The following is a 49275-nucleotide window of genomic DNA, read 5'->3' on the forward strand; positions in this document are numbered from 1 at the left end:
CTGGCGTCCCCAGGGGGATTCGAACCCCCGTACTCACCGTGAAAGGGTGATGTCCTAGGCCTCTAGACGATGGGGACCTTGGCACTACGGTTACTGCGTCGTTTCTGCGCGATGGTGGAGGTAAGCGGGATCGAACCGCTGACCTCTTGCATGCCATGCAAGCGCTCTCCCAGCTGAGCTATACCCCCCGGGCGCAAAAACATTTTTACTGCATGCCATCGCTGGCGTCCCCAGGGGGATTCGAACCCCCGTACTCACCGTGAAAGGGTGATGTCCTAGGCCTCTAGACGATGGGGACCCTGGAACTACGGCACTACAAATCTCTGCAAACTGGTGGAGGTAAGCGGGATCGAACCGCTGACCTCTTGCATGCCATGCAAGCGCTCTCCCAGCTGAGCTATACCCCCGTTTGCGCGAGAGACAAGATTATAGCAGGGATGCCGTACTATGCAAATACCCTTTTGCAACTTTGCACAGGGATCAATTCACTATTACAAAAACTTCGCCAGACGCGCAACGATGGTCTCGCGGCCGAAGATCTGCAGCACCGCATCGATGGCCGGCGTTTGCAATTGGCCGGTGACGATCAGGCGCAGCGGCATGGCGATTTGCGGCATCTTCAGCGTGTTCGCGGCCAGCACTTCCTTGATCATCGCGGCCAACGCTTCCTTGCTCCACTCCACCGTCTTGCAGCGGTCGGCAAACTGCGCCAGCGCCGGCTTGACGGCGTCGGTCAGGTGCTGGGCCAGCAGCGCGGCGTCCGGCTGCGGTTCGCGGTAGAACAGCATCGCCGCATCGGCCAGCTCGTTGACGGTGTTGACGCGCTCCTTCATCAGCGCCAGCACGGCCGGCAGCGTCGGCGCGCCGTCGAACACGGCGCCGGCGGCCAGCATGCGCGGCTTGGCCAAAGCGGCCAGGCGCTCGTTGTCGGCCTGCTTGATATAGTGGTTGTTGAGCCAGTTCAGTTTTTCGATATTGAACTGGGCCGCCGAGTTCGACAGGTGGGTGCCGTCGAACCATGCGATCACCTGCTCCATCGAGAACACTTCGTCGTCGCCGTGGCTCCAGCCCAGGCGCGCCAGGTAATTCAGGATCGCTTCCGGCAGATAGCCCTGCGCCGGGTAGTCCATGACGTTGACCGCGTCCTTGCGCTTGGACATTTTCTGGCCGTCGGCGCCCAGTATCATCGGCAGGTGGCCGTACAGCGGCAGCGGCGCGCCGATCGCGCGCAGGATGTTGATCTGGCGCGGCGTATTGTTAACGTGGTCGTCGCCGCGCAGCACGTGGCTGATCTGCATGTCCCAGTCGTCGACGGCCACGCAGAAGTTATAGGTCGGCGTGCCGTCCGGACGGGCGATGACCAGGTCGTCCAGTTCCTTGTTGCCGATGGTGATGGTGCCCTTGACGAAGTCGTCCCAGGTCACTTCGCCCTCAAGCGGGTTCTTGAAACGCACGACCGGCTTGCGGCCTTCGGGAATGGCCGGCAGGGTCTTGCCCGGCTCCGGGCGCCAGGTGCCGTCGTAGCGCGGCTTCTCGCCCGCCTCGCGCATGCGCTCGCGCATCGCCTCGACCTCTTCCGGCGACGAGTAGCAATGGTAGGCGGTGCCCGCCTCCAGCATCTGCGCCACCACTTCGCGGTAGCGGTCCATGCGCTGCATCTGGTAGAACGGGCCTTCGTCGTGGCTCAGGCCCAGCCATTCCATGCCTTCGATGATGGCCTGCACAGCCTCCGGCGTCGAGCGCTCCAGGTCGGTGTCTTCAATGCGCAGCACGAAGGTGCCGCCGAAGTGACGGGCGTAGGCCCAGGAGTACAGCGCCGTGCGGGCGCCGCCGAGGTGGAGGTAGCCGGTCGGGCTGGGTGCGAAACGGGTGCGGACTGGCTTGGCTGTTGCAATAGTCATCGAAGTAGGAATGCAGTGTGTAAAAGAAGCTATTTTACCGCGTCGGCGAGTCCTTGGCGCTCGAAGCCGGCACGGAAGCGCTCTTCCGCGTCGGCCCGGGTGTTAATTTCAAACAGCAGGCCGCCCGGCGCCTCGCAAAAGAAGCGCGAGCCGCGCTCGTGATGGAACACATCGGTTGTCATCGTCACGCCCGCCTCCTTGAACTGGCGGTGCAATGCGCGCACGTCTTCGACGGCGGACAATTCAAAGCCGAGGTGAAAGTTGTGCGGCCAGGCGACGGCGCGCTCGCGGGCGTCTTCAATGATGATGTCGAAGCCGGCCCGCTTGAGCGCCGTGAAGGCGCCGTGACGTTCGGCCATGCAGCCCAATTGGTCCACGAAGAAAGCAGTGGTGGCGGCGACGTCGTTCGATGGGAAGCTGAGATGGTTGAATTTCATGGTGTTTCTCCTGTTGTGAAGACAACAGAATACGGCCCGAAAACAGCGCCATCAACTCGCTTTCCGGCGCCGCCGCGCAACAGGAAAACCGCTGAACAAACAGGGACTTAGGCGCAGGGGAAGGCGTCTGCGGCGGGCTTGCTCACATTTGGCGTGGCGCGGTGTCCAGATAGCCGAAGACGGCGGCGCCGACGCGGTACGCCAGGTCATCCACGTCGCGCTCGCCACGACCGCCGGCCGAATCGGTCATGCCGCGCATCATCGCCAGCAGATCGGCGGCGGCAAGGTCCCTGCGCTGTTCGTCTTGCAAGTGACCGGGGCCGCCAGGCTTGCCCAGTATCTCCTTGAGCAGCGCGCGGAAGCGGAACTTGCCGCTGAGCGCCGCACGGATTTCGGGACGGTCTTCCTGCTGGTCCAGCAACAGCGCCAGCTGCGGCCGGGCCAGCTGCTGGCGCGCGGTGACGCCGATGAAAGCGGTGAGCGCCTCGCGGAAGGTGGGGAGTTCCAGCGTGGCGCTTGCCGCGTCATGAAAGGCGCGGTCCTCGCGCAGCAGCAGCGCCAGGGTCAAGGCATCCTTGCTGGGAAAATATTGGTACAGCGAACCGACGCTGGCGCCGGCCCGGCGCGCCACCGCGTTGGTGTTGAAGCCCTCCAGCCCGTCCTCCTCCAGCACCAGCGCGGCTGCCTCCAGCAGCGCGTCGACCGTGTGGACGGCGCGGCGCTGGCGCGGGGCTTTGCGGATGCGGAGCGCGTCGGGCTGCATTGCCCTTACTTGACGGTGACCTTGATCGACTTGCTCATGCCGGGACCGTAGGACTGGTGCAGGCCGTTGGCGAACTGCATCGACAAGGTATACGTGCCCGGCGCCAGCTTGACTTCGGTCTCGGTCTGGCCCTTGCCGAAGTGAATGTGGGTTTCGTCGGCGGGGATCACCTCGCCGGCCTTGACCGGCGTGGCGTTGATCAGCAGGTGGTGGTGGCCGGTGTTGGCCGTCATGTCGCCGGCGGGCTTGACTTCCATGCCGCTGACGGCGAACTTGACCTTGAACGGGCTGCTGACGGTGGCGCCGTCCGCCGGTTCGACGAACGATACCGACTGCTGGGCGAACGCGCTGGCGCTAACGGCGAGGAAGGCCGCGACCACTACTGATTTCAATTTCATATTGAATCTCCGGGGTTAGTCGTTCTTGATAACAATGCTGGGGAACTTGCTGGTCATATCCTTGGCCTTCTCCGAGACCTGCACCGCGATCTTGCGGGCGATATCCTTGTAGATGGCGGCGACCTGGCCGTCCGGCTCCGCAACCACGGTCGGCTTGCCGGAATCGGCCTGCTCGCGGATCGCCATGGTCAGCGGCAAGGCGCCGAGGAACTCGACGTTGAAATCCTTGCACATCTTCGCGCCGCCGCCGGCGCCGAAGATTTCCTCCGCGTGGCCGCAGTTCGAGCAGATATGGGTGCTCATGTTTTCCACGATGCCGAGGATCGGAATGCCGACCTTCTCGAACATCTTCAAACCCTTGCGCGCGTCCAGCAGCGCGATGTCCTGCGGCGTGGTGACGATGACGGCGCCGGTGACCGGCACTTTCTGCGACAAGGTCAGCTGGATGTCGCCGGTGCCGGGCGGCATGTCGACGATCAGGTAATCGAGGTCGCGCCAGTTGGTCTGCTCCAGCAGCTGCTGCAGCGCCTGCGTGACCATCGGGCCGCGCCACACCATAGGCTCGTCCGGGTCGATCAGGAAGCCGATCGACGACACTTGCACGCCGTGGTTTTCCAGCGGCTCCATGGTCTTGCCGTCCTTGGTTTCCGGCCGGCCGCTGACGCCCAGCATCATCGGTTGCGACGGGCCGTAGATGTCGGCGTCCAGCAGGCCGACCGAGGCGCCCTCGGCGGCCAGCGCCAGCGCCAGGTTGACGGCCGTGGTCGACTTGCCGACGCCACCCTTGCCGGAGGCGACGGCGATGATGTTCTTCACGTTCGGCATCAGCTTGAGGCCGCGCTGCACTGTGTGCGAAATAATCTTGCTCGTGACATTGACGCTGACGTTGCCGACGCCCGGCAACGCGCGCAGGCCGGCGATCACGCTGGCGCGAACAGCGTCGAACTGGCTCCTGGCGGGGTAGCCCAGCTCGATATCGAGCGAGACGGCGTCGCCTTCCACCTTCAAATTCTTCACGGCCTTGCCGCTGACATAATCTTTTGTTGTATTTGGGTCAATAATTTGGGACAGCGCGGCTTTGACGTCTTCTACTGTGATGCTCATGTAACTCTCCGTAAAATGTGCCCTCATTCTAGCGCATAGTGCGCGCTTGCCGCTTCCACTGTTAAAATGCTCTTTTTCCACCCACAAAGTGCATCAACCATGACCCGCAAGCTGTTTGTCACCACTGCCCTGCCCTACGCAAATGCCGCTTTCCATATTGGCCACATGATGGAGTACATCCAGGCCGACATCTGGGTCCGGTATCAGCGAATGCAGCGCGACGGCGACGCGCGACGCGTGGTGCACTTTGTCGGCGCCGACGACACCCACGGCACGCCGATCATGATCGCCGCCGAAAAGGAAGGCATCACGCCGCAGGAATTCGTGGCCAAGATCGCCGCCGGCCGGGCCCAGTACCTGGACGGTTTCCATATCGCCTTTGACAATTGGTACTCGACCGATTCGCCGGAAAACGTCGAGCTGTCGCAGGGCATCTACCGCAAGCTGCGCGACAACGGCCTGATCCAGACCAAGATCGTGCCGCGCTTCTACGACCCGGTCAAAGGCATGTTCCTTGCCGACCGCAACATCAAGGGCGAGTGCCCGGTGTGCCACGCCAAGGACCAGTACGGCGACAACTGCGAAGTGTGCGGCGCGGCCTACCAGCCGACCGAACTGATCAACCCGTTCTCGGTGTTCACCAACGCCACGCCCATCCTCAAGGATTCGGAGCAGTACTTCTTCAAGCTGTCCGACCCGCGCTGCTACCAGTTCCTCAAGGACTGGCTGAACACGCCGGGCCGCCTGCAGCCGGAGATGGTCAACAAGGTGTCCGAGTGGCTGGGCGAAGCCGGCGAAAAGCTGGCCGACTGGGATATCTCGCGCGACGCGCCCTACTTCGGCATCCCGATTCCCGACGCGCCGGGCAAGTTCTTCTACGTCTGGCTGGACGCGCCGGTCGGCTACCTGGCCAGCCTGAAGAACTACTGCGAAAAGCAGGGCATCGACTACGAGGCGCTGCTGAAGGATCCGGCCACCGAGCAGATCCACTTCATCGGCAAGGATATCGTGTCCTTCCACCTGCTGTTCTGGCCGGCGATGCTGAACTTCGCCAACCACCCGGTGATCGACAAGCTCAAGGTCAACGTGCACGGCCACCTGACCGTCAACAACGAGAAGATGTCGAAGTCGCGCGGCACCGGCATCTCGCCGCTGCGCTACCTGAACCTGGGCATGAACCCGGAATGGCTGCGCTACTACATCGCCTTCAAGCTGAACTCGAAAGTGGAAGACCTGGACTTCACCGGCGACGATTTCGTGGCCCGTGTCAACAGCGACTTGATCGGCAAGTACGTCAACATCGCTTCGCGCTGCGCCGGTTTCATCGCCAAGAAGTTCGACGGCAAGCTGGCCACCTCGCTGTCCGAGGGGGCGCAGGGCTGGATCAAGCGCGCGCTGGTCACCGCTGAAGGCGTCGAACGCCAGGCCAGCATCTCGGCCAACTTCGATGCGCGCGAATACGGCAAGGCGCTGCGCGAGATCATGGAAATCGCCGACATCACCAACCAGTATGTCGACGAGAACAAACCGTGGATACTGGCCAAGGACGAGGCCAAGCTGCCCGAGCTGCACGACGTCTGCACCACCGCGCTGATCCTGTTCCGCCAGCTGACCATCCTGCTGTCGCCGGTGCTGCCGGGCGTTGCCGCCAATGTCGCCAAGTTCCTCAACGACGAGCAGCTGATGTGGGCCGATACCGATGTGGCCAGCGGCGCGGTCTCGGCCGCGATGCTGGGCCGTACCATCGGCGCCTACTCGCACCTGATGACCCGCGTCGACGCTAAGATGATCGAAGACCTGTTCGACGCCCCATCGCAGCAGGCGGCCGCCACAGCGGCCCCGGCTCCCGCAGCCAAGGCCGCCAAGCCTGCCGCCGTGGCCGCGGTGCCGGCCGCGCCGATGCCGGAAGGCGTGGAAGAACTGGCGCCGCAGATCAGTATCGATGACTTCGTCAAGATCGACCTGCGCGTGGCCAAGATCGTCAACTGCGAGCACGTCGACGGTTCCGACAAGCTGCTGCGGCTGACCTTGGACGTCGGCGAAGGCCGCTTGCGCAACGTCTTCTCCGGCATCAAATCGATGTACCAGCCGGAAGACCTGGTCGGCAAGCTGACCGTGATGGTGGCCAACCTGGCGCCACGCAAGATGAAGTTCGGCGTGTCCGAAGGCATGGTGCTGGCCGGTTCGGCCAAGGACGAAAAAGCCAACCCTGGCATCTACATCCTCAATCCGTGGCCGGGCGCTGAGCCTGGCATGCGTATCCGCTAAGGGCGTCTGCATGAACATCGTGGTACGTGAAGCAACGAATGACGATGCCAAGCTGATTGCCGACCTCACGCGCGCCGCGTGGGCCGGCAAGGTCAACGTCACTTCCAGCGGCCACCGCGAAACCGCCGTCCTCGTCGCAGAACACCTGCGCGATGGCGGCGGTTTTGTTTTGCTGGTCGACGAGCGGCCGGTGGGCTCGGTGCGCTGGCTGCCGCTCGATTCGGATGCCGACGTGTGGGAAATCTGCCGCATGGGCGTGCTGCCCGAGTACCGGGGCGGCAACCTGTCGCAGCACCTGCTGGAAGCGGTGATCCATCACGGCCTGGCCACCGGCGTCGAGGAAGTGCGGCTCGCCGTGCGCAGCGACCAGCCCAAGCTGATCGACTTCTACACCGCCTTCGAATTCGAACTGGCCGAGGAACTCGAATACTCGCACGCCAATCCGATGGAGCCGCCGCCGCTGGTGATGCGCCGTTCGCTCAAGCACTAAATCCCCAGGCATGCCGATTGAATTCAACGCATGCTGGCAAGCCGGGTGGCGATAAACCGGGCAGGCAGGTACGCTGGACACTTCAGCCGGCGGCAGGCGCGCCCGGCAGCCTGCGGCGGGTCGCCAGCTGAAGCGCCAACGCGGCCAGCACGGCGGCCGCAAAACCCGCCATCAGGCCCAGTCGCGGCAGGGTCACCGACAGCGTGAAGCAGAAGGCCACGAACGAGTACAGTCCCGCCGCCATGGCGCGCAGCAGCGCCGCGGCGAAGGCCATGCCTTGGGCCCGATGCGAAAACACGGCCAGCACGATGCCCAGGATAGGAAACACCGCCAGCCGCCCGCTCCAGTGCGCGCCGAGCATACGCGCGGCCAGCGTCACGGCCAGCGTCAGCAGCGCGCCGGCCAGCATCCGCAGCGGCAGCTCGGCCGCCGCCAGCGAGCGGGCGCCGGGCGCCGCCACCGCCGGGAACAGACGCGGCGCGGCCGCCGGGAACAGACGCGGCGCGGCCGCCAGCGTTGCCAGCGCCACCAGCAGCGATGCCGCCGCAGACACCGGCAGCCACGAGAGCCCCCAGGCCGCCGCCGCCCATCCCGCCAAGGCTGCCGGCAGCGCCACCGGCCAGCCGGCGCGGCGCGCCGCGTGCGCATACGCGACGCTGAACACCACCGACGCGAACACCGCCGACAGCGCCGCCGATGCCGCGTGGGCAGCGAATTCCGTGCCCTGCTCGGCGGCCAGGAAGAACAGGATGGGGCCGGTCACCACCGGCAGCCCGGCCAGCCAGCCGGCCACCGCCGGTCCCCAGCGCTGGCCGGCAAGCGACAGCGCCAGCAGAAACACCGGCACCAGCAATACCTTCAGCGCCAGCATCGCTTATTTGTAGACGCCGCAGCCGATGATCACGTCATCGACCCGCTCCACGTAGGTACGCTTGCCGTCGATCTGCCCGGTGACCGGGTTGGGCCACTTGTAGTCGACCCAGCCCTTGCCCTCCGCCGCCGTGCCCAAGGCCAGGATGTCCTTGATCAGGTACTTGCCGTCGGCATCCTTCATCTCCTTGACGTTCTTGCCCACCAACTTGATGTTGGCGCCGTTGGCCAGTTCGACGCCGTCGCCGTTGGCGCCGAAAGCGAAGATGTACAAATCCTTGTGGATGAACTGTCCCTTCGGATTATTGAACTCGGCAAAGGCCTTTTCCTTGCCGTTCTTCTTCAGGAACTCGCCGGCTTTCTTGACCATCGCCACCGCTTCGTCGGCGGTACCCTTCTCCGCTGCGCCGGCGCCAGCATTGAACATCAGCGCAGCGCAGCCCACTACCAGATATTTCAACAGGTTCTTCATTTTTCAACTCCCTCGGTTAAAAGTCGATCTCTTAAAAGTCGATTATTGGATGCCAGCCAGGCCAGCACCGGTCCCACGCCGACGACATCCGCCGCGCGGGCGATGACGGCTTCGGTGGCGCACCACGGATAAGGCAGCGAAGCCACCCATTTCATGACCCGCTCCTGGGCGGCCGGCGGCAGTATCTGCATCACCTCCACGGTGATCGCCAGCCGCTCGGCCAGGCCGGTGAGGTCCTCGAAATGCCAGTCGTAGCGCCCGCAGCCCACCCGCACATTGCCGCTGCCCTTGTCCGTCATCGCCACCAGCCATTCGCAACTGAAGACAGGAATCGGCTGTCCCGGCGGCGGCGTCAGGCAAAACGTATAGACGTTCTCGTAGCTTTGCCCGAAGCGGCGCACCAGCACGTCCGCTATGGCCTCGCGTCCCTGCGACAACGGCGGAAACGCGATGCTTTCAGTGTTGACCTGCATCGACAGCATGGCGTCCTCGCTGAACGCTTCGGCCATCAGATGCGGGCGATTGCCATCCTTCGCCAGCAAATAGCTGTGGATGGTATGGGCGGGTGAGCGCATGGCGGCCGCCTAGAAGATGTGGCGGATGCCCAGGTTCAGGCCACGGTTGCCGCTCCCGCCCTCGATTGCGCTGCCGACCGTGTAGCCGGCGCCGTTCTTGTTGCGGATGTACGCGTACACCGCATACAGGTCCGTGCGCTTGGACAGGTTGTAGCGATAGCCGGCCGCCAATTGCTCGGCATCCTGGTTGAAGCTGGTCTTGTCGTTCTTGCGGATGTAGGAGGCCAGCCAGGTGCCGACACCCTGCGGCACCGTCACGCCCAGCAGCACCACATTGCTGTCGGTGGTCGGCGTCGGCGCGACGGCATAGCCGAACGGGTTGTTCAGGTTGCGCGGCAAGGCGCTGTTCAAGCCCTTGTCGACGCCGTAGGCGAAGTGCGCCTTCGCCACGCCGAAGTCGTACAGCGCCGTCAGCACGGTGTTCTTGGCGCTGCTGGTGTTCTTCAGCGTGGCCGTGTTGTTGTTGCGGTTGTGATGGGCCAGGCGCACCACCAGCGGACCGTTGGTGTAGGCCAGCGCGCCGCCGAACTGGCGCTGCGCCGTGCTGTCGCCGGCGACTTCGCCGGCGCCGTAGACCACTTCCGCGCTGAAGCCGTTGACCACCGGCGACGCGTACTTGACCGCGTTGTCCATGCGACTGGCGCTGTTGCCCGTCGAGGCCATCAGGTTCTTGGTGTCGCCCGCCGTGCCGGAACCGAACGGATCGACCGCCGCCACCGCCAGGTACTGCGGCGTGTACTGGCGGCCCAGGGTCAGCGTGCCGGCGGTTTTGCTCTGCAGCCCGACGTAGGCCTGGCGGCCGAACAACAGGCCGCCCTGCCCCATCGCGCCGGTGTCGGCCTGGAAGCCGTTCTCCAGCAGGAAGATGGCCGACAGGCCGTTGCCCAGGTCCTCGGTGCCCTTGAAGCCCAGACGTGAGCCGGACTCCACGCCGCTGGTCAGCTTGGTGGCGGAAGCGGCCGCGCCCACGCCGCCGCTTTCGCGCACCACCGCCATGTCGACGATGCCGTACACCGTCACGTTGGATTGGGCTGCAGCCATCCCTGCCAATGCGCTCAGCGTGAGCGCAAGCATAGTCTTTTTCATTTTTATCCCCGTTTGAATAGGCTCTGATGTTGGAGACGGGATAACGAGCCCTGGCTATCCCGCCTTATTTAAAGCTTATGAGCCGAAGCCGCCGCCGCCCGGCGTCTCGATCGCGAACACGTCGCCGGCCTGCATCTCGGCGGTGTGCGTGGCGCCGAACTCCTCGACCGAACCGTCGCCGCGTTCGACCCAGTTGCGGCCCAGCGCGCCGGGCGCCGCGCCCTCCAGCCCGAACGGCGCGATGCGGCGGTGGCCGGCCAGGATGTTGGCCGTCATCGCCTCCAGGAACCGGATGCGGCGCAATGCTCCGTCGCCGCCGCGCTGCGTGCCCTGGCCGCCGCTGCCGCGCCGGATCGCATGGGTTTCAACCAGTACGGGGAAGCGCCACTCCAGCACCTCCGGATCGGTCATGCGCGAGTTGGTCATGTGGGTCTGCACGGCGGCCGTGCCGTCAAAGCCGGGACCGGCGCCGGAACCGCCGGCGATGGTCTCGTAGTACTGGTGCTCCTCGTTACCGAAGGTGAAGTTGTTCATCGTGCCCTGCGAGGCCGACATCACGCCCAGCGCGCCGTACAGCGCGTCGGTGACGTACTGCGACACCTCCACGTTCCCCGCCACCACCGCCGCCGGATAGCGAGGATTGAGCATCGAGCCTTCCGGGATGATCAGGTTGAGCGGCTTGAGCACGCCCTCGTTCATCGGAATGTCGCTGTCGATCAGCGTGCGGAACACGTACAGCACGGCGGCCTTGCAGACCGACAGCGGCGCGTTGAAGTTGGTCGGCCGCTGCCCGCTGGTGCCGGTGAAGTCCACCGTCGCGCTGCGGCTGGCGTGGTCGATGGTCAGCTTGACCTTCAGCACCGCGCCATCGTCCATCTCGTACGAGAAGCTGGCGTCGCGCAGGCCGCCGATGGCTTTGCGCACCGCCGCTTCGGCGTTGTCCTGCACGTGCTGCATGTAGGCCAGCACCACGTCCTCGCCGTAGCAGGAAGCCGCCTTCAGCAACTCGTTGGCTCCGGTTTCGCAGGCGCCCAGTTGCGCGATCAGGTCGGCGATGTTCTGGTCGATGTTGCGGCTCGGCCAAGGGCCGGCGGCGAACAGTTCGCGCACCATCGGCTCCAGGAACACGCCACGGTCGACGATCTTGATGTTATCCAGCAGGACGCCTTCTTCCAGGATGCTGGTGCTGTTGGGCGGCATCGAGCCGGGCGTGATGCCGCCGACGTCGCCGTGGTGGCCGCGCGCGGCGACGTAGAACAGCGGCGCCCCGCTGTCTCCATACACCGGGCAGACGATGGTGATGTCCGGCAGGTGGGTGCCGCCGTTGTACGGTACGTTGAGCACATACGCGTCGCCCGGCGCCATCGTCGCCGCATGCTGGCGGATCACGCACAGCACGCTGTCGCTCATCGAGCCCAGGTGCACGGGAATGTGCGGCGCGTTGGCGATCAGGTTGCCGTGGCGGTCGAAGATCGCGCAGGAAAAGTCCAGGCGCTCCTTCATGTTGACCGAGTAGGCGGTGTTCTCCAGCGTGGTACCCATCTGCTTGGCGATCGACATGAACAGGTTGTTAAAGATCTCCAGGTGGATCGGATGCACGGCGGTGGTCATCTTGTGGGCGCTGCCGGCGGCCACGCTGCGCTCCAGCATCAGCGTGTGGTCGGGCAGTACGCGCGCGGTCCAGCCGGCGTCCACCACGGTGGTGGCGATCTCCTCGCGGATCAGCGCCGGACCGGTCACGCGGCTGCCGACCGCCAGCTCGGCGCGCACGTGCAGCGCGATCGGCACGGTCTGGCCGTCGACGTAGCTGTAGACGCGGCCCGCCGAGTCGGCACCGCCGCCGGCCGGCACTTCGATGACGAAGTCCGCGCCGTCGCCGGCGCCGATCGCCTCGGCCGATACCGATTCGATCACCAGCGGCTGGCCTTCCATCACGAAGCCGAAGCGGCCGCGGTACAGCGCCGCGAAGGCCTCGCCCATTTCGGTCACGCTGCCCAGCGGGATGACGAAGGCCGAATCGCTGTCCTGGTACTTCAGCCGCGCGCACAGCTCGACGCGGATATCGTCCTGCGCCACCTGCTGTTCCAGCAGTTCGGTGGCGGCATCGCGCGCCAGTTCCACCAGCTTGGGACCCAGCTGGTCCAGCGTCGCCTCGCTCAGCAGCTGCTCGACGGCGCCCTCGCGCATCGCCCGGATATCGGCCAAACCCATGCCGAAGGCGGACAGCACGCCGGCAAACGGGTGGATGACGATCTTGGTCATGCCCAACACGTCGGCCACGCGGCAGGCATGCTGGCCGCCGGCGCCGCCGAAGCAGCACATGGCGTAGCGGCTGACGTCATAGCCGCGCTCCACCGAGATCGACTTGATCGCCTGCGCCATGTTGTCGACCGCCACCGCCAGGAAGCCGTCGGCCACGGCCGATGGCGACAGGCGCGTGCCGGTTTCACGAGCGATGCGCTCGGACAGTTCGCCGAAGGCGCGCACCACCACGTCGCGGTCCAGCGGCTGGTCGCCGTTGGGGCCGAACACGTGCGGGAAATGCTCCGGCTGGATACGGCCCAGCATCACGTTGCAGTCGGTGACCGTCAGCGGCCCGCCCTTGCGGTAGCTGGCCGGCCCCGGATTGGCGCCGGCCGATTCCGGGCCGACCTTGAAGCGGCCGTTCTCGAAGCTGCAGATCGAGCCGCCGCCGGCCGCCACGGTATGGATGTGCATCATCGGCGCACGCACCCGCACGCCGGCCACCACGGTCTCGAACACCCGCTCGTACGCGCCGTCGTAGTGGGCGACGTCGGTCGAGGTGCCGCCCATGTCGAAGCCGATCACCTGTTTCAGGCCGATCGCCTCGCAGCTCTTGACCGCGCCGACGATGCCGCCGGCGGGTCCGGACAGGATCGCGTCCTTGCCCTGGAAGCGGCCGGCGTCCGTCAGGCCGCCGTTGGACTGCATGAACATGATGCGCACGTCGCCCGTGTCGGCCGACACCCGCGACACGTAGTCCCGCAGCACCGGCGACAGGTAGGCATCGACCACCGTCGTGTCGCCCCGGCCGACGATCTTCATCAACGGGCTGACCTGGTGGCTGACGGAGATCTGCGTGAAGCCCGTCTCCTCCGCCAGCGCCCGCAGCCGCTGCTCGTGCTGAGGATAGCGATAGGCGTGCATCAGCACAATGGCGATGGCGTCGATGCCCTTTGCGCGCAAGGCCATCAGCTGGCCGCGCAGCCGCTCTTCATCCGGCGCTTCCAGCACTTTGCCGCGCGCGCCGATGCGTTCGTCGATCTCGATCACTTCCTCGTAGATCAGGTCCGGCAGGTCGATGCGCATGGCGAAGATGTCCGGCCGGTCCTGGTAGCCGATGCGCAGCTGGTCGGCAAAGCCACGCGTGATCGCCAGCGCGGTGCGCGCGCCCTTGCGCTCCAGCAGCGCGTTGGTGGCCACGGTGGTGCCCATCTTGATCACTTCGATCTGGTCCGCCGGCAGCGGATCGCCCGTCTTCAGTCCGAGCAGGTCGCGCATGCCTTGCGTGACCGCGTCGTCGTAGCGCTCCGGGTACTCGGACAGCAGCTTGTGCGTCACCAGCTTGCCGTCCGGACGGCGCGCGACGATGTCGGTGAAAGTGCCGCCGCGGTCGACCCAGAACTGCCAGCGAAGTTGTTGAGCGGGGATGTCGTTTTTCATGGTGTTACCTCTACAGTCTAAATCAGGATTCGAGTTTCTTGCCGGCGGTTTCAGGCAGCGTCAGCGCGGCCAGGATCATCACGCCGTAGGCGGTGCCGGCGAAGATGCCGATCGCCTCGCCCAGCGCCATCGACTGGCTGCTCATGCCTATCATCAGCGGGAACAGCGAGCCGATCGCGCGGCCCATGTTGTAGCTGAAGCCCTGGCCGGAGCCGCGAATCGAGGTCGGGAACAACTCGGTCAGGAAGGCGCCCATGCCGCTGAACACGCCGGACACGCAGAAACCGAGCGGGAAGCCGAGGAACAGCATCACGCCGTCGGTCACCGGCAGGCGGGTGTAGGCCAGGGCGATGCACATCGAGCCGGTGGCGAACAGGATGAAGTTCTTCTTGCGGCCCAGGTAGTCGGTCAGGAAGGCGCTGACGATGTAGCCCACGTACGAGCCGACGATGACCATCGCCAGGTAGCCGCCGGTGCCCAGCACCGTCAGGTGGCGCTCGGTCTTGAGGAAGGTGGGCAGCCAGGTGGTGATGGCGTAGTAGCCGCCTTGGGCGCCGGTGGTCAGCAGGACGGCGCGCAAGGTGGTGCTCAGCATTTTCGGCGCGAAGATCTGGGCGAACGAGGCGCGGTCTTCCGGCGCCACCGCCTTCTGCTGCGCCACGAACAGTTCCGGCTCATCGACGAAGCGGCGGATGAAGATCACGAACAGCGCCGGCAGTATCCCCAGCAGGAACAGCGAGCGCCATGCCCATTCGGGCGGCAGCAGCGAGAACATCAGCGCATACAACAGCGCCGACACGCCCCAGCCGATGGCCCATCCCGCCTGCACCATGCCGACCGCCTTGCCGCGGTCCTTGGCGCGGATTACCTCGCCGATCAGGATGGCGCCGGCGGTCCACTCGCCGCCCATGCCGAAGCCCATCAGGCCGCGCGCCACCAGCAGCTGCTGGAAGTTCTGCGCCAGGCCGCACAGCACGGTGAAGAAGGCGAACCACAGGATGGTCAGCTGCAGCGTCTTGACGCGGCCGATGCGGTCCGACAGGATGCCGGCGATCCAGCCGCCGGCGGCGGAGGTCAGCAAGGTGACGGTGCCGATCAAGCCGGCGTCGCCCTTGGACAGGCCCCAGGTGGCGATCAGCGTCGGGATCACGAAGCTGAGGAATTGCGTGTCCATCGCGTCGAGCGCATAGCCGATCTTGCAGCTCCAGAAGGTGCGGCGCTCCTTGCCGGTCAATGCGTGGAACCAGGAGAAAAATCCCTCCTCCCGGGTGGTTGCTAGTGCTCTGGTATTCATGGTGCTCCCCTTTTTGTTTGGCGTAGCAATCCCCGTTCGGACACGCGCTGCGGGTCCGTCCTGGGTGCCACTTTGGTTTTAAGTTAGAACGCTGCTAAGGATGAATTCAGTATGTCGGTCACCAGCATGTAGCCCGGCTGGTGGGTGATCGCCAGCGGCAGGCGCGCATGGCGGATGGCTTCCTGCGGCGTGACGCCGCATGCCCAGAAGACCGGTATTTCGTCAGGCATGATCTCGACCGGATCGCCGTACTCTGGATGGTCGATGTCGGCAATGCCGATCAGCGACGGGTCGCCCAGGTGCACCGGAGCGCCGTGCACCGCTGGGTAGCGACTGGTGATCTGGATCGCGCGGATCGCATCGGCGGCCTTCATCGGCCGCATCGACACCACCATCTCGCCGCCGAATGGGCCGGCGCCCTGGTTGCGGATATTGGTGCGGTACATGGCGACGTTCTTGCGCTGCTTGATGTGACGCAGCGGGATGCCGGCCTCGATCAGCATCTGCTCGAACGAGAACGAACAGCCGATCGCGAACACCACCAGGTCGTCGCGCCAGACGTCGTGCAGCGCATGCGTCTGCGACGCCAGCTGGCCGCCGCGATAGATGTTGTAGCCGGGCGTGTCGCTGCGCAGGTCCATGTCCTCGCCGAGACGGGTCAAGTCCCACTGCCCCGGTTCGCCGACCGCCAGCAACGGGCAGGCGCGCGGATTGCGCTGGCAGAACAGCAGGAAATCGTCGGCATGCGCCTGCGGCAGGATCACCAGGTTGGCCTGGGCGTACGGGCCGCAATAGCCGGCGGTCGGCAGGCGGAATTCGCCGCTGCGTACCTTGTGACGTAATTCAAGTGGGGTCATTGGGTGGCTCGCTTATTCAGTAAAAAAATTACATGAGTTAAGAATAAACTTGAATACCCCTACACGCCATCTAGTTATTTTTGCTGTTGTTGTATAGTTTTTCTTACCACTCCGCGCTATCTTGGTGCGGACGGTTAAGGTATTCTTGTTTCCCATGAATACCCGCTTCCTCGAGACCTTCGTCACCCTCGCCCAGCTGCGCAGCTTCCGCGCCACGGCCCGCGCGCTGCATGCGACGCCGGCCGCCATCTCGCTGCGCATCAAGACGCTGGAGGAGGAACTGCAGACGGAACTCATCGACCGCAGCAGCAAGGACTTCCGCCTGACCGCCAACGCCGAATATCTGCTGGCACCGGCCAAGGCGGTGGTCGACGCCACGCGCCGGCTGGTGGCGGCGGCGCAAAAGGACAGCGCGATACGCGGCCGCCTGCGGGTCGGCGTGATCGAATCGGTGGTGCACAGCTGGCTGGCGCAGTACATCCGCGAATTGAACACGATGTACCCGGAGCTGGAAGTGGACCTGGCGGTCGACATGAGCAACGTGCTGGAACGGCGCCTGCGGGCGCGCGAGCTCGATCTGGTGATACAGGTGGAAGGCGTGGAGAGCAGCGATATCGTCTCCGAGGCGCTGGCGGTGTATCCGCTGCACTGGATCGCCCGCAAGGGCTTGATCGACACGCGCAAGGAAGGTTTGAACCAGCGCCTGCTGGCGCTGCCCATCCTGACTTTCGGACGGGGCACGGCGCCGCAGCGCATGATCGAGGAGATCGTCAGCAAGATGGCCAACCTGGCGATGGTGCCGCTGGAGCAGACGCGCATCACCTGCTCGCCGTCGGTGGCAGCCATCGTGCAGCTGGTGAAGGACGGCTACGGCGTGGCGGCCATCCCCAGCCTGTTCGTGGTCGACGCGCTCAAGAGCGGCGAGTTTATCGAGCTGCCGGTGCAGCCGGAACCGCCATCGATCATCGTCTCGATGTGTTTCCATTCAAACGCCGAGATGCTGGTGCACGCCGCCGCCAACGCCGCCCGCCAGGCCTGCGCCAGCTACTGCGCGCAAGTCGATCCGCGCTATATCAAGTCGCTATAGGTCAGAGGTCCAGCTCGAAGGCCGCGCTGCCGGCGGCCGGGATGGCGGAGCATATCAGCACCTGCCCTGGGTCCGCCTGAGCGCCGCAGTCCCGGGTGTATTTGACCGCTCCGGCCCCGATGCCGACCGCGCAGGTACCGCACGCGCCGGAGCGGCAACTGAATTCCGCCGGTATGCCTTGGGACTCGGCCAGCTCCAGCAGGCTGCCCGCGCTGCCGTCCCATAACGCCGAGATGCCCGACCTGGTGAACTGCACCGGCACGGCCGCGGCCACCTCCGGCGACCTTGCATCGCGCCGCACGCTGGCCGGACCGAAGGCTTCGAACCGTATGCGTCCGTCGGCGACATTCAGGCTGCGCAGGCCGTCGTACATCTGCTGCATGAACGGCGCCGGACCGCACAGGTAGAAATCGTAGTCGTCGAACGGCAGTTGCGTTTTCAGCCACGCCAGGTCGATGCGGCCGGCGCTGGCCTTCCAGTTGGTGATGTCGCTGCCGAAGGCCGCCGTGTCGCCCTCGCCGCTGTAGCGTATGTGGACGTTGAGATTGCGGTGTCCGGCCGCCATTGCTTGCAAATGCTCCCCGAACGCCTGCTCGCGGCGGTTGCGGGCGCCGTGGAAGAAATGGATGGGGTGCCGATGGCGCGTGCGGCTGCCGTTCACCAGCAAGCCGTTCAGCATGGCGATCATGGGTGTGATGCCGATGCCTGCCGACAGCAGCACGGCCGGGCGTTGCGTGCCCTCCTCGAACGTGAAGTCGCCGCCGGGGCCCATCAACTCGATGCGCGCACCCGGTGCCAGATGATCGTGCAGCCAGGCGGAGACGGCGCCGTCGCGCTTGACGCTGATGCGGTAGCGGCGGCCATTCGGAACATCGGACAAGGTGTAGCTGCGTACCAGCGGCACGGCCGATCCCGCAGCGCCTGCAGCCAGGCGTACAGAAATAAACTGGCCCGGCACGTGCGCGGCCAAGCCCACTCCGTCGGCGGGTTCGAAGTAAAACGAACGCACAGTGTCGCTTTCCCGCACAACCTCGGTCACGGTGAACGGCCGCCACTTGCCGGTCAACGCGGCGGCGTCGAGCGCACTGTCCGCATCGGCCCAGGTGCCGGTACGCGCTACCTGCGCGGCGGGTTTGGGCGCGCTCCAGCGGAACGGCAGCGCGCCGACATTGCGCACCACTTCCCGCACATGGAAGCGCAGCAGCCGCTCCGCGCCGGCGAAGGCCCGCACTTGCGGACCGTCCCAGATAATCTCCGCTTCCACCGCCACGTGCAGCATGTCGCCGCGTTCGAAGTCGATGAACAGCAAGCCCGCGCGCGGATGGCTGAGCAGGTTGCCGGTCGTGTTGAAGAAGAAGTTGCCGACGAATTCGGGCGAGGTCAAGGTGCGGTCGTCGTCGACGCGCACGAAGCCCGGACGTCCGCCGCGATGCGAAACATCTGCCCCCTTGCCCTTGCCCGCTTCCTCATCCGGATTGGCGCTGGCGATGAAAAAGGTGTCGGCGCGGGCGATCAGCTCGCGGTCCTGCACGCTCAGCGCGACGCCGCGCAGCACATGCACTTCGCGCGCGGCCGGCGCCGGCGTCGCGGCACGGTCCTGGATGTACTGTGGACAGTTGCCGAAGCTTTGCGACACCGCCACCCGCATACCTCCCTCGTCCACCGACGTGATGACGCCGTTGACGCGGTTGCGCCGCCGCGTGGACGGCACCAGTCCCAATCCTCCCAGGTGGACGCCGACGCCCAGATGGCCTTGCAGCGGATCGCCGGCCAGCATGCCGCCGGCGATGTGCAGCGTGCGCGCATCGGGCGTCGATACGAAGCCGGGATCGCTGGCCAGCACCGTGGCCCACGGCTGCCCTTCAGCATCGAGCGCACCGATGAAAAACATCGGCAGCTCGCTGAAGAATTGGCGATGCTGGTCGGGCATGTAGTCGCGCACCCCGGCCGCGCCGGCACCGGCCATCTGCTGGCGCACGCCCACGCGCTGCTGGATGGTCAGCTCGCCGGCATGAAATGGGGACGCGTCCATGGCCGGCCCCGCTTAAATGCCTTCGGGCGCCACGCCGGCTTTGGTGGCGGGCATCGCCACAAAGCCCGGCAGCGCGCGCACGTTGGCCAGCCAGGCGCGGATGTTCGGATACGGCTTGAGCGACACGCCGCCTTCCGGCGCGTGCTCGACGTAGCTGAACGCGGCGATGTCGGCGATGCTGGCGTGGTCGCCCACCGCGTAACGGCGGCCGGCCAGCTCCGCCTCCATCACGTCGAACAGGCGTACCGAGATGGCTAGTGCCCGCTCATGATCGAGCGGCGCGCCGAACACCGTCACCAGCCGCGCCGTGCAGGGACCGTAGGCGATCTTGCCCGACGCGTTGGACAGCCAGCGCTGCACCTGGGCCGCCGCCAGCGGTTCGCGCGGCAGCCAGCGGCCGCTGTCGTCGTATTTGGACGCCAGGTAGACCAGGATCGCGGTCGAGTCGGGCAGCACCACGTCGCCGTCCTCCAGCACCGGCACCTCGCCGAACGGGCTGCGCGCCAGATGCTCGGGCGAGCGGTTCTGCCCCGCCCTCATGTCGATCTGGACGAATTCGTAGGGCAGCTTCAGCAGGCTGAGGAACAAGCGCACACGGTGGGTGTGGCCGGAAAGCGGCGTGCCGTAGAGCTTCATGATGGATTTCCTATGTGGGTGGACAGATGCAGCCAGTATATTCAGACGGCTTCGTGCTGATAAGCTGGACAAAACAGGAATCTCAGTTCACTCTAAGTGGACAATCACTCTCCGCACGCACCATGGCCGATTTAAGCACCATCAACCTGAACCGCCTGATCACCTTCGTCGCCGTGGTGGAATCGGGCTCGCTGACTGCCGCCGGCGAGCGGCTCGGCCTGGCCAAGTCCATGGTCAGCAAGCACATGCAGCTGCTGGAGACCGAAGTCGGCGTCAGCCTGCTGCTGCGCTCGACCCGCAAACTGGCGCTGACCGAGGCCGGCCGCGCATTCTACGAAGCCAGCCGACAGTTGCTGCAGCAGGCCGAACAGGCGATCGAGCAGGCCCGCACCGGACGCGACATCCCGCAAGGCACGTTGCGGGTGGCCGCGCCGATCGACTACGGCGTGATGGTGGTGGCGCCCGTGCTGACGCAGCTGCGGGAGCGCTATCCGGCGCTGAAGGTGGAGCTGGTCTGCGGCGACAGCCTGATCGACCTGATCGCCGAGGGCATCGACGTGACAGTGCGGCTGGGCAAACTGGCCGATTCGGGCTATATGGCGGCGCGCGTCGGCGGCGTGGTGCGCCTGCTGGTCGCCAGCCCGGAGTTCGTGGCGCGGCACGGCATGCCGGCCACCCCGCAGGCGCTGGCGCCGCTGCCCTACATCGCGCTGACGGTGCTGCGGCAACCGGCCACGTTCACGCTGGAGGACGCCGCCGGCAATCAAAGCGCGGTGCGGATGCAGAACATCGTGTTCTCGACCAACACCGCCTATGCCTGCCGCGCCGCCGCGCTGGCCGGCGGCGGCGTGCTGCGCGCGACCTGGTTCTCGGTGCGGGAGGATGTGGCCGCCGGCAGGCTGGTGCGGCTGCTGCCCGAGTGGTCGCTGCCGGAGGGCGATATCCACGCGGTGTTCCCGGCTTCGCCGCATCTGCCGCAGAAAGTGCGGGTGTTTATCGACGCGCTGAAGGCGGCGGCGGGCTAGTGGATTCTAGCGTCGCGCCGAGACGACGATGCCGCCGACGATCAGCGCGAACGCCGCCACATGGTAGCCATGCGGCGCCTCGCCCAGGAAGGCAGACGACAGCAAGGCCGTGAACAGCGGCGTCAGGTTGACGAAGAACGCGCCGACCGACGGCCCGGCCGCCTGCACGCCCGCGCCCCAGCAGCGGAAGGCGATCACCGCCGGCCCGACCGACACGTAGACCAGCGCCGCCGCCAGCGTCCAGCTCCATTGCACCGGGATCGCGCCCAGCGCCCATTCCCCGGCCGCGAAGCCGCCCGACCACAGCACGCCGAACGCCACCTGCGCCAGCAGGAAGGCGGCCCAGTCGGCGCGGATGCCGGCCGGTTCCTTCGCGCGCGTCAGCAGCCAGCTGTACAGCGACCAGGCGATGGTGGCCAGGATCATGAACAGGTCGCCCGCCACCAGCCGCAGTTCCAGCACGTGGCGCCACTCGCCGCGCGCCAGCACCAGCACCACGCCGGCGATCGACAGCACGGCGCCGGCCACCTGGCGCCGGCTCACCGGCACGCCGAAGAACAGCCAGCCGGTCAGCATCATCCACACCGGCATGCCGGACGCCACCAGCGTGACGTTGATCGGCGTCGAACTCTGCAACGCCATGTATTGCAGCGCGTTGTACATGCCGATGCCGAGCAGGCCCAGCAGCGCGTACTGCTTCCAGTAGCGCCACATGCCGGCCTCGCGCCGGAACACCGGCCCGGCCAGCGGCAGCAGGATGCAAAACGCGATCAGCCAGCGCAGGAAATTGAGCAGCACCGGCGGCAGCATGTCGTGCACCAGGCGGCCGACGATGGCGTTGCCGGCCCACAGCAGCGGAGGCAAAGTCAGCAGGAAAACGGTTTTGGGCGTCAGGCGATGGGTCATTTTTCTATTTTTCGTGATAACTATGCAACATTACGTCCCGAGCATACCCGATTCCGCCGTTTCCGGCTGAAGGCCGGCGATAGAATTAGCGCCCGGCCGCCGCGGCGCGGTAAAATACAAGTTGCTGATCCACCCACTTAGAAAATATGAAACTCTCTAAACAACATTCGATGTACGAATCCGATCACACCCTGTTCATCAAGGCGCTGAAGGAAAAGAATCCGGGCATGGAAGAAGGCCAGCAAAAAGGCCGCGCGCTGCTGTGGGACCGTCCGCCGGTATCGCTGGACGAGCAGGAGCGCCAGATGAAATCGGCCATCAAGCAACAAGCTTACGTCTACCAGAACAAGGTCTAAGCATTCCGGGGCGGCAAGGATGTTGCCAGACGACACGGTTGAAACGCAACCGCCGGTAGCCGACCTGGTCGGCGAGGCGGAGGCCGCGCCGTCGCCGGAGCTGGCGGAAGCGGCCGAGGCGGACGCCGCCGCCATCACCACCGAGGTGTCGGCCCTGGCCCGCTTGTACGGCGAGCCGATGCTGAAAATGCCGACCGACCTGTACATCCCGCCCGACGCGCTGGAAATCTTCCTCGACGCCTTCGAAGGCCCGCTGGACTTGCTGCTCTATCTGATCCGCAAGCAAAACTTCAACATCCTCGACATCCCGATGGCGCAGCTGACGCTGCAATACCTGAAATATGTCGACCAGATCCGCCTGTCCAACCTGGAGCTGGCGGCAGAATACCTGCTGATGGCGGCGATGCTGATCGAGATCAAGTCGCGCATGCTGCTGCCGCAGCGCCAGTCGGACCTGGAAATCGAAAGCGACGACCCGCGCGCCGAACTGGTGCGCCGCCTGCTGGAATACGAGCAGATCAAGCTGGCCGCCTACGACCTGAACACGATCCCCCAGGTCGACCGCGACTTCGTGCGCACGCAGATATTCATCGAGCAAAGCCTGGTGCCGACCTGGCCGGACGTGGCGCCGATCGACCTGCAGCAAGCCTGGCTGGACGTGATGAAGCGCGCCAAGCTGACCCAGCACCACAAGATCAGCCGCGAGGAACTGTCGGTGCGCGAGCACATGACGGGCATCCTGCGGCGCCTGCAATCGAGCCGCTTCGTCGAGTTCGCCGACCTGTTCGACATCGCCGGCGGCGTGCCGGTGGTGGTGGTGAACTTTGTCGCGCTGCTGGAGCTGGCCAAGGAAACGCTGATTGAAATTACCCAGGCCGAGCCGTTCGCGCCCATCTACGTGCGGCTCGCGTACTCGCCGGCCTGAACGGCCGCCCTCCCCCGAATTCCCATTACCGCTCATAGCGAACACATGTCATGAAAATCATCACTTCCATTGAAGAATTGCGCGACCAACTCAGCGGCCAACTGCGCACCGCCTTCGTCCCGACGATGGGCAACCTGCACGAGGGCCACTTGTCGCTGATGCGGCTGGCGCGCAAGCACGGCGACCCGGTGGTCGCGTCGATCTTCGTCAACCGCCTGCAGTTCGGCCCGAACGAGGATTTCGACAAGTACCCGCGCACCTTCCAGGCCGACGTCGAGAAGCTGGAGAAGGAAGGCGTGTACGTGCTGTTCGCACCGACCGAGAAGGATCTGTACCCGGAGCCGCAGGAGTACCGTGTGCAGCCGCCGGACGGCCTGGGCAACACGCTGGAGGGCGAATTCCGCCCGGGCTTCTTCAACGGCGTGTGCACGGTGGTGACCAAGCTGTTCTCGTGCGTGCAGCCGCGCGTGGCCGTGTTCGGCAAGAAGGATTACCAGCAGCTGATGATCGTGCGTAACATGAGCCGTCAGTTCGCCATGCCGACCGAGATCATCGCGGCCGAGACGTATCGCGCCGACGACGGCCTGGCGCTGTCGTCGCGCAATATGTATCTGTCGGAAACGGAACGGGCGGAAGCGCCGGCGCTGTACCAGACCTTGAATTTCGTGGCCAATGAAATGCGCTCGGGCCATCTGGACGTGTTCCAGCTGGAGCACAAGGCGATGGACGACCTGGCCAAGCGCGGCTGGAAACCGGACTACATCTCCATCCGCAAGCGCAACGACCTGCAACCGCCCAACGCCGGCGACCTGGCGCAAGGCGCGCAACTGGTGGTGCTGGCCGCTGCCAAGCTGGGCTCGACCCGTTTGATCGACAACCTGGAAATTTAAGGCTTAGGCGGCACAGCGGGCGCCACCGGCAGCACGCTGACGCCCTGCGGCGTGACCTGAATGATCACGGCCGGTACGGTCGCTGCCGGCGCCGGCGTCTTCGGCACCGCGTTGTTCAGCACAAAGGTCATCACCGTGATGAAAATCGCGATCGTGGCGATGAAGGTGCCCACCATCCATTTGACCAACTGCGACACCGCGCTTTCGACGGTGCTGACGATTTTGGCCTCCACCGCCACGCGCATCTCTCTCATCGACTCGCGTATCGCCTCCGTGCGCTCGTCGAGCACGGCACGAAGGCCGGCCATCTCGGCGTGCAGGCTGTCTGTCCTGCCAGCCATCTCGGCGTGTAAGCTATCCGCCTTGGCATCGATATAGTCTTTGTCAGAATTGGAGTTCATGCGCACATAATCCGCCGCGCAATTGGCCATGTCAACGCGCGCACGCGTGACGATTGAGACGGATCAGGCCGCGACGTTTTGCGCCCAGGCCAGCGCGGAGAGGTGGGCTTTGTTGACATCTTCCGGGCTCAGCTTGAGCGAGGCGGCCAGCGAGGCGACCAGGTCGGAATTGAGTTCGCAGGCTTCGGCCAGCGCCAGATAGGGGCCGTATTTGCCGCTGCGGGTGAGCAGCGCGGCAACCACGTCGTCGGACAGCTGGATATTGGCCAGCACTTCCTGCATGGTGATGCCCAGCAGCCGGTCCAGCAGCGAGAACATGCCCGCCACGAAGATGTTTTCCGCCTCGCTCTTGCCCAGCGCGGCCTGCCCCAGCAGTTCGGCCAGGCGACCGCGCACCACCGCCGTCTCCAGCAGCACCGGCGAGTAGCCGGACGTGCTGGCGGTGGCCAGCAGCAAGGTCAGCCAGCGATACAGCGGCGTGTAGCCGAGCAGGGTCAGCGCCTGCTTCAGCGACTGGATCTCGCGCCCGGCGCCGAAGCCGGCCGAGTTGATGAAGCGCAGCAGTTTGTACGACAGGGTCGCATCGCGCTTGAGCACCGCCTCGAGCTGGACGATGTCGGCGTTCTGGCGCACCATCTGCATCAGCTGCATGATGATGGTTTGCGCCGGATTCAAGCCCTTGGAGTCGCTGCTGGGGCGCGGCGTCAGGTGCAGCTTGCCGACGAAGGCGTTCAGCCCCAGCGCGGCGCAGGCGTCGAAATCGCCCCAGTTGCTGACCGGCCGCGCGACCATGCCCACCGACGATTGCTTCAGCGCCGCATAGGTGCGCGCCTGGGCGCCGACGTCGGCGCCGGAAAAGCGCACTTCGACATACGAGGCGATGGTCGGCAGGCGGCTGCCGATGCGGCTCAGGTCGGCCTCGCGCAGCAGGATGCCGACGCCGCCGGCGCGCAGCGCCTGCACGGCGGCCATGGTGTCGGGATTGGCAAGCTCGGCGGTACGGATGGACAGCACGGTGCGCTCGGGCGGCAGCTGATGCAGGGCGTCGGTCGACAGCATCGCCGGCACCGCTTCAAGGAACAGGATCTTGTCGCGCAGCAGCCAGCCCTGGTCCTCGTCGTTGACCTGTTCGGCCACGAAGCCGATCAGCAATTCCAGTTCGGCCGGCGTCGACGGCGCACCGCCGGGCCGCTGCCAGGACAGTTCATAGCCAACCACCCTCTGCTTGGCGTCCAGCAGCGGTTCACGGACGAGGAAATTGGTTTGGTGCATGGTTATCTATGAAAGACAGCGGATCAGAAACCCAGGCTATCGAGCAGATCGTCCACCTGCTCCTGGTCGGCCACCACGCCTTCGCCGGTCGGATCGATTTGCGGTCCGTTCAGCAAGCCGTTGTCGAGCTCCTTCTTCATCTGTTCAGGCGCGAAATCGATCAGCATCTGCACCAGCTGCCTTTCCAGGTTTTGTGCGATCGAGGTGACCTTCTTGATCACCTGCCCGGTCAAATCCTGGAAATCCTGCGCCATCATGATGTCCATCAGATGGGCCTTGGTCTGCGTCGCGCCGTCGGCGGCGCCGTCCAGCGCGGCGACGGTTTGCTGCGCCAGCGCCTGCCACTGCGGGTCCGGCGCGCCGGCCGCCAGCAGGCCGTTCCACGAGGCGCTCAGCTGCCTGGCGTCGCCGCCTATCCGGTCCTGCAGCGGACTGGCGGCATCGGTGGCGTTTAACACTTTCTGCGCCGCGTCTTCGCTGAGGCGGGCGACGTAATCGAGGCGGTCGCGGGCGTCCGGGATGTCGGATGCCGCTTTTTCTATCAATTTATCCAAGCCCAGCCCGCGTAAGCTTTCATGCAAGGCCCGCGTCATGTGACCGATACGCGACAAAAACTCCTCATTCGGATCCATCGCGACCGCGGCGGATCCGCTGTGTTGCTCAACCATTATCAAGCTCCGAGCTTCTCGAAGATCTTGTTCAGCTTTTCATCCAGCGTTGCTGCGGTGAATGGTTTAACCACATAGCCGTTGGCGCCTGCCTGGGCAGCCGCGATGATGTTTTCCTTTTTCGCCTCGGCGGTCACCATCAGCACCGGCAGCTTGGCCAGCGCGGGATCGGCACGGATGTTTTGCAACATCGTCAAGCCGTCCATGTTCGGCATATTCCAGTCGGACACGACGAAGTCGAACGATTCAGCGCGCAGCTTGGCCAGCGCCATCACGCCGTCTTCCGCCTCATCGACATTGGCATAACCCAGTTCTTTCAACAGATTCCGGACAATGCGGCGCATCGTCGAAAAATCGTCAACAACTAAAAATTTCATCTTTGGATCAGCCATGAATTACTCCGTTGTTTCTCTACGCGGTGGTTGTTAATAGTATCTACGTGCCAGCAAGTTGTAGGATAGCATTTTCGTTGCTTTAAGGCGAACAAAGTAGCAGTAAAACGTCAAACAGGGGCATTTATACCCTTTATACCCGCAAAGCCCGCATGCCGTGGGCCGCCAGGTAACCCAGCACCATGCCCGGCAGCGCCTGCAGCGCGCCGACTTCGTGGGCGGCGCCGATGGCGATCGCCTCGCGCGGCATGCCGAACACCACGCAGCTGGCCTCGTCCTGGGCGAAATTATACGCGCCGGCGCCCTTCATCTCCAGCATGCCGGCCGCGCCATCCTTGCCCATGCCGGTCAGGATAACCCCAACCGCGTTTTTACCGGCGCACTGCGCGGCTGAACGGAACAGCACGTCCACCGACGGCCGGTGGCGGTTGACCGGCTCGGCCTGGTCGATGCGGGTCATGTAGTTGGCGCCGCTGCGGGTCAGGTACAGGTGCGAGTGGCCGGGGGCGATGTAGGCGTGGCCCGGCAGCACGCGCTCGTTGCCCTGCGCTTCCTGCACCGAGATCTTGCACAGGCTGTTGAGGCGCTTGGCAAACGAGGTGGTGAAGCCTTCGGGCATGTGCTGGGTGATCAGGATGCCGGGGCAGTCGGACGGCATCTGCATCAGGAACTCGCGGATCGCCTCGGTGCCGCCGGTGGAGGCGCCGATGATGATCAGCTTTTCCGACGAGGTCAGCGGATTGCGCAGCTGCGGCAGCTGGGTCTGTCCGCCCTGGCCGTCGGCGCCGGCCTGCGGCAGCACGCGCGCGCGCACCCGCGCCTTGGAGGCGGCGCGGATCTTGTCGGTGATCAGGTCGGTGTACTCGCGCATGCCGGCCTGGATCGAGATCTTCGGCTTGGTGACGAAGTCGACCGCGCCCAGTTCCAGCGCGCGCATGGTGATCTCCGAGCCGCGCTCGGTCAGCGACGACACCATCACCACCGGCATCGGCCGCAGCCGCATCAGTTTTTCCAGGAAGTCGAGGCCGTCCATCTTCGGCATCTCGACGTCGAGCGTCAGCACGTCGGGGTTGTGCTGCTTGATCAGCTCGCGCGCGACCAGCGGATCGGGGGCGGCCGCCACCACTTCCATGTCGGGCTGGCTGTTGATGATCTCGCTCATCACGCTGCGGATCAGCGCGGAATCGTCGACGATCAGGACTTTGATCTTCATAAAACGCTACTTTCCGGGCCCTATGCCCTCAATTCGGTCAGAACAGGTCGATCTCGCCGCCCACCGGCGCCACCTTGAGGCGGCTGGCGTACTCGATCTCGCGCTTGGCCAGCGTGTCGTTGTGGGTCTGCATCAGCTTTTTCACCAGCACCTTGCCGGTGCGGGGGAAGAAATACACCTTGCGCGGGTGGATGTCGTTCAGGTCCTCGGCCACCACGCGGATTTTCTCGACCTTGAGGAAGTTCAGCACGAAGGCGGCGTTGCGCTCGCCGACGTTGATCGCGGTGAAGCCCTTGAGCACGGCGCCGCCGCCAAACACCTTGGCCTCCATGTTCTCGCGCTTGGCGCCGGCCTTGAGCAGGTCGTTGATCAGGATTTCCATCGCATACGTGCCATAGCGCGCCGAGGCCGACACCGGGCTGCCGTTGTCGCCGCCGCCGTCGGGCAGCATGAAGTGGTTCATGCCGCCCAGGCCGGTGACCCGGTCGCGGATGCAGGCCGACACGCAGGAGCCGAGCACCGTCACGATCAACATGTCCTTGTTGGTGAAGTAGTACTCGCCCGGCAGTATCTTGGCGGCTTCGCAGTCGAACGTTCTATCGTAATAGACGTTCGTGGCAAATTGTTCGAGATCCATTTTTTATTCTCATGTGCGTTGCGATGCTTTTTGGGCAGCACCACGGTGTTGATCGTCCAGCTCGTACACCGTCTTGCCGCGTAGTTTGAGCGACTCCGACACGTAGAGGAAATTCTCCGAATGGCCCGCGAACAACAAGGCGTCCGGTTTCATCAATGGGACAAAGCGGGACAGTATTTTACGCTGAGTCGCCTTGTCAAAGTAAATCATCACGTTCCGGCAAAAAATCACGTCGAACTGGCCGCTGAGCGGCCAGTTGTCGGCCAGCAGGTTCAGCTGCTTGAAAGTGATCATGTTGCGCAACTCCGGCCGCACGCGCGCCATGCCTTCGCGGTCGCCCTTGCCCTTGAGGAAAAAGCGGCGCGAACGCTCGGGCGACATCTTGTCCAGCCGGTCCATGGTGTAGACGCCGTTGGCGGCCGTGGCCAGCACGTTGGTGTCGATGTCGGTGGCGATGATCTGGCAGTTCGGCGTCAACGTGTTGAACGCCTCGCAGACGGTCATGGCGATCGAGTACGGCTCCTCGCCGGTCGAGCTGGCCGAGCACCAGATGGTGATCGGTTCGCGCTTGCCCTTGATATGTTCGGCCAGCAGCGGGAAGTGGTGCGCCTCGCGGAAGAACGAGGTCAGGTTGGTGGTCAGCGCGTTGGTGAACGACTCCCACTCCTCGCCCAGGCGCCCGGCCTCGAGGTCGTCCAGGTATTTGCCGAACGAACCGATGCCGGTGGCGCGCAAACGCCGCGCCAGACGGCTGTACACCATCTCCTGCTTGCTGTCGGCCAGCGAGATGCCGGCCCGTTTGTAGATCAGGCCGCGGACGCGTTCGAAGTCCTTGGCGTTGAAATCAAACTCTTTGACGGTGTCTTTGGTTTGCGGCATATGTTAAAACCTTTATTTGTATCCACTAACAATGCCCGCGGCGGCGTCCTCTTAAAACTCTTCCCACTCCTCGCCGGCAGCCGGCGCCGGGGTGGCCAGCTTTTTCGGCGCGGCCGGACGGGCCGCGGCGGCCACGCGCGGCGCCGGCGCCGGTGCCGGTGCGGCCACCGCCGCACGCGGCGCCGGCCGCGGTGCCGGCGCGCGGGCGGACGAACGATGCGCCTCGTCATCGGCCAGCTTGAAGATGCTGACCGCCTGCGCCAGCATCTGCGCCTGTTCCTGCATGCTCTCGGCCGCCGCGGCGGCCTGCTCCACCAGCGCGGCGTTTTGCTGCGTCATCTCGTCCATCTGCGTGATGGCCTGGTTGACTTCCTCGATGCCGTTGCTCTGTTCCTGGGTGGCGGCGGTGATCTCGCCCATGATGTCGGCCACCTGGCGGATCGACGTCACGATCAGGTCCATGGTCTGGCCGGCCTCGTCGACCAGCTTGCTGCCGGCGTCGACCTTGTTGACCGAATCGCCGATCAGTTCCTTGATTTCCTTGGCCGCGCCGGCCGAGCGCTGGGCCAGGTTGCGCACCTCGGACGCCACCACGGCGAAGCCGCGGCCCTGCTCTCCCGCGCGGGCCGCCTCGACCGCCGCGTTCAGCGCCAGGATGTTGGTCTGGAACGCGATGCCGTCGATGACGCCGATGATGTCGACGATCTTGCTCGAGCTGGCCTTGATCGAGCCCATGGTTTCGACCACCTGCGACACCACGGTGCCGCCCTTCTCCGCCACCGACGAGGCCGATACGGCCAGCTGGTTGGCCTGGCGCGCGTTGTCGGCGTTCTGCTTGACGGTGGAGGTCAGCTCTTCCATCGACGATGCCGTCTCTTCGAGCGAACTGGCCTGCGACTCGGTGCGCGCCGACAGGTCGGCGTTGCCGGAGGCGATCTCCTGCGACGCGGTGGAAATCATCTCGGTGCCGTTGCGCACGTCGCCGACGGTCTTGGACAGGCTGTCGTTCATGTCCTTGAGCGCCTGCAGCAGCTCGCTGGTCTCGTCCTTGCCTTCGACATGGACCTGCGAGGTCAGCTCGCCGGCGGCCACTTTCTGCGCCACTTCGACGGCGCCGGCCAGCGGGCCGGTGATCGAGCCGGTGATGACGGCCGCGCAGGCGATGCCGAGCACCACCGCCACCGCGCCCAGGCCGAACAGCATCATCATCAGGCTGCGGTCGGAGCTGACCGAGCCGTCCATCACTTCCTTGGCGTTGGCCTGCTGCATGTCGACCAGCTTGTTGATCAGCGCCAGCGTCTGCTGGTTGAGCGGATCGATGCGGCCAGAAATGACCTTGGCCGCGCCTTCGCTGTTAAACGCCAGCACCTGGCCGATCGCTTCCTTGAACGCCTTGTCGACGTCGACGTCCAGCGCGGCGATGTCGGCCAGCGCCTTCTTTTCAGCGTCGTTCAGGCCCAGCGCCTTCAGGTCGACCTGCGCCTTGTCGTAGCGGGCGCGCTGGTCCTTGACCTTCTGTTCTTCCTTCTGCATCAGGCTGACGTCCGACTGCAGGCCGATGTTGCGCATGGCGATGCCGGTCTCCAGCATCGCGCTCTTCATGGCGCCGGCCTGCAGGTTCTTCGCGGTCGACAGCTCGAGGCCCTTGGTCAGCTTGCTCTTGTTGCTGTAGTTCAGGTAATTGGTCATCAGGACCATCGCCACCAGGATCAGCAGTATGCTGCCGAAGCCTATCCTGAGGCGGGCGCCGATTTTGAAGTCGCGTAAATTCATCTTGTTCTCCCCTATGCTGTCTATGCTTGCTCGCCGGGACCTGCTCGCGAACCCCGGATGTGTGTGGTCACTGGCGCGCACTCTCTGGGCGCTGCCTTGGTACTGACGGCGGCGTGGCTTAGGCCGCGATCTGCTCCATCAAGCCCATCTCGGCGCTTGACATCAGCTTGTCGATGTTGACCAGGATCAGCATACGCTCATCGATGGTGCCCAGGCCGATCATGTAGTCGGTGCTGAAGGCGGTGCCCATCTCCGGCGCCGGCTTGACCTGCTCCGGCGTCAGGGTGGTCACGTCCGACACCGAGTCCACCACCATGCCGACGATGCGGCCGCTGATGTTGAGGATGATGACCACGGTGAACTGGTCGTACACCGGCGAGCCAAGGTTGAACTTGATGCGCATGTCGACCACCGGGATGATGATGCCGCGCAGGTTGATCACGCCCTTGATGAACTCCGGCGCGTTGGCGATGCGGGTCACCGCCTCGTAGCCGCGGATCTCCTGCACCTTGAGGATGTCGATGCCGTATTCCTCCGAGCCCAGCGTGAACGCCAGGTATTCGTGGCCGGCGATCTCGTTTGCTCCGGTGGTTAGTACCTCTGCCATGATGGTTTCCTTGGTGGATTAGCTAAAAATCTGCTCGTCGGCGAGCTGACGGGATGAGCGTATCAATGCGGCGACATCGAGGATCAGCGACACGCCGCCGTCGCCCAATATGGTGGCGCCGGAGATGCCGGCCACCTTGCGGTAATTCGATTCCAGGTTCTTGACCACCACCTGCTGCTGGCCGACCAGGTCGTCGATGAACAGGCCGGCCTTGCGGCCGTCGGTCTCGATGATGACGACGATGCCCTGGCACGGGTCGGTGAAGCGCGGCGTGATGTCGAACATCTGGTACAGCGGCACCAGCGGCAGGTATTCGCCGCGCACCTTGATCACGCGGCCCTTGCCGGAAATTTCCTTGACGTCTTCCGGCGCCGGCTGCAGCGATTCGATGACAAAGCCCAGCGGCAGGATGTAGACCTCCTCGCCGACGCGGATCGACATGCCGTCCAGGATCGCCAGGGTCAGCGGCAGCGAAATCGAGATCGTGGTGCCGAAGCCCTTGGCCGAGCGGATGTCGACCACGCCGCCCATGGCGGTGATGTTGCGCTTGACCACGTCCATGCCCACGCCGCGGCCGGACACGTCGGTCACCTGCTCGGCGGTCGAGAAGCCGGGCGCGAAGATCAGCTGCCAGACGTCGGCGTCGCTCATGTTGTCGCTCAGCGGCAAGCCGTTCTGCTGCGCCTTGGCCAGGATCCTCTCCCGGTTCAGGCCGCCGCCGTCGTCGGACACCTCGATGATGATGTTGCCGCCCTGGTGGGAGGCCGACAGGAACAGCCGGCCCGAGTCGCTCTTGCCGGCCGCGCGGCGCACGTCGGGCATCTCGATGCCGTGGTCGATCGAGTTGCGCACCAGGTGGGTCAACGGGTCGACGATGCGCTCGATCAGGCCCTTGTCCAGTTCGGTGGCCGCGCCGTTGGTGATGAAATCGACCTTCTTGCCCAGCTTGGCCGCCAGGTCGCGCACCATGCGCGGGAAGCGCGAAAACACGAAGTCCATCGGCATCATGCGGATCGACATCACCGCTTCCTGCAGGTCGCGCGTGTTGCGGGTCAGCTGGCTGACGCTGTTCAACAGGCGCTCGTGCGCCATCGGGTCCAGCGTGTCGACGCGCTGCTCGATCATCGCCTGCGTGATCACCAGCTCGCCCACCAGGTTGATCAGCTGGTCGACCTTTTCGATCGACACCCGGATCGACGACGATTCGGCGCCCGGTCCGGGGCCGCCCTTTTCCTTCTCTTCCTTCTTGGCGGCCTTCTTTTCCTCTTCGACGACGGCCTGCGCCGGCGCCGCCTCGGCGACGATGCCGGCGGCCGCGCGGATCTGCTCGACCGGCTGGAAGAAGCCGTAGCCGCGGGCGTCGTCGGCGCCGGCGTCGGCGTTGGCGCGGATCTCGTCCAGCGGCTGGAAGAAGCCGTAGCCCTCGCCGCTGCCGCTGGCGGCCGGGTGCAGCTCGGCTTCGTCGAAGAAGCCGTAGCCCAGGTCTTTCTCGACTTTCGAGCGCTCGGCGTTTTCCAGCCGCGCCTGCTTGGCGTCCAGCGCCGGCAGCTCGGTCACCACCATGTCGTCCGGGTTCAGCACGAACGAGCAGATGGCGATGATGTCGTCCAGGCTCTCGTGCGTGGTGACCACCATCGCGTTGCGCTCCTTGTCCAGCGGCGTGATCGAGACGTGGCCCATCAGGCCCAGCTCGGCGCCCAGCGCGGTCACCTCGCGGTGCGCCATGGCCGGCAGCTCGAGCCGGTAGCGGCGCCCGCCGCTGTGGTCGACCGCCCTGGTCTCGGCCGCCTGGAACGACGGCGCCACATGCGCCATCGCCGCCAGCGGCATGTCCTGCGCCAGCGACTGCAGCATCATGCGCACGTCGCCGACCGCGTCCTGGTCGACCGCGGCGCCGTGGCGGTGGCCGTCCAGCTGCATCTTGAGGATGTCCTTGGCCGCCAGGAAGGCGTCGACGTGCTCGGACGTCAGCGCCATCTCGCCCTTGCGGATGCGGTCGAGCAGCGTTTCCAGGATGTGGGTCACCTCGGTCATGTCGGTGACGCCGAACGTCGACGCGCCGCCCTTGACGGAATGGGCGGTGCGGAAGATCGCGTTCAGATCCTCTGGGTCCGGATGGTCGACGGTGACGGCCAGCAGCAGCCGCTCCATTTCAGCCAGCAATTCCTCGGCCTCATCGAAAAAGACCTGGAAAAACTGGCTTATATCGATGGTCATGGTGATACTCCGTAAAGTTCGCTCAGCGTCATTGCATGCGCCCTATCAGCCGATGACCTTCTTCACTACCTCGATGAGCCGCTGGGGATCGAAGGGCTTGACCAGCCAGCCGTTGGCGCCGGCGGCGCGGCCCTTGGCTTTCATTTCGTCGGACGACTCGGTGGTCAGCATCAGGATCGGGGTCTTCTGATACGCCGGCAGCTCGCGCAGCAGCTTGATCAGCTGCAGGCCGTCCATGCGCGGCATGTTCTGGTCGGTCAGCACCAGGTCGACGCTTTGCAGCTTGGCTTTTTCCAGCCCGTCCTGGCCATCCACCGCCTCGACCACCAGGTAGCCGGCCGCCTTCAGGCTGAAGGCGACCATCTGGCGCAGGGAACTGGAATCATCAACTGCAAGTATTGTCTTGGCCATCTTTGCTCTCACTCTATATATGCCGGACACGCTGTCCGTCTTTAAAACAATCGGTAGGTTGCGGCGTCAGAACAGTTCGATGTCGCCGCTCTCCAGGTGTTGTTGGCTGACCGCCTTGCGCAGCACGCTGCGCAGCTCCAGGCTCTGGATCGCCAGCGCCATGCTGACCTTGCCCAGCAAGGCGACGATTTCCTCGTTGTCGCTCTCGGGCAGCATCTCGGCGCCGTGCGCGCCCAGCGTGCCGAGGAACTCGCGCAGGCCGGTCACCCGCTTCAAGGTGCGGTCGATCAGCTGGCTCGTCATGTCCTGGAACTGCAGGCTGGTGATGGCGGCGTTGACATAGGCGCCGACGTTGCCCTGCAAGGCCTCGAGCTGCTCGCGCTGCTCGGGCGTGGCGGTGCCGCCCTCGAGCAGCAGCTTGATCGTCGCCTGCTCGGCCTCGACCGCCTGGTGGATGGCCATGAAGTTGAAGGACAGCTTTTCAATCGCCTCCTCCAGCAGCAGGCCGGTCTGGATCAGATCGGTCTCGACTTCGGTCAAATGCTTGCGCCCATGGTCAGACACGCCCGACAGCAGGCGCTTGACATGGGAGCCCAGGATTTTTTTTCTCGTCATAACACTCTCGTCGTTCTACTCTTCTACTGTCTTACTTGCGCACCGGCGGTCCGGCCGGCGCCGTTGCCGCGGCCGGCGCCGCGGCGCCGTCGTCGGCGCCCACCTCCATCTGCCGCACGCCGTCGCGCATGACGTTTTCCTCGGTGCGCTTGTTCATCACGATGATGCTGATGCGGCGGTTGATCGGGTTGAACGGGTCGGCCTTGTCGAGGTTGGCGGCCGAGGCCAGCCCCACCACGCGCAGCACCTTGGCGTCGGCCATGCCGCCGGCGATCAGCTCGCGGCGCGAGGCGTTGGCGCGGTCGGCCGACAATTCCCAGTTGCTGTAGCCGGCGTCGCTCAGGTAGGGCGTCGAGTCGGTGTGGCCGGACAGGCCGATCTTGTTGGGCACGTCGTTCAGCACAAAGCCGATCTCGTGCAGGATCTCGCGCGTGTACGGCTGCAGCTCGGCCTTGGCCAGCGCGAACATCGGCCGGTTCTGCTCGTCGACGATCTGGATCCGCAAGCCCTCGCTGGTGATGTCGAGCAGCAGCTGCTTCTTGTACTTGTTGAGCAGCGGGTTCGACTCGATCTTGGCCTCGATCTTTTCCTTCAGCGCCTTCAGCCGCTGCGCCTCCTCGGCCTCCAGCGCGGCCTTGGCGGCCGTCAGGTTGAAGGTTTTCTGGATGGTCGGATCGTCGCTGGCCTTGACCTGGCCGTCGCGCCGGGTCAGGTCCTTGCCGCCGCCGGGGATCACCGACGAGCTGTCGCCGCTGCCCGAGCCGCCCTGCATGGCCACCTTCAGCGGCGTCTTGAAATATTCGGAGATGCCGTTGAGGTCGCCCTTGGTGGTCGAGCCCAGCAGCCACATCAGCAGGAAAAACGCCATCATCGCCGTCACGAAGTCGGCATACGCGATCTTCCACGCGCCGCCATGGTGGCCGCCGCCGCCCTTCTTGATCCGTTTGACGATGATCGGCCGCAAGCCTTCTTCAGCCATGACGTTTCCTCAATGCGTAGACAATGGCGAGCATGATACCGGCTACCGCGCTCACTTGGACTTCGATTTCTTGATGTGATCCTCTAACTCGGCAAACGACGGCCGCTCGGTCGAGTACAGCACCTTGCGGCCAAACTCGACCGCCAGCGCCGGCGCGTAGCCGTTCAGGCTGGCCAGCAGGGTGACCTTGACGCACTGGTACATCTTGGTCGATTCTTCCAGCTTCTGCTCCAGCAGGGTCGACAGCGGACCGACAAAGCCGTAGGCCAGCAGGATGCCGAGGAAGGTGCCGACCAGCGCGTGCGCGATCAGGATGCCCAGCTCGGCCGGCGGCAAGCCCACCGATTCCATCGTATGCACCACGCCCATCACCGCCGCCACGATGCCGAACGCCGGCATGCCGTCGCCCAGCTTGGCGATCGCGTGCACCGGCACGGCGCCTTCGTGGTGATGGGTCTCGATCTCGTTGTCCATCAGGTTTTCGATCTGGAACGCATCCATATTACCCGACACCATCAGGCGCAGGTAGTCCGTCATGAATTCAACGATGTGGTGGTCTTCCAGCACGCTCGGATACTTGCTGAACAGCGGACTCTGGTCCGGGCCGTCGATGTCGCCCTCGATCGACATCAGGCCTTCCTTGCGCACCTTGGACAGGACGTCGAACAGCAGCGACATCATTTCCATGTACAGATCCTTGGTGTAGCGCGAACCCTTGAACAGCGTCGGGATGGCGGCCAGCGTGGCTTTCAGCGCCTTGCTGTTATTGCCGACCAGGAAAGCACCGGCCGCGCCGCCGCCTATCATCAGCAGCTCCAGCGGCTGCAACAGCGCGGCCAGATGCCCGCCGTTCAACGCGAAACCGCCAAACACGCCGACGCAGACGATTACATATCCAATGATGACTAACAAGTGCGCTGACTCCCCAGAGCGAAATCGGTGGCTGTCCCGGCGCAATCCAGACTAACAAACAGCCGATTTCAATAAATTTACATGTAGAACTACAATAGCGTGAGTCGGGGGGGACGGGCAAGTGAATAACGCCAAATGATGCTTAAAAGTACCAAATGTAGAGGGCGTCGCCACCCTGTGTGGCGTGGATGGTCTGATCGGGCGCGCGGGCGTCGATAGCAAATTCGTAGCTGATCAGCATGGACCCGGGCCGCATTTCGGCCGCCGCCTTGCGCCACAGTCCGGCCATGGCGGCCGGCGACAGGTAGGCGAACACGGCGTCGTAACGGGAGAAGTCGAGGTTTTCGTAGTCGCCCAGCAAAAACCGGGCGCCGCTGCCGGCCAGGCGCGCGCGCAGCCGGCTGACCAGCCATGGCAGCGGCGCCAGCTCGATGCCGCCGCAGTCGGCGTCCGGCCGCAGCCGCGCCAGATACAGCACCAGTCCGCCGAGGCCGCTGCCGATATCGATCAGCCGCAGCGGCCGCCCCGGCGGCAACGCTTGACCTACCGCATGCCAGACCGCGGGGCCGGACGGGTAATACGGCACTTGCGTACGAAACGTCGACCAATACAACCCCAGCAACACCAGGAACACGGCCAGGAACAGCCACGACGGCAGCTGCAGCGCCAGCGCCGCCAGCACCGCCGGCGGGAACAGCAGCTGGATGCCGCGCCACCAGACGGCCAGCCCCAGCCGCCACGTGATGGCGGCCGCCAGCGCGCCCTGCACCACGGCGACGGTCAGATAACTCATGGGAAAATGCGCGCTGGCCAGCAGATACACGATGGCCAGGGTCAGCGGCGCGGCGCCGCATTGGATCAGCAGCGCCCGCACGGCGGGCGCGCGGACGATGCGCAACAGGTAGGGTTCGCGGGCGGCGGGCCGGGTCACGCGGCCAGGGCGTCGGCGTCGCGGGCTTTCTTGGTCTTGCCGGCGCGCGAAGGCATGTGGCACAGGCCGCAGACATAGCTGCCGTTCAGGTCCATGCAGTTGACCACGAACTTGCCCTGGCAGCGCCCGCACGGGGCCGTTTCCAGCATCTTGCTGCTGAAGAAACGCACCAGGGTCCAGGCCCGGGTCAGCGACAGCAGCGGCTCTTCGCCCGCTTCCGGCGGCATTTGCTCCAGGTACAGCTTGTAGGCCTTCATGACCGCCTCGATGCCGGTGGCGCCGGCGTGCTCGGTCAGGAACTTGTGAATATTGATGAACAGCGAAGAGTGGATGTTCGGCTGCCAGGTCAGGAACCAGTCAGTCGAGAACGGCAACATGCCCTTGGGCGGCGACACGCCCTTCAACTCCTTGTACAGCTTGAGCAGGCGCTCGCGCGACAGCGACACTTCCGATTCCAGCAGCTGCAGCCGGGCGCCAAGCTGGATCAGTTCGATCGCCAGCTGAATTTCCTGGGCTTCCGACACTACGCTTTTCTTGGTCATGGTTTCCGCTCCGCGCCGTGAGGTTGATTAAGCGATTTCTTCGACGGCCTGGCCGGCCATCAGGATGGCGGCGTGCGACTGGGCCAGCACGCGGTCCTTGTTGTAGCTGGTCAGCATCGACAGGATGGCGCCGTCGTCGAAGCGGAAGCGGGCCAGCATCATGTTGCCGCCTGCCAGTTTCAGGATTTGCGCGTTGCTCATGCCTTCGATCAGGTCGGCGATGTCGGCGGCGATGCCAAGACGAAAGATCGCGGTGACTTTGTCGGCGCGGATCATCTGCTGAGCCAGCATCAAATAGCTCAGGTTGGCGTCGCGAATTTCGGCCATCATATCGTTAGCGGTCATTTCCATCTCCTAGTCCGTTATCTGCACTGCGGAACACATTTGCGTTTCCAGTGAGATACATTCTGCGTGAGCAACAAAAAACGGAGTAGAGGATGAGCTCCGTATTTTTCACCGGAGAATAGCGAACGCGACCCGTCGGTGTTTGTCTTACAAACACTCGCAGATCGATGGCCTACGCCCTTGCGGCGTAGAAATTTTTAGGTCCAGAATCTTCAAAAAAGTCCTGTCATGAAACGAAAAATAGTGCTCGACGCGACTCTTTTTTGCTACATCTAACCCGGTTACGGCAGCAATTCGGGGAACTTTAGGGTTTCAGCAAAAATATTTTTAAGTATTTTTGACTTCCCTCTTGCCACCTGATGGCGCTTTTCCGCTCATCATGAAACTGATAACGGCAGCGGTTTCGGGAACTTTAGGGTTTTTTTGAAAAAAATCGAAAATATTTTAAAAAAGTCCGCAAACCCAGCATTCATGCGGGTTTGCGGGGTATGGCACCGGCCCCGACGGCGCTTCTGGGGCGCCCTTTCCGGGTTACACTAGCAACTTATTGACATCTAAAGCATCCAACCACTTGCCGGAAAGTTACACAATGACAACTCGCAACGACTGCCTGGAACGCGACGCGCAAGATCCGCTCGCCTCCCTGCGCGACCAGTTCGACCTGCCGCCCAACGTGATTTATCTCGATGGCAACTCTTTGGGCGCCCGTCCCAAGGCCGCCCTCGCCCGCGCGCAGCAGCTGATCGTCCAGGAATGGGGGCACGACCTGATCCGCAGCTGGAACACCGCCGGCTGGTTCGACCTGCCCAAGCGCCTGGGCAACCGCCTGGCCCCGCTGATCGGCGGCGCCGACGGCGAAGTCGTCGTCACCGACACCACCTCGGTCAACCTGTTCAAGGCGCTGGCCGCCGCGCTGCAGATGCAGGCCGCCGACCCGGCCGGCGCCGAGCGCCGCACCATCGTCACCGAGCGCTCCAACTTCCCGACCGACATCTACATGGCGCAGGGACTGAGCGCCTGGCTCGATCGCGGCTACACCGTCAAGCTGATCGACAGCGTCGAGCAGCTGCCGGCCGCCATCGGCGCCGACACCGCCGTGGTCATGCTCACCCACGTCAACTACCGCACCGGCTACCAGCACGACATGCGCGCCACCAGCGCCCTGGCCCAAGCGGCCGGCGCGCTGATCGTCTGGGACCTGGCGCACTCGGCCGGCGCGCTGCCGGTCGACCTGAACGCCGACGGCGCCGACCTGGCGGTAGGCTGCACCTATAAATACCTGAACGGCGGCCCCGGCGCGCCGGCCTTCATCTGGGTGCCGGCCAGGCACCAGGCGCGCTTCCGCCAGCCCTTGTCCGGCTGGTGGGGCCATGCCGCCCCGTTCGCCATGGCGCCGGACTTCGCGCCGGTCGACGGCATCGGCCGCGCGCTGTGCGGCACGCAGCCGGTGGTGTCGCTGGCCCTGGTCGAATGCGGGCTGGATGTGTTTGCGCAAACCACGATGGCGGCCGTCCGCGCCAAGTCGCTGGCGCTGACCGACCTGTTCATCGAGCTGGTCGAGCAGCGCTGCGCCGATCATCCGCTGGGGCTGGTGACGCCGCGTGAGCATGCGCGGCGCGGCAGCCAGGTCAGCTTCACCCATCCCCATGGCTACGCCGTGATGTCGGCGCTGATCGCGCGCGGCGTCATCGGCGACTACCGCGAGCCGGCCATCATGCGCTTCGGCTTCACGCCGCTGTACACCAGCTTTGCCGACGTATGGGATGCCGTCGAGATCCTGCGCGACATCCTGGACCGCAAGGACTACAACGTCGACGCCAAGCGCGACGCCGTAACCTGAACGCGTGACCTGAAAACGAGACAAACAATATGAGCGATACCAAACAACCGGCCAGCGGCTGCCCGCTGCACACCGCGCCCGCCGCCGGCGATGCCGAGTGGCACGGCGCCCAGATGGACTTCAGCAACAAGATGAGCTACGGCGACTACCTGGGCCTGGACCAGATCCTCAACGCCCAGCATCCGCTGTCGCCCAACCACAACGAGATGCTGTTCATCGTCCAGCACCAGACCAGCGAACTGTGGATGAAGCTGATGCTGCACGAGCTGCGCGCCGTGCGCGTGCACATGCGCGCGGGCGACCTGCCGCCGGCCTTCAAGATGCTGGCCCGCGTGGCCCGCATCATGGACCAGCTGGTGCACGCCTGGGACGTGCTGGCGACGATGACGCCGCCCGAATACACGGCGATCCGCCCCTACCTGGGCGCCTCGTCCGGCTTCCAGTCGCACCAGTACCGCGAGATCGAATTCATCCTCGGCAACAAGAACGCCAACATGCTGGCCGTGCACGGCAGCGCGCCCGACGCGCACCAGCTGCTGGAAGAGGCGCTGCGCACCCCGTCGCTGTATGACGAGGCGATCCAGCTGCTGGCCCGCAACGGCCTGCCGATCTCGGCCGAGCGACTGGCGGCCGACTGCACCCAGCCGACCGTGGCCGACGAGTCGGTCAAGGCCGCGTGGCTGCAGGTCTACGGCGATACCACCCGCTACTGGGGCCTGTACGAGCTGGCCGAAAAGCTGGTCGACCTGGAGACCGCGTTCCGCTTCTGGCGCTTCCGCCACGTCACCACGGTCGAGCGCATCATCGGCTTCAAGACCGGCACCGGCGGCACCGCCGGCGTCAGCTACCTGCGCAAGATGCTCGACGTGGTGCTATTCCCCGAACTGTTCGCGCTGCGCACCGAACTCTGAACTTGCCGCAGGAATACACACCACGGGTATTCCCGCACGCGCCCTCTAGCAAACCTGCTGAAATTTCTACTGAAATCCACTGAATTGAGCTTTGCCTTACTGAGCTGGTTTAACTCAGTAAGAATCAGAAAATTTCAGTAGATCTCAGTAAGGAGAACAGCATGTTTGCTACACTAAGTGTGAATGTCGCACCCTCCACCCTGCTCGCCCTGATGGATCGGCTGCGCGAAACCGGCTCGCCGGCCGATCCGGCCGAAGCCGTCGATGCCGCGATCCGCCACTGGCTCGCGACATCGCCCGGCACACCACCTGTCGAACCGCGCGGCTACCGGGCCGTCTCACCCAACCAGTTTGCCAGCGCTTACGCCGACAGCGTGCGCAACGCCTGGCAAGACATCTCGCTCCGCATGCCAGGAGAAAAAAACTGGAAGAGAGCCGACCTGCGGCGCAAGGAGTTGGCGCGCGCCACGACTACGGTCATAGCTGTCGCTCCCGCCGCAACGTCGCCTCGCGAACCAACGACCGAGGCCCGGGCAGCCGACAATGCACCACCGCCCGCAATCCGCAACACCGCGCCAGGCCAAGGCTGGACGGAACCGGAACGCCGCAAGTACCGTTTCCGCATCGAAGACGTTGCCTTCGACTGAAGACATTTGTCCAGGATTGCGCAAACTGCCCTTGCCCGCAAAATTTCAGCCGCAGCCGCAGTAAGATGGCCGCATCTTACTCAGCAAGGAGCATGCGTGGAATATGAAGTCCTGACCCTGGCCGGCCTGTGGAATTCCGGCCCCGCCCACTGGCAAACGCAATGGGAACGCAAGCACCCGCAATGGCTGCGCGTGCCGCACCGCGACTGGGAAACTCCGGAGCGCGACGAATGGGTGGCCGAACTGGAGGCCGCCATCGCGCAATGCAAGCGCCCGCCGGTGCTGGCCGCCCACAGCCTGAGCTGCTCGCTGGTCACGCGCTGGGCCGCCTCCGCTTCGCCGCTGAAAATCGCCGGCGCCTTCCTGGTCGGCCCCAGCGACACCGACGCCCCCGGCTACCCGGACTGCACCACCGGCTTCCAGCCCATGCAGCTGGAACGCCTGCCCTTCCCCAGCATCGTCGTCGCCAGCAGCGACGATCCCTACGTCAGTCCTGCCCGCGCCCGCCAGTTCGCGCAAGCCTGGGGCAGCGAATACATCGAGATAGCCGACGCCGGCCACATCAACGGCGACGCCGGCTACGGCCCCTGGCCGGAAGGCGAACGGCTGCTGCTTGACTTCTGCGCCAGGGTCCAGCGCTGACGGAACTCCCGCGCCGGCAACCCCTCTAACCAGATACCAAGAACAAGGAGGGAAGAAAGATGAACCAGCGTTTGCGCAGTTACGCGGCGGCCACCGGCCTGCTGCTGTCGGCGATGACGGCGATGACGGCGGCCCATGCCGCCGACTATGCCGCCATCCTCACCGGCGCCAAGGAATCACCGGCGAACAGCTCACCGGGCATAGGTGCCGCCGTCGTCAAGTTCGACACCACCAGCCACGTGCTGGAAGTCAACGTCGCCTTCAGCAGCCTGCTCGGCCCGACCACCGCCTCGCACATCCACTGCTGCACCGACGTGCCGAACATCGGCACCGCCGGCGTCGCCACGGAAACTCCCACTTTCGGCGGCTTCCCGCTGGGCGTCACCAACGGCGCCTACAGCAATATGTACAACACCTCGCTGGCGGCCAGCTGGAACCCGGTCTTCATCACCAGCCACGGCGGCACCACGGCCGGCGCCGAAGCGGCGTTGGCGGCCGCCCTGGCCAGTGGCGAAGCCTATCTCAACATCCACAGCAGCGCTTATCCGGGCGGCGAGATACGCGGCTTCCTGGTGGCGGCGGCCGTACCGGAGCCGGCCACCATCGGCATGCTGGGGCTGGGCATCCCGGCCGTGCTGCTGATGGCGCGGCGCCGCCGCAAAGCCTGACCCGGCTGGCGCGGCTTTATTTGCCCGCTACTTGCCGGCCGTGGCGCTTACCAGCGGCAGCTCGATGTAGCTGTCGTGGTAAATGCGCTGGGTGGCCTTCTTGTAGTCGGACGGCTTCGCAAAGAAGATGTTCGGCACGAAGGTCTGCGGGTTGCGGTCATACAGCGGGAACCAGCTGGACTGGATCTGCACCATGACGCGATGGCCCGGCAGGAACACGTGGTTCGCGGTCGGCAGCTTGAAGTTGTACGCCAACGCCGTGTTGGCGGCGACCGGCTTGGCGGTCTCGAAGCTTTCGCGATAGCGGCCGCGGAAGATATCGGCCGAGATCATCAGCTGATAGCCGCCCATTTCCGGCTGCGCCGCCACCTGGTCCGGATACAGGTCGATCACCTTGACCACCCAGTCGGCGTCGGTGCCGCTGGTGGAGGCCAGCAGGTGCGCCACCGGCTCGCCGCTGATCTTCACCGGCGCCGTCAGCACGTCGGTGGTGTAGCTCAGCACGTCGGTGCGGCCCGACGCTTCGCGCTGGTCGTCGGTCAGCCAGCGCGGCCAGGTCTGGCCCTTGGCCTCGTCGTAGCCGTACGGCGGAATCGGACGCGCACGGAACGGCACCGGCTTGGCCGGATCGGACACATATTCGTCGTACGCATTCTTTTGCGCCGGCGCCGACACCGGCGCGCTGGCCGTGTTGGTCAGGCTCAGTTTGGAATTGGCCGCCAGCTTCAGCGTAGCGGGCGCGATCGCGCAGCCGCTGTTGCAGCCGCTCGGCCACGCGTCCAGCGAGCGCCATTTGTTGGTGCCGGTTTCAAACGCCGACACCGTCGCCACCTCGGCCGCCGGCGCATCGTCCTTCAGATAGCGGTCCAGGAAGGGACGCAGAATTTCCTGACGGAAGTGCAGCGCCGTGTCGCTGCTGAAGTGCAGCGCGCCCAGCTTGCTGCCCTCGCCGATGCCGCCGCCGTGGTTCCACGGTCCCAGCACCAGGTGCACCTTGTTGTCCTTGTCGTTGGGCTTGATCGCCTTGTAGACCGCGACCGCGCCATAGATATCCTCCGCATCCCACAGGCTGTGCACCAGCAAGGTCGGCACGGTGACGGGCTGTTTGGCCAGGATCTTGTCCATCGCCTGCGAGCTCCAGAACTCGTCGTAGGCCGGATGCGCGGACAGCTTGCGCCAGAAGCCGCTCTGCTCCAGCCCGCGCTGGCGCGCCAGCTCGCCGGCCGATCCGGCGCGCATATACATATCGTAGTCGTCGTAGTGGCTGGTGTACCACTTGGCCTCGTTGCGGCGCGTGACCACCTGCTCCAGCATGTAGGACAGATTGATCTGGCGGAACGCGCCGTTGTGGAACCAGTCGTCGCCGCGCCAGCCGTCGACCATCGGATTCATCGGCACCGACACCTTCAGCGCCGGATGCGGATTGACCAGCGCCATCAGCGGCAGATAGCCGTCGTAGGAAATGCCGATGATGCCGACCTTGCCGTTCGACTCGGGGATATTCTTGGTCAGCCACTCGATGGTATCCCAGGTGTCGGTCGAATGATCGACCGGCGTCGGATTGAAGGCATTGCCGCTGAGCGGACGATTCATCACATAGTCGCCCTCGGAACCGTACTTGCCGCGCACATCCTGGATCACGCGGATATAGCCGCCCTGCACGATCACATCGGACGCATTGTCATAGCCCTGCAGGATGGATTCCATCTGCGAGCTCTCGGAGTGCGACGTCAGTTCGGCCGCGTTGTACGGCGTGCGCGTCAACAGGATGGGCGCGCCCTTGGCCTTGCGCGGCACGATGATGACGGTATTGAGCTTGACGCCGTCGCGCATCGGCACCATCACGCTGCGCTTGACGTAGTCGAAACTGTCGACCGGCGCCTTGAATTCATCGGGCGTTTCGCTCGGCAGTGCCGGATAGAGGGGAGTGGCCGCGACGCCGGGCGTCGAGGCGGGCAGCGCATTCTGCGCCAGGGCGATTTGTACGGAAAGAAGAGCACCGGCGAGCGCCGCCAGCTTGAAACCGATCTTATTCATGTCCATCCCAAGAGTTGTGTTCTGCGAAACATTACAGTAACACAACCGGGGTCAGATCCGACATTCGGACACGAGCTCTACCGTAGCGTCGCTACGGTAGAGCTCGTGTCCGAATGTCGGATCTGACCCCGGATTGCGGATAGACTTTACTTGCTGGCGCCGCTCAGCAGCATTTCATTGAGGCGCTTGACGAAGGTGGCCGGATCGCTCAGCGAACCGCCTTCGGCCAGCAGCGCCTGGTCGAACAGGATGTTGGCCCAGTCGCCGAACGCCGTGCCCGACTCTTCGTACTTCAGGCGCGTCACCAGCGGGTGGTTCGGATTGATCTCGAGGATGGGCTTGGACTCCGGCGCGTTCTGGCCCGCGGCCTTCAACATGCGCAGCAGGTTGCCCGACAGCTCATGCTCGTCCGCCACCAGGCAGGCCGGCGAATCGGTCAGGCGGAACGTCACGCGCACGTCCTTGGCCTTGTCCGACAAGGCTTCCTTCATCTTGCCGACCAGGTCCTTGTACGAGGTCTCGGTCTCTTCGTGTTCCTTCTTCTCGGCCTCGTCTTCCAGCGCGCCCAGATCCAGGCCGCCCTTGGCCACCGACACCAGCTCCTTGCCTTCGAACTCGGTCAGGAACGACAGCATCCATTCGTCCACGCGGTCGGTCAGCAGCAGCACTTCCACGCCCTTCTTGCGGAAGATCTCCAGGTGCGGGCTGTTCTTCGCGGCGACGTAGTTGTCGGCGGTGACGTAATAAATCTTGTCCTGACCTTCCTTCAGCCGCGCCACATACTGCTCCAGCGACACGCTCTGCTCGTCGTTCTCATTGGCGGTCGACGCGAAGCGCAGCAGCTTGGCCAGACGGTCCTTGTTGCCCGCGTCCTCGCCGATGCCTTCCTTCAGCACCTGGCCGAATTCCTTCCAGAAGGTGACGTACTTGTCCTTCTTCTCCTGCTCGTCGGCGTTCGCCAGTTCCTCCAGCATGCCGATCACGCGCTTGGTCGAGCCTTCGCGGATCACCTTCACATCGCGCGACTCCTGCAGGATCTCGCGCGACACGTTCAGCGGCAAGTCGGCCGAGTCGATGACGCCCTTGACCATGCGCAGGTAGGCCGGCATCAGCTGCTCGGCATCGTCCATGATGAACACGCGCTTGACGTACAGCTTGATGCCGCCGCGCTTGTTGCGGTCCCACAGGTCGAACGGCGCCTTGGCCGGGATGTACAGCAGCTGCGTGTATTCGCTGCGGCCTTCGACGCGGTTGTGCGTGTGCGTCAGCGGCGCCTGGAAGTCGTGCGACACGTGCTTGTAGAATTCCTCGTACTGCTCCGGCGTGATGTCCGCCTTGTTGCGCGCCCACAGCGCGCTGGCCTGGTTCACGGTTTCCAGTTCGTCCTTGACGACGGTTTCCTTCTTCTCCTCGTCCCACTCTTCTTTCGCCATCACGATAGGCAGCGAGATATGGTCCGAGTACTTGCGGATGATGGACTTGATCTTCCACGACGACAGCAGCTCGTCCTCGCCTTCGCGCAGGTGCAGGATGATGTCGGTGCCGCGGCCGGCCTTCTCGATCTGCTCGACCGAGTAATCGCCCTCGCCCGCCGATTCCCAGCGCACGCCTTCGGTGGCGGCCGCGCCGGCGCGGCGGGTCTCGACGGTGATCTTGTCGGCGACGATGAAGCCCGAGTAGAAGCCCACGCCGAACTGGCCGATCAGGGCCGCGTCCTGCTGCTGGTCGCCCGACAGCTTGCCGAAGAATTCCTTGGTGCCCGATTTGGCGATGGTGCCCAGGTGCGAGATCGCCTCGTCGCGGCTCATGCCGATGCCGTTGTCGGAAATGGTGATGGTGCGCGCGGCCTTGTCGAACGAGACCTTGATCTTCAGTTCATGATCGTTGCCGTACAGGGCATCGTTGTTGATCGCCTCGAAGCGCAGCTTGTCGGACGCGTCGGACGCGTTCGAGATCAGCTCGCGCAGGAAAATCTCCTTGTTCGAGTACAGCGAGTGGATCATCAGCTGCAACAGCTGTTTCACTTCCGCTTGGAAGCCAAGGGTTTGCTTATCGGTATCTGCCATTTTTAAGAGCCTCTAATAATAGTCTTGTGGTTAGTAATGTAAAAAACGCAATGGTTTCAAGAAAGTGGGGATTATAAGAGGGTTTTCAAGAGCCGCCCGTCATTTGCCCGCCTCATTTGCCCAGCTCTCGTTCGAGGAAGCGCCACACGGCCGGGTCCTGCATCGCCACCACGTTGAAGCGCATGCGGGTCGACGGCAGCTGCTTGGGCGAGAACAGGCTGCCCGGCGCCAGCAGCAGGTTGTGCGCCATGGCGCGCTCGGTCAGCACATTGGTGTCGCAGCCGGCGTCGGCCCAGACGAACATCCCTGCCGGCGAGGCCAGGTCCACCTTCAGGCCGACGCGCTCCATCTGCCGTATGGTCTTGGCGCGGATGCCGTCGAGCCGTGTGCGCACCCGGTCCGAGTGCTTGCGGAACGAGCCCTCCGACAACACCTTGTACACCACCCGCTCGCCGATATCGCTGGTGGTCAGCATGGTCAGCATCTTGCGGTCGGCCAGGCGCTCGGCCCGTTCCGGCGACGTGGCGATATAGCCCACCCGCAGGTTGGCCGCCATCGTCTTCGAAAAACCGCCCAGGTAGATCACCCGCCGCAGCTGGTCCAGCGCCGCCAGCCGCGTGGCCGGCTGCACCGCGCTGCCCGGATGCAGGTCGCAATAGATGTCATCCTCGACGATGACGAAGTCGTGCTCCTCCGACAGCCGCAGCACCTGGAACGCCTTGGCCGCCGACAGCGAGGTCGAACTCGGGTTGTGCAGCACCGAGTTGATGATGTACAGCTTGGGCTTGTGCAGCGCCGCCAGCTCGGCCAGCCGGGCGATGTCCGGACCGTCGGCCAGGCGCGGAATGCCGACCACCTTGGCGCCCAGCGCGGCGAAGGAGCCGAACATCAAAAACCACGCCGGATCGTCGACAAAGATGGTGTCGCCGGGCCGCGTGAACTCGCGCGCCACCAGGTCCAGCGCCTGCGTCACGCCGGCGGTGGTGACGATCTGCTCCGGCGCCGCGGCGATTTCCAGCTCGGCCAACTTGTGCTGCAGCTGCTGGCGCAGCGGCAGGAAACCTTGCGGCACGCCGTAGCTCAACAACAGGTTCGCATTCTGCCGGCTGACCGCGCGCAGCGCGTTGGCCACGGCGACGCCGTCCAGCCAGTCCGGCGGCAGCACGCCGGTGCCGGGCATTTGCGCATACGGCAGCTGGCGGAACATGTTCCGCACCAGCCAGACCACGTCGATGGCCTTGCCCTCGAAGCCCGAGCGCCCTCCCGGCCCGGCGCCGTCGCGCGGCGCTGCATGGCGGCCGTCGGCGGCAAGCAGCTCCATCGACGCCTTCTCGCGCACGAAGAAGCCGGCGCCCCGGCGCGATTCCAGGTAGCCGGTCGCCACCAGCTTGTCGTAGCTGGCCACCACCGTGAAGGCGGACACCCCGTGCGCCGCCGCAAACGCCCGGATCGACGGCATGCGCGCCCCGCCCCGCAGCAGCCGGTCGTCGATGCGCGCCGCCACCGAACGCACGATCTGGTCGATCAGCGTCTCGCCCGATTCGCGCGACAACAGCCCGAGCAAGCCGCCGGCCGGCGCGGCCTTGGTTCCCGCCTTGACCCCGGCCTTGCCCC

Annotated in this window: 46 protein-coding genes, 4 tRNA genes and 1 pseudogene; 12 read left to right on the forward strand and 39 right to left on the reverse strand. The window is 64.7% G+C overall.

The features are described 5' to 3' along the window. Position 1: 1 nt before the first annotated feature. The 9 genes from ACCD07_RS27135 to apbC form a co-directional block, all read right to left on the reverse strand. Positions 2 to 77, reverse strand: a tRNA-Glu gene (locus ACCD07_RS27135). A gap of 35 nt (positions 78 to 112) precedes the next feature. Further along, positions 113 to 188, reverse strand: a tRNA-Ala gene (locus ACCD07_RS27140). A 34-nt stretch (positions 189 to 222) separates the two neighbouring features. Beyond that, a tRNA-Glu gene (locus tag ACCD07_RS27145) sits at positions 223 to 298 on the reverse strand. 33 nt (positions 299 to 331) lie between these two features. Then, a tRNA-Ala gene (locus ACCD07_RS27150) sits at positions 332 to 407 on the reverse strand. A gap of 84 nt (positions 408 to 491) precedes the next feature. Beyond that, on the reverse strand, positions 492 to 1901 hold the full coding sequence (gene gltX, locus ACCD07_RS27155; RefSeq protein WP_413449150.1) for a glutamate--tRNA ligase: 1410 nt from the start codon (positions 1899 to 1901) through the stop codon (positions 492 to 494). Positions 1902 to 1930: 29 nt separating this feature from the next. Continuing rightward, positions 1931 to 2338 carry a VOC family protein gene (locus ACCD07_RS27160; RefSeq protein WP_413449151.1) on the reverse strand — a complete coding sequence of 136 codons (408 nt, stop codon included), beginning with the start codon at positions 2336 to 2338 and terminating at the stop codon, positions 1931 to 1933. Positions 2339 to 2480: 142 nt separating this feature from the next. Further along, positions 2481 to 3101 (reverse strand): TetR/AcrR family transcriptional regulator, encoded by a 621-nt coding sequence (locus tag ACCD07_RS27165; RefSeq protein ID WP_176651658.1) that lies wholly within the window; start codon positions 3099 to 3101, stop codon positions 2481 to 2483. A 5-nt stretch (positions 3102 to 3106) separates the two neighbouring features. Beyond that, positions 3107 to 3499 carry a DUF4399 domain-containing protein gene (locus ACCD07_RS27170; protein WP_176651659.1) on the reverse strand — a complete coding sequence of 131 codons (393 nt, stop codon included), beginning with the start codon at positions 3497 to 3499 and terminating at the stop codon, positions 3107 to 3109. Positions 3500 to 3514: 15 nt separating this feature from the next. Continuing rightward, a complete protein-coding gene (gene apbC / locus ACCD07_RS27175) occupies positions 3515 to 4630 on the reverse strand; it encodes an iron-sulfur cluster carrier protein ApbC (protein WP_353403020.1) in 1116 nt (371 codons plus the stop codon). 15 nt (positions 4631 to 4645) lie between these two features. Between apbC and metG the strand changes: the two are divergent. Continuing rightward, a pseudogene (gene metG / locus ACCD07_RS27180) lies at positions 4646 to 6871 on the forward strand (methionine--tRNA ligase); the annotation flags it as partial. 10 nt (positions 6872 to 6881) lie between these two features. Then, positions 6882 to 7361 (forward strand): GNAT family N-acetyltransferase, encoded by a 480-nt coding sequence (locus tag ACCD07_RS27185; RefSeq protein ID WP_176651662.1) that lies wholly within the window; start codon positions 6882 to 6884, stop codon positions 7359 to 7361. 82 nt (positions 7362 to 7443) lie between these two features. On the opposite strand, the gene ACCD07_RS27190 is transcribed toward ACCD07_RS27185, so the two are convergent. The 7 genes from ACCD07_RS27190 to ACCD07_RS27220 all read right to left on the reverse strand — a co-directional run bounded on the left by ACCD07_RS27190 (position 7444) and on the right by ACCD07_RS27220 (position 16199). After that, positions 7444 to 8232: a hypothetical protein gene (locus tag ACCD07_RS27190; RefSeq protein WP_413449152.1), complete on the reverse strand. Its 789-nt coding sequence runs from the start codon at positions 8230 to 8232 to the stop codon at positions 7444 to 7446. A 3-nt stretch (positions 8233 to 8235) separates the two neighbouring features. Then, positions 8236 to 8703 carry a cache domain-containing protein gene (locus ACCD07_RS27195; protein ID WP_176651664.1) on the reverse strand — a complete coding sequence of 156 codons (468 nt, stop codon included), beginning with the start codon at positions 8701 to 8703 and terminating at the stop codon, positions 8236 to 8238. Then, positions 8700 to 9278, reverse strand: a complete 579-nt coding sequence (locus ACCD07_RS27200) for a hypothetical protein (RefSeq protein WP_413449153.1) — start codon at positions 9276 to 9278, stop codon at positions 8700 to 8702. The genes ACCD07_RS27195 and ACCD07_RS27200 overlap by 4 nt, the downstream gene beginning before the upstream one ends. A 9-nt stretch (positions 9279 to 9287) precedes the next feature. Further along, a complete protein-coding gene (locus ACCD07_RS27205) occupies positions 9288 to 10364 on the reverse strand; it encodes a porin (protein WP_413449154.1) in 1077 nt (358 codons plus the stop codon). Between the two features lie 75 nt (positions 10365 to 10439). Then, complete coding sequence (locus tag ACCD07_RS27210) at positions 10440 to 14048, reverse strand: hydantoinase B/oxoprolinase family protein (protein ID WP_413449155.1); 3609 nt, start codon at positions 14046 to 14048, stop codon at positions 10440 to 10442. Between the two features lie 22 nt (positions 14049 to 14070). Further along, complete coding sequence (locus ACCD07_RS27215) at positions 14071 to 15342, reverse strand: MFS transporter (RefSeq protein WP_176651668.1); 1272 nt, start codon at positions 15340 to 15342, stop codon at positions 14071 to 14073. A gap of 83 nt (positions 15343 to 15425) precedes the next feature. Beyond that, positions 15426 to 16199, reverse strand: a complete 774-nt coding sequence (locus tag ACCD07_RS27220) for a putative hydro-lyase (protein ID WP_413449156.1) — start codon at positions 16197 to 16199, stop codon at positions 15426 to 15428. A gap of 154 nt (positions 16200 to 16353) precedes the next feature. On the opposite strand from ACCD07_RS27220, the gene ACCD07_RS27225 reads away from it, so the two are divergent. Then, positions 16354 to 17286, forward strand: coding sequence for a LysR family transcriptional regulator (locus ACCD07_RS27225; protein ID WP_176651670.1), 933 nt, complete (start codon positions 16354 to 16356; stop codon positions 17284 to 17286). A gap of 1 nt (position 17287) precedes the next feature. On the opposite strand, the gene ACCD07_RS27230 is transcribed toward ACCD07_RS27225, so the two are convergent. After that, positions 17288 to 19318 (reverse strand): pyridoxamine 5'-phosphate oxidase family protein, encoded by a 2031-nt coding sequence (locus ACCD07_RS27230; protein WP_413449157.1) that lies wholly within the window; start codon positions 19316 to 19318, stop codon positions 17288 to 17290. 12 nt (positions 19319 to 19330) lie between these two features. After that, entirely contained in the window at positions 19331 to 19954 is a 624-nt protein-coding gene (locus ACCD07_RS27235; RefSeq protein ID WP_413449158.1) for a glutathione S-transferase family protein, read from the reverse strand. Between the two features lie 122 nt (positions 19955 to 20076). On the opposite strand from ACCD07_RS27235, the gene ACCD07_RS27240 reads away from it, so the two are divergent. Further along, positions 20077 to 20979 carry a LysR family transcriptional regulator gene (locus ACCD07_RS27240; RefSeq protein WP_413449159.1) on the forward strand — a complete coding sequence of 301 codons (903 nt, stop codon included), beginning with the start codon at positions 20077 to 20079 and terminating at the stop codon, positions 20977 to 20979. Between the two features lie 6 nt (positions 20980 to 20985). On the opposite strand, the gene ACCD07_RS27245 is transcribed toward ACCD07_RS27240, so the two are convergent. Next, positions 20986 to 21885, reverse strand: coding sequence for a DMT family transporter (locus ACCD07_RS27245; protein ID WP_413449160.1), 900 nt, complete (start codon positions 21883 to 21885; stop codon positions 20986 to 20988). Between the two features lie 146 nt (positions 21886 to 22031). Here ACCD07_RS27245 and ACCD07_RS27250 point away from each other — a divergent pair, with 146 nt between their 5' ends. The 3 genes from ACCD07_RS27250 to panC are packed head-to-tail and all read left to right on the forward strand — an operon-like array spanning position 22032 to position 24056. Beyond that, complete coding sequence (locus tag ACCD07_RS27250) at positions 22032 to 22241, forward strand: DUF3460 family protein (RefSeq protein WP_176651675.1); 210 nt, start codon at positions 22032 to 22034, stop codon at positions 22239 to 22241. Between the two features lie 19 nt (positions 22242 to 22260). Next, on the forward strand, positions 22261 to 23166 hold the full coding sequence (locus ACCD07_RS27255) for a segregation and condensation protein A (RefSeq protein ID WP_176651676.1): 906 nt from the start codon (positions 22261 to 22263) through the stop codon (positions 23164 to 23166). Positions 23167 to 23216: 50 nt separating this feature from the next. Next, positions 23217 to 24056 carry a pantoate--beta-alanine ligase gene (gene panC, locus ACCD07_RS27260; protein WP_176651677.1) on the forward strand — a complete coding sequence of 280 codons (840 nt, stop codon included), beginning with the start codon at positions 23217 to 23219 and terminating at the stop codon, positions 24054 to 24056. Here panC and ACCD07_RS27265 read toward each other — a convergent pair. From ACCD07_RS27265 to flhD, 17 genes are all read right to left on the reverse strand, one after another. Further along, positions 24053 to 24457, reverse strand: a complete 405-nt coding sequence (locus ACCD07_RS27265; RefSeq protein WP_176651678.1) for a hypothetical protein — start codon at positions 24455 to 24457, stop codon at positions 24053 to 24055. The genes panC and ACCD07_RS27265 overlap by 4 nt on opposite strands. 63 nt (positions 24458 to 24520) lie before the next feature. Next, positions 24521 to 25729, reverse strand: a complete 1209-nt coding sequence (locus ACCD07_RS27270) for an EAL and HDOD domain-containing protein (RefSeq protein WP_353403009.1) — start codon at positions 25727 to 25729, stop codon at positions 24521 to 24523. A gap of 23 nt (positions 25730 to 25752) precedes the next feature. Continuing rightward, positions 25753 to 26397 (reverse strand): protein phosphatase CheZ, encoded by a 645-nt coding sequence (cheZ, locus tag ACCD07_RS27275; RefSeq protein ID WP_413449161.1) that lies wholly within the window; start codon positions 26395 to 26397, stop codon positions 25753 to 25755. 2 nt (positions 26398 to 26399) lie between these two features. Continuing rightward, positions 26400 to 26789, reverse strand: coding sequence for a chemotaxis response regulator CheY (gene cheY, locus ACCD07_RS27280; RefSeq protein WP_008450066.1), 390 nt, complete (start codon positions 26787 to 26789; stop codon positions 26400 to 26402). A 133-nt stretch (positions 26790 to 26922) separates the two neighbouring features. After that, positions 26923 to 28002, reverse strand: a complete 1080-nt coding sequence (locus ACCD07_RS27285; protein ID WP_176651681.1) for a protein-glutamate methylesterase/protein-glutamine glutaminase — start codon at positions 28000 to 28002, stop codon at positions 26923 to 26925. Between the two features lie 37 nt (positions 28003 to 28039). Continuing rightward, positions 28040 to 28639 (reverse strand): chemoreceptor glutamine deamidase CheD, encoded by a 600-nt coding sequence (cheD, locus tag ACCD07_RS27290; RefSeq protein WP_176651682.1) that lies wholly within the window; start codon positions 28637 to 28639, stop codon positions 28040 to 28042. A 9-nt stretch (positions 28640 to 28648) separates the two neighbouring features. After that, positions 28649 to 29518 carry a CheR family methyltransferase gene (locus ACCD07_RS27295; protein WP_413449162.1) on the reverse strand — a complete coding sequence of 290 codons (870 nt, stop codon included), beginning with the start codon at positions 29516 to 29518 and terminating at the stop codon, positions 28649 to 28651. A 51-nt stretch (positions 29519 to 29569) separates the two neighbouring features. After that, on the reverse strand, positions 29570 to 31291 hold the full coding sequence (locus tag ACCD07_RS27300) for a methyl-accepting chemotaxis protein (RefSeq protein WP_413449163.1): 1722 nt from the start codon (positions 31289 to 31291) through the stop codon (positions 29570 to 29572). 118 nt (positions 31292 to 31409) lie between these two features. Beyond that, a complete protein-coding gene (locus ACCD07_RS27305; protein WP_176651685.1) occupies positions 31410 to 31898 on the reverse strand; it encodes a chemotaxis protein CheW in 489 nt (162 codons plus the stop codon). Positions 31899 to 31916: 18 nt separating this feature from the next. Then, the gene (gene cheA, locus ACCD07_RS27310) at positions 31917 to 34115 is read right to left on the reverse strand and encodes a chemotaxis protein CheA (RefSeq protein ID WP_176651686.1); all 2199 of its coding nucleotides are present in this window, start codon (positions 34113 to 34115) and stop codon (positions 31917 to 31919) included. Positions 34116 to 34160: 45 nt separating this feature from the next. After that, the gene (locus ACCD07_RS27315) at positions 34161 to 34526 is read right to left on the reverse strand and encodes a response regulator (RefSeq protein ID WP_008450079.1); all 366 of its coding nucleotides are present in this window, start codon (positions 34524 to 34526) and stop codon (positions 34161 to 34163) included. A gap of 66 nt (positions 34527 to 34592) precedes the next feature. Further along, positions 34593 to 35141, reverse strand: coding sequence for a chemotaxis protein (locus tag ACCD07_RS27320; RefSeq protein WP_176651687.1), 549 nt, complete (start codon positions 35139 to 35141; stop codon positions 34593 to 34595). A gap of 31 nt (positions 35142 to 35172) precedes the next feature. Next, positions 35173 to 36120, reverse strand: coding sequence for a flagellar motor protein MotB (gene motB, locus ACCD07_RS27325; RefSeq protein WP_176651688.1), 948 nt, complete (start codon positions 36118 to 36120; stop codon positions 35173 to 35175). A 51-nt stretch (positions 36121 to 36171) separates the two neighbouring features. Continuing rightward, positions 36172 to 37032 (reverse strand): flagellar motor stator protein MotA, encoded by an 861-nt coding sequence (motA, locus tag ACCD07_RS27330; protein WP_176651689.1) that lies wholly within the window; start codon positions 37030 to 37032, stop codon positions 36172 to 36174. Positions 37033 to 37174: 142 nt separating this feature from the next. Further along, positions 37175 to 37897 (reverse strand): class I SAM-dependent methyltransferase, encoded by a 723-nt coding sequence (locus ACCD07_RS27335; RefSeq protein WP_413449168.1) that lies wholly within the window; start codon positions 37895 to 37897, stop codon positions 37175 to 37177. Positions 37898 to 37959: 62 nt separating this feature from the next. Further along, positions 37960 to 38505, reverse strand: coding sequence for a flagellar transcriptional regulator FlhC (gene flhC, locus ACCD07_RS27340; RefSeq protein WP_176651690.1), 546 nt, complete (start codon positions 38503 to 38505; stop codon positions 37960 to 37962). A 27-nt stretch (positions 38506 to 38532) separates the two neighbouring features. Next, a complete protein-coding gene (gene flhD / locus ACCD07_RS27345; RefSeq protein WP_176651691.1) occupies positions 38533 to 38850 on the reverse strand; it encodes a flagellar transcriptional regulator FlhD in 318 nt (105 codons plus the stop codon). Between the two features lie 589 nt (positions 38851 to 39439). On the opposite strand from flhD, the gene kynU reads away from it, so the two are divergent. The 5 genes from kynU (at position 39440) to ACCD07_RS27370 (ending at position 43558) form a co-directional block, all read left to right on the forward strand. After that, positions 39440 to 40690 carry a kynureninase gene (gene kynU / locus ACCD07_RS27350; protein ID WP_176651692.1) on the forward strand — a complete coding sequence of 417 codons (1251 nt, stop codon included), beginning with the start codon at positions 39440 to 39442 and terminating at the stop codon, positions 40688 to 40690. Positions 40691 to 40719: 29 nt separating this feature from the next. Then, positions 40720 to 41601: a tryptophan 2,3-dioxygenase gene (gene kynA / locus ACCD07_RS27355; protein WP_176651693.1), complete on the forward strand. Its 882-nt coding sequence runs from the start codon at positions 40720 to 40722 to the stop codon at positions 41599 to 41601. Between the two features lie 161 nt (positions 41602 to 41762). After that, positions 41763 to 42248, forward strand: coding sequence for a hypothetical protein (locus ACCD07_RS27360; protein WP_413449164.1), 486 nt, complete (start codon positions 41763 to 41765; stop codon positions 42246 to 42248). A 96-nt stretch (positions 42249 to 42344) separates the two neighbouring features. Further along, a complete protein-coding gene (locus tag ACCD07_RS27365) occupies positions 42345 to 42890 on the forward strand; it encodes an RBBP9/YdeN family alpha/beta hydrolase (protein WP_413449165.1) in 546 nt (181 codons plus the stop codon). Positions 42891 to 42949: 59 nt separating this feature from the next. Then, positions 42950 to 43558, forward strand: coding sequence for a CHRD domain-containing protein (locus ACCD07_RS27370; RefSeq protein ID WP_413449166.1), 609 nt, complete (start codon positions 42950 to 42952; stop codon positions 43556 to 43558). A gap of 27 nt (positions 43559 to 43585) precedes the next feature. Here the strand turns inward: ACCD07_RS27370 and ACCD07_RS27375 are convergent, their stop codons facing one another. From ACCD07_RS27375 to ACCD07_RS27385, 3 genes are all read right to left on the reverse strand, one after another. Beyond that, positions 43586 to 45595, reverse strand: a complete 2010-nt coding sequence (locus ACCD07_RS27375; protein WP_413449167.1) for a CocE/NonD family hydrolase — start codon at positions 45593 to 45595, stop codon at positions 43586 to 43588. Positions 45596 to 45741: 146 nt separating this feature from the next. After that, positions 45742 to 47661: a molecular chaperone HtpG gene (gene htpG / locus ACCD07_RS27380; protein ID WP_176651697.1), complete on the reverse strand. Its 1920-nt coding sequence runs from the start codon at positions 47659 to 47661 to the stop codon at positions 45742 to 45744. A gap of 112 nt (positions 47662 to 47773) precedes the next feature. Then, positions 47774 to 49225 carry a PLP-dependent aminotransferase family protein gene (locus ACCD07_RS27385; RefSeq protein WP_413449169.1) on the reverse strand — a complete coding sequence of 484 codons (1452 nt, stop codon included), beginning with the start codon at positions 49223 to 49225 and terminating at the stop codon, positions 47774 to 47776. Positions 49226 to 49275 lie beyond the last annotated feature (50 nt).

This window comes from Duganella sp. Dugasp56 (assembly GCF_047304105.1).
Lineage (GTDB): Bacteria > Pseudomonadota > Gammaproteobacteria > Burkholderiales > Burkholderiaceae_D > Rugamonas > Rugamonas hordei.

Excerpts from the sequence above, each read along its gene's own strand:
- gltX (WP_413449150.1), bottom strand. The coding sequence starts at position 1,901 with ATGACTATTGCAACAGCCAAGCCAGTCCGCACCCGTTTCGCACCCAGC.
- ACCD07_RS27160 (WP_413449151.1), bottom strand. The coding sequence starts at position 2,338 with ATGAAATTCAACCATCTCAGCTTCCCATCGAACGACGTCGCCGCCACC.
- ACCD07_RS27165 (WP_176651658.1), bottom strand. The coding sequence starts at position 3,101 with ATGCAGCCCGACGCGCTCCGCATCCGCAAAGCCCCGCGCCAGCGCCGC.
- ACCD07_RS27170 (WP_176651659.1), bottom strand. The coding sequence starts at position 3,499 with ATGAAATTGAAATCAGTAGTGGTCGCGGCCTTCCTCGCCGTTAGCGCC.
- apbC (WP_353403020.1), bottom strand. The coding sequence starts at position 4,630 with ATGAGGGCACATTTTACGGAGAGTTACATGAGCATCACAGTAGAAGAC.
- ACCD07_RS27185 (WP_176651662.1), top strand. The coding sequence starts at position 6,882 with ATGAACATCGTGGTACGTGAAGCAACGAATGACGATGCCAAGCTGATT.
- ACCD07_RS27190 (WP_413449152.1), bottom strand. The coding sequence starts at position 8,232 with ATGCTGGCGCTGAAGGTATTGCTGGTGCCGGTGTTTCTGCTGGCGCTG.
- ACCD07_RS27195 (WP_176651664.1), bottom strand. The coding sequence starts at position 8,703 with ATGAAGAACCTGTTGAAATATCTGGTAGTGGGCTGCGCTGCGCTGATG.
- ACCD07_RS27200 (WP_413449153.1), bottom strand. The coding sequence starts at position 9,278 with ATGCGCTCACCCGCCCATACCATCCACAGCTATTTGCTGGCGAAGGAT.
- ACCD07_RS27205 (WP_413449154.1), bottom strand. The coding sequence starts at position 10,364 with ATGAAAAAGACTATGCTTGCGCTCACGCTGAGCGCATTGGCAGGGATG.
- ACCD07_RS27210 (WP_413449155.1), bottom strand. The coding sequence starts at position 14,048 with ATGAAAAACGACATCCCCGCTCAACAACTTCGCTGGCAGTTCTGGGTC.
- ACCD07_RS27215 (WP_176651668.1), bottom strand. The coding sequence starts at position 15,342 with ATGAATACCAGAGCACTAGCAACCACCCGGGAGGAGGGATTTTTCTCC.
- ACCD07_RS27220 (WP_413449156.1), bottom strand. The coding sequence starts at position 16,199 with ATGACCCCACTTGAATTACGTCACAAGGTACGCAGCGGCGAATTCCGC.
- ACCD07_RS27225 (WP_176651670.1), top strand. The coding sequence starts at position 16,354 with ATGAATACCCGCTTCCTCGAGACCTTCGTCACCCTCGCCCAGCTGCGC.
- ACCD07_RS27230 (WP_413449157.1), bottom strand. The coding sequence starts at position 19,318 with ATGGACGCGTCCCCATTTCATGCCGGCGAGCTGACCATCCAGCAGCGC.
- ACCD07_RS27235 (WP_413449158.1), bottom strand. The coding sequence starts at position 19,954 with ATGAAGCTCTACGGCACGCCGCTTTCCGGCCACACCCACCGTGTGCGC.
- ACCD07_RS27240 (WP_413449159.1), top strand. The coding sequence starts at position 20,077 with ATGGCCGATTTAAGCACCATCAACCTGAACCGCCTGATCACCTTCGTC.
- ACCD07_RS27245 (WP_413449160.1), bottom strand. The coding sequence starts at position 21,885 with ATGACCCATCGCCTGACGCCCAAAACCGTTTTCCTGCTGACTTTGCCT.
- ACCD07_RS27250 (WP_176651675.1), top strand. The coding sequence starts at position 22,032 with ATGAAACTCTCTAAACAACATTCGATGTACGAATCCGATCACACCCTG.
- ACCD07_RS27255 (WP_176651676.1), top strand. The coding sequence starts at position 22,261 with ATGTTGCCAGACGACACGGTTGAAACGCAACCGCCGGTAGCCGACCTG.
- panC (WP_176651677.1), top strand. The coding sequence starts at position 23,217 with ATGAAAATCATCACTTCCATTGAAGAATTGCGCGACCAACTCAGCGGC.
- ACCD07_RS27265 (WP_176651678.1), bottom strand. The coding sequence starts at position 24,457 with ATGAACTCCAATTCTGACAAAGACTATATCGATGCCAAGGCGGATAGC.
- ACCD07_RS27270 (WP_353403009.1), bottom strand. The coding sequence starts at position 25,729 with ATGCACCAAACCAATTTCCTCGTCCGTGAACCGCTGCTGGACGCCAAG.
- cheZ (WP_413449161.1), bottom strand. The coding sequence starts at position 26,397 with ATGGTTGAGCAACACAGCGGATCCGCCGCGGTCGCGATGGATCCGAAT.
- cheY (WP_008450066.1), bottom strand. The coding sequence starts at position 26,789 with ATGGCTGATCCAAAGATGAAATTTTTAGTTGTTGACGATTTTTCGACG.
- ACCD07_RS27285 (WP_176651681.1), bottom strand. The coding sequence starts at position 28,002 with ATGAAGATCAAAGTCCTGATCGTCGACGATTCCGCGCTGATCCGCAGC.
- cheD (WP_176651682.1), bottom strand. The coding sequence starts at position 28,639 with ATGGATCTCGAACAATTTGCCACGAACGTCTATTACGATAGAACGTTC.
- ACCD07_RS27295 (WP_413449162.1), bottom strand. The coding sequence starts at position 29,518 with ATGCCGCAAACCAAAGACACCGTCAAAGAGTTTGATTTCAACGCCAAG.
- ACCD07_RS27300 (WP_413449163.1), bottom strand. The coding sequence starts at position 31,291 with ATGAATTTACGCGACTTCAAAATCGGCGCCCGCCTCAGGATAGGCTTC.
- ACCD07_RS27305 (WP_176651685.1), bottom strand. The coding sequence starts at position 31,898 with ATGGCAGAGGTACTAACCACCGGAGCAAACGAGATCGCCGGCCACGAA.
- cheA (WP_176651686.1), bottom strand. The coding sequence starts at position 34,115 with ATGACCATCGATATAAGCCAGTTTTTCCAGGTCTTTTTCGATGAGGCC.
- ACCD07_RS27315 (WP_008450079.1), bottom strand. The coding sequence starts at position 34,526 with ATGGCCAAGACAATACTTGCAGTTGATGATTCCAGTTCCCTGCGCCAG.
- ACCD07_RS27320 (WP_176651687.1), bottom strand. The coding sequence starts at position 35,141 with ATGACGAGAAAAAAAATCCTGGGCTCCCATGTCAAGCGCCTGCTGTCG.
- motB (WP_176651688.1), bottom strand. The coding sequence starts at position 36,120 with ATGGCTGAAGAAGGCTTGCGGCCGATCATCGTCAAACGGATCAAGAAG.
- flhC (WP_176651690.1), bottom strand. The coding sequence starts at position 38,505 with ATGACCAAGAAAAGCGTAGTGTCGGAAGCCCAGGAAATTCAGCTGGCG.
- flhD (WP_176651691.1), bottom strand. The coding sequence starts at position 38,850 with ATGACCGCTAACGATATGATGGCCGAAATTCGCGACGCCAACCTGAGC.
- kynU (WP_176651692.1), top strand. The coding sequence starts at position 39,440 with ATGACAACTCGCAACGACTGCCTGGAACGCGACGCGCAAGATCCGCTC.
- kynA (WP_176651693.1), top strand. The coding sequence starts at position 40,720 with ATGAGCGATACCAAACAACCGGCCAGCGGCTGCCCGCTGCACACCGCG.
- ACCD07_RS27360 (WP_413449164.1), top strand. The coding sequence starts at position 41,763 with ATGTTTGCTACACTAAGTGTGAATGTCGCACCCTCCACCCTGCTCGCC.
- ACCD07_RS27370 (WP_413449166.1), top strand. The coding sequence starts at position 42,950 with ATGAACCAGCGTTTGCGCAGTTACGCGGCGGCCACCGGCCTGCTGCTG.
- ACCD07_RS27375 (WP_413449167.1), bottom strand. The coding sequence starts at position 45,595 with ATGAATAAGATCGGTTTCAAGCTGGCGGCGCTCGCCGGTGCTCTTCTT.
- htpG (WP_176651697.1), bottom strand. The coding sequence starts at position 47,661 with ATGGCAGATACCGATAAGCAAACCCTTGGCTTCCAAGCGGAAGTGAAA.